This is a genomic window from Carboxydothermus islandicus (assembly GCF_001950325.1).
Classification (GTDB): domain Bacteria; phylum Bacillota; class Z-2901; order Carboxydothermales; family Carboxydothermaceae; genus Carboxydothermus; species Carboxydothermus islandicus.
Genome location: NZ_BDJL01000132.1, coordinates 1 through 56,161, shown reverse-complemented (window position 1 = coordinate 56,161; position 56,161 = coordinate 1). Strand labels below are relative to the sequence as shown.

Here is a 56,161-nt window from a genome sequence, read left to right as displayed (position 1 = left end):
AAGATAGCGGATAACTTTCTCCCGGTCCAGATGGCCAAAATCTAAATCCACATCGGGCAAAACTTTCCGCCCCGGGTTCAAAAACCGTTCAAACAAAAGGCCGTGTTTTAGAGGATCAACTTCGGTAACGCCTAAAAGATAAAGCACAAGACTTCCTGCGGCCGAGCCCCGTCCGGGACCTAAAGCTAAATCCTGGGATTTAGCGAATCGTACCAAATCATGCACAATTAAAAAATAGCCTGCAAGCCCCAAGCGTTTTATGATCTCAAGTTCATAGTTAAGCCTCTCTTTTACTTCCCGGGAGATCCGGCCATAGCGCGTATAGGCCCCTTCAAGGCAAAGCTTTCTTAAGTACTCATCCTTTTCTCCCGGACAGGTAAACTCCGGAAGTTTCAAGTCATCCCCGGGAAAAAAGTCCCCAACTTTTTCGGCAATTTCCAGGGTGGTCTTTAAACTCTGGGCAACAGGCGCAAAAATCTTCGCCATCTCGTCTGGCGAAAGATAGTAAGCATAAGGGGAAGTTTTTTGAGGAATCCGGTCTAAAGTTACATTGTTTTTCATAGCGCAAAGCAGCCGGTAGAAAAAATAATGGTTTTTTTCCAAAAAGCAAGGATTGGTGCTTCCGGCAAGTTTTAACCGGTATTTTTTGGCGATGGCTAAAAGGGCTTTGATGTTTGCGGGATTAGTTAAAAGATCGTCTACCCTTGCCAGGAGGTAAAAATCATCGCCAAACGCTTCCTTAAAATTAAGAACATTTTTTAACCCCGCCGCTAAAAACTCTGCCCCGCCAAGGATGATAAGGCCCCGGGCTTCCAGAATTTCGGCAAGGGACAATACTTCCTTACCAAAATACTTTTGGGTAGCTGCCCGCACTAAAAATTTATATCCCTCCTTATCCCGGGCGTAAAGCCAGAGGGGCCCTGCCTCACTTTTAACTTCAAGCCCTAAAAGAAGCTTTAAATTAAAATTTTTCGCGGCAAAAAACCCTTTGGCAGCGCCAAAAAGATTGGTATCGGCAATACCCACTGCTTTTAAGCCCAGGCGAGCGGTTTTCTCCATTAAATTGTCAAGCTTAATACTGCTTTCCAGAAAGCTATATCCGGTTTTAATGTTTAATGGCACATACTCTATCATAAAACTTCCCTCTTTCGAATATATGTTCGATTTTATTATACAAAAAAATAACACCGTTACCACCATTTTGCGAAAATATTTACCGTCACCGTCAGCAATAATAAAAATAAAAAGAAAGGGTGAAAAAAGATGGCCAAATTTACTCCTGAGGGAACTCTTCTCCCCGCCGACGTCGCTGATACCCTTAAATACGAAATCGCTGCGGAACTGGGAATCACGGGAAAAATTGATATGGCTAACGACTACTGGGGCAATGTTGCAAGCCGCGACTGCGGCCGGGTCGGCGGTAAAATTGGGGGTAACATGGTAAAACTGATGATTAAAAGAGCAGAAGAGGCTTTAGCCCGTGGCCAAAGCCTCTTCTAAAGCTTTTACCCAGGTTTTAAGCTCGTTTAAGTAATGGTAATTGGTCAGGTCAAAATGAAGAGGGGTAATGGAAATTTCTTTGCGCGCCAGGGCTGCGGTGTCGGTGTCCTGGCCGTTTTCGTAATTGACCGCTTCCCCGGACAGCCAGTAATAGGAAAGCCCCCGGGGATCCTTTCTTTCTTCAAAAACGTTGATATACTTTCTCACTCCAAGGCGGGTAATGGCTATCCCTTTAATTTCTTCCAGAGGTACATTGGGAATGTTAATATTTAAAATAGTGTCCCGGGGCCAGGGATGTTCTAAAATCCGGGGTAACAGGCGTGCAAAAATCTCCGCCGCCCTTAAATACTCCTCATCTTCGAAGGCAAAAGAACCCATGGAAATAGCTATGGCCGGTATGCCGTTAATCATCGCTTCAATGGCCGCCGAAACCGTCCCGGAATAAAGCACATCGGTACCGAGGTTCGGACCGGAGTTAATCCCCGATAAAACTAAATCCGGCGGTTTATCGAGAAGCGCTTCCACGGCCAGCTTAACACAATCCGCCGGGGTACCATCCACCGAGACCCCCCGCACCTTGCTGTTTTTAAAAGTAATGTCAAAAGCCCGAAGCGGCCGGTGTACGGTAATCCCGTGGCCGGTAGCACTTTTTTCCCGGTCCGGAGCCACCACCGTTAGCTCATATTTCTCTTCTTTTTCCAATACCTGCCTTAAAGCTTTAATCCCCGGGGCATAAATCCCGTCATCATTGGTTAATAAAATCCGCACAATTCCCACCTACTCTACTTCATAAATGGACATTACCATCTCGCCATTTTTTTTGTTTAAACCAAACATCACTTTTTTATCCTTTAAATGTTTATTTAAAAAATCCACCACCAAATACATTTCATCCCAGGGTGTAAAATGTTTCTGGGCTATGAGTTCCAGTTTTCCTTCCTTTTTCTCGCTCACTAAACTCACCTCTTTCTTATAATATCGTATTAATCCCTTAAGGGTGATTGATGCCCGATTAACGCCATTGCTTCCGCCCGGGTGGCAACCGAAGTGGCAAAAATCCCCCGCACCGCGGAAGTAATGGTCTTGGAACCCGGTTTTTTGACCCCCCGCATAGTCATACACATGTGCTCCGCTTCAATAACCACCAAAACTCCCCGCGGATTGAGTTTCTCCATGATAGCATCGGCAATTTGACTGGTAAGCCTTTCCTGAAGCTGCGGTCTTTTGGCAAAACCTTCCACTACCCGGGCTAATTTGGAAAGGCCGGTTACCTTTCCCTTGCGCGGAATATAGGCTACATGGGCTTTACCGTAGAAGGGTAGTAAGTGATGCTCGCACATGGAATACAGAGGAATGTCCTTAACCAGAACCATTTCTTCATGCTCTTCGGTAAAGTACCGTTCTAAGTGTTCCGAAGGGTCCTGGGACAGTCCCGCAAAAACTTCTTCATACATCCGGGCAACTCTTTTCGGAGTATCTTTAAGCCCTTCCCGGTCCGGATCTTCTCCGATAGCTTCCAAAATCATCCGCACGGCAATTTCAATTTTTTCTTTATCAACCATGAAAACGCCTCCAGGAACTTATTTTAGCTGTAAAAATTTATGAATTTGGGGAATTACCCGTACCTCCCAGAGCTTTTCTAAAGCTTTTTTTTGTTTTCCCAAGATAAAGTCAAGGGAATAAGCAATGGGCGTTACCGGTTGCAAAATTAACGGAATATAAGAATTAACAGCAGCTATGCTTTCTAACGCCTCATTAAATACCCTGTCCTCAACTTCGGGAGAAAGAACCATTTTAACATAAGTTTTTTTGGCCGCTGCAATTCTTAAAAATTCCCGGTGAATTGCATGATACTCGTTTGTAACGAAAGGCTGCAATTTGTAGTCCTGGCTTACTATATCCACATAGCGCAAAACTTCTTTTAAGTTTTCCGGCAACGTACCGTTGGTCTCTAAAAGTACTTCCCCCGGATACGACAGTTTCCGTAAAAATTCTTTTAAAAAAGCCGAATGTAGAAGCGGCTCTCCCCCGGTTAGGGCAAGCTGGGGATAGTAGGTAAAATCGTAATTTTCACGCAAAATTTCCACCAATTTTTCCGGAGTTACCGGATTTAAAAATTCTAAAAGAGAACCGTCTTCTTTCTTTACCGTAAACCTTTCCTTTTTTTCCCTGGCATCTTCGGTGTCACAATAACTGCAGTTTAAATTACATCCGGAAAAGCGAATAAAGAGGGTGGAAACACCGGCATACAAGCCTTCTCCCTGAATGGAAGGAAAGATTTCCACAATATTTGCCATAAAAGAAAAAACACCTCGATTTCAGGATTAAAAAACTCCTCTTACCTTAGCCTTTGCCAAATTTATAGCTTCCATTTCCATACCATAGCGCTGAACAATTAAGCGCCCTATATATTCCACCTTGCCTTCTAAACCCAAATCGGCAAGGCCAATTGCCGCTACTGGAGTGTTGTCACTTCTAATGTTTATCCCGGTATGAATTAAAGTAGATACCAAAGATTTGGTAGCAATAGACACCGAAAGTTTCCGGTCGTCAATATAAAGGTCATCGCCCATCCGGACAATTGGTTTATCGATTAAAGCTTCCAGAGTTTCTTTAATTATGGCCACTAAAAGCCGCTGTCTTAAAACCGTTTTTTCCAAATCCAGGTCAAAATGTTCAACGAGAAAATGAAGCATGTCTTCACTGTAAATAAAAGCGTTTTCTTTTTTGTCTTCTAAGTCCACCAGGTGGTCTGATACCTCGGCCCTGCCGCGAAAGGCAATTATCGCATCGCCAATTAAACCAAAATTTTCATAAATAAAGTGGGGCCTAAGCTGTGAACCATCGTAATCAATTTTTTGGTCGATAAAGCGAGCAAACATTTAAGTTCCTCCCCGCGCCCGTTTTAGCCTTAAACAGCTTTCACATACCCCGCACATTTCGTTTCCGCCGTAGTAACAACTCCAGATTAAGTCCATGGGAGCCCCCAGTTCAACTCCCAGGCGGTAAATCTCGGATTTTTCTAAATTCTGGGTAAAGCTGACCACTTGCACGTGATTTAAGGTACTGTATTTTAAAGCGTGATTAACCGCCTCGACAAACTCCCGGGAGTTATCGCTAAAAGTTTTTGCTTCTTCCGCATTAAATCCGGTAATTATGTATTTTGCTCCCATACTTTCGGCATAGGCGGCGGCGATATTAATAAAAAGACCATTTCTATTGGGAACCCAAACTTTTTCCATTGAGGTTTTGACGGCATCATCGTTTTCCAAATCTATATCGGTAGGTATTTCTTGATCTTCAGCCACCAGAGAGGTTCTAGTAATCTTCTTTAAAAACGATAGTTCAATTACTTCCTGGGGAATACCATAGTAATCCAAAATTTTTTTACTGTGTTCGATTTCCTTTTGGGCAGCTTTTTGCCCGTAATTAAAAGTCAGGCCCAGCACCACCTGAAATTTTCGTACTCCATAAGCAAGGGATACGGTAGAATCAAGCCCCGCCGAAAGTAACACAATTGCTTTCTCCATATTATCACTCCAAATAGGTAGCAGCATTATTGGGAGATTCCCAAACTTTAACAGCACACAATTTTATTTCGGGATAGACTACAAGTTTTGCTTTTAACTCTTTAAAAATATAACGGGCAATGTTTTCGGCAGTTGGATTATCCTGCAAAACGTCATTTAAAAGCTTATGATCCAGGCGAGAAGTTATATCTTTTAAATAATCTTTAATCATACCAAAATCAATTAAAAGCCCCAAATCATTGGTGGTCTGCCCTTCCACTTCTGCTTCAACCCGCCAGGTATGGCCATGTAAATTGGCACATTTTCCGTCATAATCTTTTAAAAAATGGGCTGCGTCAAAAGTTGTAGATACGGATATTTTAAACACTAAGTTTCTACCTCCGTAAATATTTTTTGCAAATTTCTTGGGGTCTATAGCGGAATTTGTTGGAATTTTTTGCCATAACTTTAGCAGGGATTTTTGGAAAATTATTGAATTAAATTTTTGGTATTTTAGTTTTCGGTTCAGGTGAAAAAGATGGAGCAAAACTTAACCAAAGGGCTGATTTTGCTTTTATTGTTAATCTTTAATGTAAACTTCCCGGCTCTTATTTTGTTACTATTAACCTTATCCGGTTTAATCTTCTTTTATAATTCTCCCCGAAACAGGTATTTAAGCAAGCCAACGGTGGTGATAGCGACCTACCTTTTAAGTAGCCTTTATTTTACTTTCAACTGGAACAATTTTGCCTCTTACCCTCTAATTTTTCTTTTAAACCTATCTTTAAAAAGTGTCCTCTTTTTCCCGGCTATTTTCACCGGGATGCTACTTTCTACTATTTTTTATCACACCCCATTTGATTTGACAAGTATTTTTAAACCATTCTTAACAATAGCCTTAACGGAAGTATTAATTAATGTAAATTTAAAGGAAAAAACCAGCCAAAGGGAAAACTATTCCGCAGAAGAAGTAAGGGAGCTTTTAAATCTTTCCTATACCGATAACCTCACAGGCTTATATAACCGGCATTTCTTAGAAAAAGAAGCAAAAATAATTGACCGGCAAACAAGCCAGTCAAACTTTGAATACGCAATCCTAATGGCCGACATTGATTTTTTTAAGCAGTATAACGACTCTTTAGGTCATTTAGCCGGAGATGAAGCACTAAAAAAAATTGCCGGTATAATCAAAAACTCTGTTAGAAAACAGGACAAAGTCTTTCGTTTTGGGGGCGAAGAGTTTCTAATCCTTTTACCGGAAACCTCTCCCGAAAAAGCAAGGCAAATAGCTGAAAGAATCCGGAACTCTGTGGCCCGCAACATTGAACTTTCCCTTACCATAAGTATTGGCATCGGACACTTTCCGCAAAATGGGAAATCTTTCCATGAAGTATTAAAAGCTGCCGACAATGCGCTCTACCAGGCAAAAAATAAAGGGAGAAATACCGTTTGTCTCCTAAAGGTTTAACTCCCTAACTTCCGAAACCCCTTCTTTTAACTCCACCAAAAACGCTTTATCGGCAATTCCTGCTAAGTTTTGATTGTGCGTGACCATTATTACCTGCCGGTTAAAATGGCGGGAAGTTTCTTTTAAAAACATGGCAAGAGAACTTACAAACTCGTCCGATACGTGTTTTCCCGGTTCATCCAAAAGCAGGGGACCTTTAATTTTGGGTTCAACGGCATTTAATAAAAAGATTCTTAAAGCTAAGGACAGGATGTCCACCACTCCGCCGCCCCGGGCATCTTCCGGGCGGTTTTTTACTTTTAAGCTACCGTAATCGGATACCACAAAAAACTCGGCGGTATTGGCCCCTGCCCGCTCGGAAAGTTCTATTTCCAGGCTTATTTCCGGGCCAAATACGTACTGGAGAGTACTTGTAGCAATATCTTCCAGGTATTTTTTCGCCTGTTCCCGGGCGTACTGCCCGGCCACCAGCAGGAGATAACGGGTTTTTTCAAGTTTATCCCGCTCCGCGGTAAGTTTTTTTAATTTCTCTTCTTTTTCCAAAAGCTCTTTTTCTATTTGCTCCTTTTGACCCTTCCGAATAAGATAATACTGTTCTAATTGATTTAACGCTTCCTCTAACTGTAAAAGCTTTTCTCTCATTTGGTCTTCGCCTCTAACTTTTCAATTAAGTCCCAGGGAATTTCCCGTTCCATTTCAGCAATTTGCCGGGTCAGCTCTTCTTCCAGGCGCTTGATTTCTTCCTCCAATTTGTCCGGCTCAACCCCGAGTTCCTCAATCTGGCGCAAGAGCTCTTTTTCCTGTTCCTGAACGTGCATTAAAAGGGCTTCCGCCCGGTTTTTATGGTTTAATGCGGTGTCTATTCCCTTTTTTAATTGATTGAGCTTTTCTTCAAAATTCATTGCACTACCTCCCCAAAGATTATCTTTTGTACAGTTTCTTCATCCAGAGGTGTATTACAGGTCGGACAGCGTCCGGCCTGCAGGAGCACCTCTCTATACTGATTTTGCAGCTTAACTACCTCCTGCTTAATACTTTCCAGTTCCCTTTCCTGCTCTTTTTTCCTCCGGTCTATCCCCGAAAGGTTATGCAAAAGAACCGTTAACTGTTCATACCTTTTTAATTTTTCTTCAAGATTTTTTAAAGTTTGGGCCAATTCCGGAATTTTCCGGTATTTGTAAATAATTCCGGCGTAATAAGTTTTATGCCTGCCAAGTTTCTGTAACTCCTGGTATTTACCAAGTAACTCCTGCTGTTTTTTGTAGTCGGGCAATATCTCCTGGTATTTCCTCACGGTAACTTCCACCGGGGTTAAGATTCCGATTATATACAGAAGTTTTCTTTTCTGTTCGCTAATCTTTTGCCGTTTTTCCGCCAATTGCTGTAAAGTTTTTAGCTTAAAGTAAGTATCCAGGGCTTCCTCTAAATACTCTTTCGCCCTGGGCAGCGTTAAAGTATGGTTGAGAATTTCCAGAGCTTCTCTTTTCTTTTGTAGAATTCCCGTATAACTTTCCTTTAACTTTAAAAGTTCCTGATAACGTTTATACAAAGCTTCGATTTTCCCAAATTTTTCTACCGAAACCACCCCAAGTTTTTTTACTATATCTTTATTTTCGTGAATTTTCAGCCTTACCTGTTCCAGACTTTCCCGAAGGGTGGTTAAGTTATTCAAGCGTTCAACAACACTTTTGGCAATAAATTTTCTGGTCTTTAAGTTATTTAATCTTGCGAAAAGGTGCGGCAAATCCGAAAACTCCTCAAGTTTTTCTTTTAAGGCGGCAATTTCGGTATTTTTATAACGGATCTCTTCATCAATGTTCCGGATATCCCGGGATACGTTTTTAGCTGCATAATCTAAGAGATGTACCCCTTGAAACTGCCCGATAGCTTTGGCCTTACGGGTGGCCGATTCGAATAGTAGAAAAGGCGGTTCTAACTGGGTACTTAAATTCAAAGCTACTTCCCAATCTTTATCCAGGCGGATTTTTTGTACTCCCAAAACTTCGCTAATTTCGGGAGGTACATCCTGACCAAACTTTTCGAAAACTACCGGTGCTTCCCCGGGTTTTATTAAAACATAGCGGTTTTTTCGGTCGCTCCTTTCCCGGGAAACAATTAAGCCGTTAGAAAAATAGGCGGTAACCCTTGCTTCCTTTTCTCCTACCCGGATAAACTCGCTTCCTTTGGGCTCGTTGTAAAAAAGCCAGCGCAGCGCCCGGATTACCGCCGTTTTCCCGCGGTCCGATTCTCCTACGATGACGTTTAAGCCCGGTGCAAAATTAAATTCCGAATATTTATGGGACTGAAAATTTACCAGAATTAATTTTTCAAGGTACATCATCTACCTCCTCCCGGGCCATTTCTATTTCCGCTTGAGCTATTCTTTTTAAAGCTTCTTCCCGGACTTCTTCCGGTAGCTGTTCTTTTCGGGCAATTTCCCGCAGGATATTTTCCAGCTTCAAACTGCGAAAATCCCCACCTGTCCGTACCTCGCTGATTATCCGGGCTAACCGTTCTTCCCGTAGCTTCATTTCCGTAGCTTTTTCAATATTTAAGACCTGCTCCCCGGGGAGTGCCGTTTTTAAGGGCAAAAACTTGGTGGTAATACCGTCTTTCCCGGCTTCAATTAAGACCATCTGCGGTTGGCGGTTTACTTCCGCCGGCAGTACCGTGGTTCTAACTAAAGCTCCGGGATTGATAAATTTTTTATTGTTAACGACGATTTCGTTAAAACCAAGGTGAGCATGGCCCGTTAAGGTTAAATCAGCTTCGGTTTCTTTAATATCATCAATTAAGGTATATGCCACCGTCTGGAAAAAAGGCCGATCCAGGAGCATACCGTGGACAATGTGAATGGCAAGATCCGCTTCTTTATCTTTTACTATGTAGCCCTCCCGGCCCCGTTCGGTATCGAGGTCAAAGTGATAACCCTGGCCGGTAAGCTGCAAGCGTACTCCGTCTTTTTCAAAAAACACCTTTTCTCCCGGTTCTAAAATTTTCAAAAGCCCTACCTGACCCAGCAAGCCCAGCATGGTGCGGTTTAAAGTTTGAGGGTTTTGGCCAAAAAGGTCGTGGTTGCCGGGAACAATATAAAACGGTTTTCCCAGTGCTTTTAAAAATCTTACCACATCACCGACAACGTTTACCGCAGGATTGGGAATTTCAAACAAATCTCCACCGTGCAAAACGGCGTCCACCTGAAGGTCCTGGGCCGCCTGTACCACTTCCTCCATTTTTTTTCTTAAAGTTTGAGGAAAATCATCCATCCGGTTTTGGGGCGAATTCCCGCGAAAATGGGTATCGGTTATATATAAAAAACGCATTTTCTCTACTCCTTTAAAACATACTCGCAACCAAAAGGACCGTGATCAATTTTTGTGAAAATCCCCTGTTCCACCTGGTCATTTAAAAAAGCGATAATTTCATCATAACTGATTTCCCACCCTAACTCATCGCCGATATAAGGTAACAGGGCGTTTAGAGAAGTGGTTCTAAGGGGAAGAAATTTTCTCAAAGTTGCCAGTAATTTTTCCGAAGCTACCGATGTCTTTTCGACTAACTCATCAAAAGGATTTTCCGTATATGGACTCTTGGTGTGAGCGGCTCGAATTTTTACCGGTACGGTTCGTCCGATCCAGGCGGAACTAATATAAGCTAAACCCGAAGGCAAGTAGGGTAGTTTGGCAGCCTCTTCCCCGGTAATATCCGTTTCTTCCCGAATGGTGCTGATATCGGTAGCCCGGACGGTGCGGAAGATAAACTTGGTGGATAACTGGGCGGTAATGGTTTCATCCAAAAGGGCCGGCCGCTGGGTGGCTAAGGTCAGGAATACCCCGTATTTTCTTCCTTCCTGGGCAATTTCCCGCAATATTCTCCGGGTAGGCGTTTCTTTCTCTCCCTTAGGGGCAAAATTATGCGCTTCATCGGTTACTATGAAAAACGGCGGAAAGTATTCGCCCGCTTCCCCAAAAGTCCGCATATCCACGTAGTTTCTCCGGGCATAGTATAACTTTCTTAAGAGGTAGGCGGAATATATTTTAAGTAAGCTCAAATTTCCCCGGATAACTACCGTTTTTCGCTGAAGTAAAGCCTCCCGGGCAATTGCTACCGATTTGGCAAAAAGATTTTTGGCTCTTAAACTTTCAAAGCGCCAGAGAATTCCTTTCAAGCTCTGATACTGGTTTACCCGGTAGCCGTATTTCTCGTAAATTTCCCGGACAAACAGGTGTCTTTTTAATGCTTCTCCTTCCAAATAATCGGGTACGGGCCCTTTATATAATTTTTCATTTTCCAAAGCTTCCAGTAATGCTTTGATTTTTTCCCCAAAGGTAACCTCACTATCTTTTCCCGGTTCAAATAAAGCTTCCACGGCACTTTCCATCGACTCGCTAATGCTGCTTATGGCATTTAAAAGGCTCACCAGTTCCGGGGTGGTAAGCTCCGAAAATCTTATTCCCACTTCGTCCCCGATTTTTAAAGAAAGATATCTATCCCGGTAATCCCGGGCAATTTCTTTGGGGATTCCCGGATAGGATTCGGAAAACTCCATCTCCCCGTGGGGATCAAAAACCAGGCAGGGAATTTTTTTGGCCATTAATTCTTCCAAAAGTACCCTTAGTCCAAACGACTTACCCGAGCCTGAACCCCCAAAAATTCCTATATGTGGGTAATCAGCCATAGAACGGTAGTCAAAAATAAAGGGAACACCTTTTCCCATTACCGGCTCAGTATTTTCAAGAAGACAGTACAAGTTAGAATATTCCGGCGGCAGCGGGCCTAAAGCTTCGCTTCCCGCAATCTCCCCTAAGATCAGCCCTTTATCCGGTGTTTGGCGTACTAACAGGTCCGAAACTTCGGGAAAAGTCGGAACCCGGGCCGGGGAACCCACTTTTACCGGAAGTGCCGCCGTATCCAGGAGGCGAACATAAGCAATATTAACTTCTTCATCGGCAAGATTAAAACCAAGCCTGGTTAAGCTATCAAAAACTTTTTGGTCAAGGACCGTTCCTTTCTCAAAGGACAGGGGAAGATAACGGTTTATAGTTTTAGCTTCAATTACTACCCCCCGTAATTTTCCCAAATCCGGGTCTTCGATTACTAAAATTTCATTAACATAAAACTTCTTTTTCTCCGAAGCAAGATATACAAACTGCTGGGTGCTAACACCAACAACCCGCAACGTCAATCCTCTCCTTTTAAATGATTCGCTCTTCCCTGAGAGGTCTTAAATATAATTCTAAGATTTCCCGGTCAAAGCAGGAAGCAAGGAGTATCTCTACCGCTTCTTTCGATAATTTAGTCTTGGAATCGATGACATCGAGGAAAAAAGGAATTCCGCGAGAATCTTCCGGAGTTAGAGCATATAAAAGCTCTAACGCCATCTTCGCCCGCTCTTTTTGACTCTCTAAGAAATCCACCGCGATTGCCTGGGGGTGCCTACTGAGTCTTGCAAAAACCGTAAAGAAACCCTCTTTTAACGTTTCGTCAAAGAAAAGCGCCTCTCCGGGATTTAATAAGCCAAAAAGAATTTCCCGGTCGTAAACCCCTATCCGGTCGGTTACGATTTTGGCAATTGCCTGAGACTGAGCTTCTTCAATAATTCCAATTCCCAAGACATCCTTTTCCAAAAGGGCCTTTTCCACCTGTTCCCACCTTTCGGGAGCGTGCCGGCGGTAACGGATAAATCCCCCATCAAAAAGCATTATATCCGGCTTAAACCGGTCTATTGCTTTTAACGAAGCTTCAAGCTCTAAAGCCGGCAGCACACGATCTTTGGGATCATCGTCCGGTTTATCCTCTAAAAAAGGTGCTTTGACATCGCTTACTATAATTTTATCGCCTTTCGGAGTTGCCGCATAGGCCTGGAAAAAAAAGATGCGATAGGGGTAGACTCCGTAGTAATTAACCGAACCGTCTATTCCGGTAATGAGAAGGTTTTCGTTGCTGTCATAATTCTTAAGGTTAATAAATTTAGCTCCACGGTTTTTAAGCATTTCTCTTATGGCCATCCGGTTTTTTAAATTTTCCCGGCGGTTTTTTAATAAACTGTTTAATTCACGAAGTTTATTTTGGAGTTCCGGACTTAAATCAAACATACGTTTCACCTCGATAAATAAATTCGTCTTATTTTTTTAAATCCCTGCACCATTTTACATATTTCAGTCTTACCTTTACTTAAAAAATATTTTTTTCTTCCGAATTAATTAAAAGAGGGGTATTTAGTCCAAGGAGATTCGAGTTTACTAAAGTTTAGGAGGTATTAGCGTGAAGAAAGCCAAGCCGTACCCCTTGATCCTGGTTATAACTTTTACCGCCTTAGTTTTCTTAAGCTTTATGTCCCTGGGGGAAGTACAAAAAGGCCTGTACGTCACTATAAGTCCACCGGTATTTAATGGCAAAAATTTAACAATTGCTGGTTATTCTACCGCTGACACCATTGGAGCTACAATCTACGATCAAAACAATCAAGAAAAGCTCTTTAAATCAATTTCAGTAAAAAGCGGAAAATTTTCTTTGTCGTTAAAAAATACAGATTTAAAAAATTTCACGACCAGTGCTTTTTATAAAGTGTATCTCTTTGATTTAAAAAACACAATTGCAGGCGGTGTTTACGAGTACGTATATTTTGATGATATACCTCCAGACATTTCCGTAACTTCCATTACTTACGAAGTATATGACAAAAACAATACCGTAATAACGAAAAGTTACTTTGACCCCGTTGCTGGGGAAAAGTTTATTGCCAGGTATAACTTAAGTGAAAACAGTTATGTAACCGTGCAAGTGGCAGCCTACGATAATGTTAAAGGGAAAGGTACAGTGGTAGCCACTTTATTAAACGGTGTTCCGCAAAAAGCAGGTGCTAATTTTGTCACCTGGTCCGGGCTTACCAGCAGCGGTAAATTCGTAAACAATGGTAGTTATGTATTTGTATTTACTATAAAAGATCTGGCTGGCAATACCAAAAACAATTATGTCTCACCGTTAATAGCTATAGTAAAAAAATCCAGCAATACTAACGGTGTTACTTTTAAAGGATACGACCTGGTAATGCCCGGGACAAGCGATAACTATCACGCTTTTGCTCCCAAAAAATTCCTTAAAGCTACCTTTAACTTTTTTGAGCCCCCGAGTAGTGCGGTTTTCCTTTTAGTTTACGAAAAAGGTGTTAACTCGGAGGTCTATATCCTTTCTCCAGCCTTTAAGCTTGGAAGCAACACCTTAAACTTTTCCGTTTACGGTAACCCTGTTTTTAATTCCGTAAGTTACGGCGTATATTATTTCCGTTTACTGGGTAGTGATGTTACCGGTAATCCGTTCGATATCTACAGCAATTATTTTGTGCTGGATAATCGGTCACTAAGTCTGGGTACAGTAACTGTAGATAACACCGTATATAATAGAACCGCAAATGGTTACAATTTTGCCAGCATAAGATTTTCCTTGAGCCGTCCGGCGATGGTCACCGTCCAAATTTTCGATAGCTACAACAGAGCTGTAAAAAATCTTATGAGCAATAACTTTATGGATGGTCCGGTGCAAATTGCCTGGGACTTACGAAGTGCCATGAGCTTTGTTGCCCCTGGAACCTACACGGTAAAAGTAACGGCAATAGACCTGGGCGGGAAAAAAATAGAAGACTCCTCAAAAACAATTATTGTATACAACCAAAATCCCTTTTAAGTAAATAAAAAAGGGCTGAACCGGTTTTTTAGCGGTCGGCCCTTAATTTTATTTTGCCTTATTTTTATAATACGGTATCACCAAGGGCATCGTAATTATCAGCATTAAAAAAGTTACCCATAGAAAACCCCCAATTAACTCTGTTGGCCGGTAGTTTCCCGTTAACAAAGCCAGCCCCAAAAAGAATAAACCCATCAACAGAGATAACGTCCAGTATACCACCCGGCTTTTTCTTAATGCTTCTTGTTCGGTCATTTAGCCCACCGCCTTTCCCGTAGGCTTAAATCTTTTCAAAAGAAGCGTATTTAAAGTCACCGACACGGAGCTTAAAGCCATTAAAAGAGCTGCCAGCTCCGGGCTTACCAAAGCCCTGGTCCAGGGGTAAAACACTCCCGCAGCAAAAGGTATCCCCAGGGTGTTATACACAAACGCCCAGAAGAAGTTTTGCTTGACTTTACCAAAGGTAGCCCGGGCAATATCAAGGGAATTAACCACGTCCAAAAGATCCCCTTTAATAATAACCACTTCTCCGGCTTCCTTGGCAATGTCCGTACCGGTACCCATGGCTATCCCAACATCGGCTTGGGTTAAAGCTGGGGCATCATTTATTCCATCGCCGGCCATAGCTACACGATAACCTTTCCCTTGATAAGCTTTAATTGCTTCTACCTTGCCTTCGGGTAAGACACCGGCCACCACTTCGGAAATTCCTACCTTCTCGGCAATAGCCCGGGCGGTAACTTCGTTATCCCCGGTCAGCATTACCGGAATATACCCCTTTTTCTTTAAAAGTTCAATCGCTTTCGCTGAATTTTCTTTAACAGTATCCGCTAAGGCTATTATTCCAACTAACCGCCGGTCAGCTGCAAAATAAACCAACGATTTCCCTTCCGCTTTTAGTTTTTCAGCAGTATCACTGGTAAAGGACGTATCAACCTTATTTTCCTGCAGAAATTTTTCACTCCCGGCAAGGATTTCTACACCAGCAAAGGATGCAATAATTCCTTTTCCCGGTATATTTTGAAAGGTCGCAGGTTCTGCAGGTTCATTGTTGTTTACTTCATGGTATTTTTTTACAATAGCCTGAGCCAGTGGATGTTCTGACAATTTTTCAGCAACGGCTGCAAATTCAAGTAATTGCCGTTCATTTATTTCAAACGGAATAACATCCGTTACTTCCGGCGCACCTTTGGTAATGGTTCCGGTTTTATCAAAAGCTATAACCCTTACTTTGGTCATTTTTTCAATTACCTCGGCATTTTTAAACAGGACACCGTATTCCGCACCTTTCCCGGTTCCGGCCATAATAGCGCTGGGCATAGCCAGGCCCACCGCACACGGGCAGGAAATTACCAGCACCGTTAAGCTTACCAGCATGGAAAAGCCAAATACCCCTACTTCTGCAATCTTTGCCGGAGACATTAAAAAGCGGGTCTCAGGAGTAAAAAACGCCTGGTAGCCGTAAAAAAACCAGAAGAAAAACGCAACTAATGCCAGAATATGCACGCCAAGAATAAAATTACCCGCTACCACGTCAGCAAGCTTTTGCAAAGGCGCCTTGGTGGTTTGAGCTTCCTCCATAAGTTTTATGATCCGGGAGAGAGAGGTTTCTTTTCCCACCCGGGTAGCTTTTACGGTTAATGCTCCCGCTTTAATGATACTACCTCCAAGAACCATGCTGCCTTCGCCTTTATCCACCGGTAAACTTTCGCCGGTTAACATTGATTCATCAACTGCTGCCATTCCACGCTCAACCACCCCATCTACCGGAATCGTCTCTCCGGGTCTTACTACCACCAGGTCCCCAATCTCTACTTCATCGGCAGGGATCTCTTTTTCTACCCCATCAATTAATACCCGAGCGGTTTTTGGTTTCAGGCTAATTAATTTTCTTAAAGCTTCCGAAGTTCTGCCCCGGGTCAGGGCTTCCAGGTATCGTCCAAGAATAATAAAAGCAGTTAAAAGAGCTGCCGATTCAAAAAAAGTAGCTTTTGGTCCGCCAAAACCGGCGTTTGGAAATAAAGTGTTAATCACTGCAATAATATAAGCTGCTCCAATACCGGTGGCGTACAAAAGGTTCATATCGGTAACGCCACGTCTTAATCCCTGGTAACTTTTAACAAAAAATTCATAACCCCCATAAATGACCACCGGTGTGGTAATGGCCATCAAAAAATAGTTGTTCCCTAACCATTCGGGTACAAAATATTTAAATATCCACAAATGGCGCATGGTACCTATCATTGCCAAGATGGCCAGGGGCCATACTACTATCATTTTTAACCGCTGGTGGCGAATTTCCTTTTCCCGGGCTTCTTTCTCCCGGGCTAAGGGATCAATTTCTTCATAATTAAAGATTTCATACCCCAGTTCCCGGATTTCCCGCTTAAGCCGGCCAACATCCAAAACCCCTTCATAGGCTTTTACTGTAAGCTGCTGGGCAGGCAGATTTACTACGGCTTCAAGGACACCGGCAAACCCGCGGGCCACTTTTTCCACCTTTTGCACGCAGGCAGCGCAACTCATACCCTCGACCCGGAACTTATATTCAGCAACTCCCATCTCATAACCCAAGTCCTCGATAACCCTGGCAAAATCGGAAATGCCGGTTTTTTGCGGGTCGTACTTTACCGCCACCTGATTATTAATAAGATTAACCACTACCTGTTCCACCCCGGGAATCCCGCTGATACCCTTTTCTACCTTCTTCACGCAGGCAGCACAGCTCATCCCGTAAACTTTTAAATTAGCCGTCTCCATAACAATCACCATCCCCAAAGTCGCATCCAAACGCCAAATTCAGGGACGGTTCTTTTTTTTGGCGTATAAACGCAAATATCAGAACCGTCCCTCTTTTTGGCGTAAAAAGGGGGAGTAACTCCCCCTTTTTACTAAACCCCTACCACTTCATAGCCGGCTTTTGCTACCGCCGCTTTCATTTGCTCGACACTGGCCAAGGTTGGGTCATATAGAACGGTAGCCAGGCCTTCCGCAAGGTTGACAGCAGCCATTTTTACTCCGTTAACCGTATAAAGGGCTTTTTCCACCGACATTTTACAGTGGTTGCAGGTCATCCCCTCGACTTTTAAAACCACAGTTTGCTCTGCTGCATGACTGTGAGCTCCGCAATGTTCACACATTTTAAATTCCCCCTCATCGTATAAATTTATCCAAAACCTCTAAAAGTTCTTTCATTACCGGTTCTTCTTCACCGGTTTTAATCGCCTTCTTGACACACCCTTTCAGGTGTCCCTCTAAAATTAACAGCGCAACTCTGTCCAATGCCCCCTTGGCCGCTTCAATTTGATTTAAAATATCAATACAGTAGCGGTCTTCCTCCACCATTTTGGCAATACCTCGAATTTGCCCTTCCAAACGCTTTAACCGCTTTGCTAACCCTTCCTTATCGCGAACGTACATCTTCTCCTCCTATACCCCCGGGGGGTATTTCTTTGTTTTTATAGTATTACATTTTGTCGTTTTTGTCAAGCCTTTTAATTTTAATTTGTGATTATCTTGTGATAATGTCACTATGTAAATTATCGTGATAAAATGTCATGTATGAAAAACGAGGTGCTTATCACAATGTCCCAAAAACAACTGAATAGGTTTGCAGTAATTACCAAATTAATTGATGGCCACATTACTGTGAAAGAAGCAGCTTTATGCCTCGAACTCAGTGAACGCCAAATTATCAGACTAAAAAAGGGGGTACTAAACGAAGGTCCTGCGTTCCTGATCCATAAAAATAAAGGCAGAAAACCTGCTCATGCCATCTCTCAGGATTTAGTTCAAAAAATCGTTAGCCTTAAAAAATCTAACATTTATCAACGAGCTAATTTCTTGCATTTTCAAGAAATCTTAAAAGAGTATGAAGCTATTTCTATTAGCTCTCAGAAGCCCTCAGAAACTAAAAAGAATAAACCTTGGATTCCACCTGACTCCCATTACTACAAGTACGGCCATAAACTTATCAAAAAAGTTACTTTTGAAGATAGTGATAGGGATATCCTCAAAATGCTTGAAGATATTTTCTTATCAAAATATGCTTAGGGCTTTGCCATATTTTTTCATTAACCGGGTTAATTGTTATCCAAGCTGATGAACGCTGGCAATGTCAAGGGCGGCTGCTTTTTGCCGCTCCGTTTACCCTTGACGTTGCCATGCGGAATCAGCTATTATTTCATATCCCGGTTAATCTTAAGTGACATTTTCTCAAGATAATTACCTACTTTTTTAGGTGACATTTTCTCGAGATATTGACAGCCTTTTAATTTTAATTTCCATAAAACTCCCGCACGCGCAACTTAACTCCCATGCGTTCGGCAACTTTTTTGGCCTCCTCCACATCAACTCCTTCCCAGCGGACCACCGTGACCACTACCTCCGGTATATATTTTTTGCTTTCTTCGATAAATTTTAAAACTTCGGCATATGCCTCTTGCCCGTAACGGGAGCGGCTCACCTTCTGGTAAGTTTCGGCATCCTGAGCATTTAAACTGATAGAGATTATATCAACCAGTCCCTTGAGCTCCGGCAAAATGTTTCTCCCATGATACCGGTTGGCCAAACCGTTAGTGTTAATACGTACTTTTTTCACCCCAATTTCTTTTAACCACCGGGCTACTTCCACCACCTCTTTAATTCTTAAAAGCGGTTCACCATAACCGCAGAATACCACTTCTTCGTATTTTAACGGATCTTTTTCTTTAAGGGCTGCGATTATCTCCCGGGTATCCGGTTCCCGGTCTAACCACAGGTCGTAACCGACCCCTTTCTCGGTTTTTCGGATGCAAAACTCGCAGGCATTGGTACACCGGTTAGTTAAGTTGATATACAAACTATTACCAAGTTCATAGGCAATTTCTGCCATTTTCCTCACTCCTTCGGTTCTGAAAAAATAAGCTTGTTCATATTTTTTACTGTAGAAACGATGGTAAAGGGGGTTCATTATGAACTTACAGGCAGTTTTCTGGGGTACGATTATAGCCCTCGGAACTTTACTTTTTACAGGTACGATCTTTGCCGTTATTTTTTACTATTTTATCACCAATTTTGCCTGGTGGACAGCTTTAAGCTTTGCGATTCTTTTTATAAGTCTTTTAGCCGGCGGCTTTGCCGCAAGTCGCAGGGCACAAAAAAAAGGCCTCTGGCACGGCCTTTTACTCGGGATAATTTTTATCATTATTTTTTTAATCGCTTCAGCAGTATTGTTTCACACTCCCTTTTCCTGGGTATCCTTTTTTGAAAAAAGTTTAATTATCCTTTTAGCCGGCGCAATTGGCGGAATTTTGGGTGTGAGCATTCTCTAAGGGTAGCGGAAGAGTAATTTCAAAGGTCGCCCCACCGGTACTGTTGTTATAAACCCGTATCTCTCCCTCATGCTCTTCAACCATTCGGTAACAAAGGGCAAGACCCAGTCCTGTTCCGTTAGCTTTTGTCGTAAAAAAGGGTTCAAAGACCTTCAATTGCAGTTCTTCAGGAATTCCCGGTCCGTTATCGGAAATGCGGAGGCCGACTCTATTTTTTTCTTTTTCATAAAACGTTTCAATATTAATAACCCCATTTTTCTCAAGGGCTTCTAAAGCATTATTTAAAATACTTGTAATGGCCAGATAAAGGCTTCCTTCATCTCCTAAAATTAATGGCAAATCGCTTGCTAAATTTTTAATAATGGAAATATTGTTTAAGTAAGCAACCGGAGCAAAATTTTCTACAGCCTTTTCTACTAACCGATTTAAGTTTAGAAATGCTTTTTTCAATCCTTTGTCGTTTGCTAAAATTAACAGCTCCGAAATAATTTTTTCAATTCTATCAATTTCTTGCAAGATGGTATTTAAAAATACTTTACTGTCCGGATCTTTTATTTTATCCTGGCCTAAAAGCTGGATAAACCCTTTAACAGTAGTTAAAGGGTTTCTAATTTCATGGGCCGTGCCGGCAGCTATTGTTTTAACCACCGAAAACTTTTCCTGATTTATGAGTTCTGAAGTTAACAAATGCTTGCCCCTGGTATCCCATAAAACTAATACTGCCCCTATAACTTCTCCTTTAGGATTAAACAGGGGATAGCTTTTTCCCCAAAAGCGTTTTTCCTGGTTCCCAATCTTTACAGGATAATTTTCTATTTCAAATACTTTTTGATATTTTAAAGAATCCAGCAAAATCGAACGCCCCATGATATTGTGTTTTTGCAAAAATGACTCGTAATCCTTTCCCAAGACCTCTTCTTTTTTTATCTCAAAAACCTCTTCCGCCCTGCTATTAAAAAAAACCACTTTTTTCTCCCTATCCACCGCAATAATGACATTCGGCGAATCATTTAAAATCAGATAGTATAAATAAGTTAATTTTTTAAAACGCAACAAGATTGGCAATAGTTTATTTTTTTTATCCAGCGTAATACTAATGCTATAAAAAAGCTTATTATGAAATACCACAACCAAGGCAATTAAAATAATTACTAAAAAACAAAAAATCATTAACTGCCCCCTTTAATGTTTTATTATTCTATAATTTTCGCCACCTTGTTTAATATTCCTTTCCCTTCACCGAAAATATTTATCAAAATATTTCTACACATTTCCCGCCATTTCTACAAAAAAACCCGGCATACGCCGGGTAACTTTTTAAAATTCTGGAGGCAGTTTTTTAAGTTCGCGTAAGGTAAAGACAGGACCATCAACACAAACAAATTTGCTTCCGATATTGCAGCGTCCGCATTTACCTATACCGCATTTCATTTTTAATTCCAGGGTGGTTACCACCTGGTCCTCGGAATAACCCATCTTTTCCAACGCCTGCAGGACAAATTTAATCATTATTGGTGGTCCGCAGGTAATAGTTACTTTATTTTGAGGATTGGGATTTAGTTCTTCCAGGTAAGCAGGAACAAATCCCACATGGCCATCCCAGCCTTCTTCGGGACGGTCAATGGTAACGTAAACTTTGGTGTCCGGCTGCCTGGGCCAGTTATCAAATAAATCGTATTTAAAGCAAAGGTCGGCCGAGGAACGGGCCCCGTAAAGGATTTCCACCTTCCCGTAATCCTGGCGGTTTTCCGGGGCTAAAACAAAGTCAATAAGCGATCTTAGCGGCGCTAAACCAATCCCCCCTCCGATAAAAAGGAGATCCTTTCCTTTCATCATTTCATAGGGAAAATGATTGCCGTAGGGACCCCGGATTCCCACCTTCATTCCTGGCTCCATCTGGTGGATAACCGAAGTAAGTCTTCCCACCTTTTTGATGGAAAACTCGAGCATTCCCTTCCTGGTGGGAGAAGAGGTTATAGAAATTGTCGCTTCTCCCACTCCAAAGATGGAAATCTGCGCTACCTGTCCGGGCTTTTGCTTAAAAACATCAAACACCCCGGGATCATCAAAAACCATCTGAAAAGTTTTTACATCGGGAGTTTCATCAATCACCTTGGTTATGGTTGCAATATGCGGTAATAAAGGATTTTCCAGTGCCATTACACCCCACCCTTTATGTCGGAAATTATTGCCCGGATGTCGATATTTTCAGGGCAACGCTGGACGCAACGACCACAGCCAACGCATCCTACTATGTTATACCGGTCCAGGTGGTATTTTAACTTATGCATAAAGCGGTTTCTAACTCTTTCCTTTTTCGTAGGACGCGGGTTATGGCCTCCAGCCATCCGGGTAAAATCGGAAAACATACAGGAATCCCAGCATCTAAACCGCTCACCGACCCCATCACCGCGGTTAAAATCATTGATATCAAAGCAGTGGCAGGTCGGACAAACGTAGGTACAAATCCCACAACCAAGGCATTTTTGCGCCCACTTTTCCCAGAGGGGAAGTTCAAAGTTTTCATCCAGAACCTCTTTTACCCCGGTTAAGTCAATAAACTTTATTTCTCCTTTAACCTTTTCGGTAAGCTTGGCTTTTTCCGCTTCTAAATTCGTGGTATCTTCAAAAATTATTCCGGGAATAGCCGCAGCTAACTTTTCCCCGCGCTCGGTAACCACTTCCACAAGGTACTTATCCCCGAGCTCGGTTAAATGAACATCCGCACCATCGGCGTCGGTAGGATTGATGCCATAAGCGGTGCAAAAACAAGTGGGTAAAGCTTTAGTGCAGGATAAACCTATCACATAGGTTTTATCCCGGCGCTCCTGGTAGTACCGGTCGGGAAAACGGGTGGTAAAGACCGGGTCTAAAGCCAAAATGCTCTTTAAATCACAGGAATGAACGCCAAACAGTACCAGTTCGTCGGTTACTTTTTCCGGAGATTCCAATTCAATCGCCACGTTATTTTTGTTTTTTATGCGAAACATCTTTTCGGTTTGCGGAAAGAAAAGATCTTTTGGAGGCATCCGGGTGATTCCGTAATCCAAGACTATATCGTCAACCTTTTCCACTTCTTTAAAAAGGGTTAGACCATCGTCCTGAACCGGAGCTATCAGGGGAAACTTTTCTTTAATAGCCCCTAACCAGGTTTTAAAACTTTCCTTTAAGATGTATCCTTTTCTCATCTTTAAGTCACCTCGTAGGTTTAACTACATAAACTCTTCCGGGTCGTCGGTTCTAAAGGTCCCCAGAACCGGCCCCTGCTCGGGATTTTTGCCCGGAGTCTCTACCGCAAACAGTTCTTTCATGTCCTTAATCATTTTCCGGTTTAAAGTATTTACCGGTATTCCCATGGGACAAACCCGGGAACATTCACCGCAGTCCACACACCGCCCGGCAACGTGCCACGCCCGGATTAAATGGAATGCGGTATTTTCCGATAAATTAGCCGCTTTACCCACCCAGTTTGGTTCCGCCATGTCAAAAACGCAATCCCGGCAGTTACAGGCAGAACAAACGTTCCGGCAGGCATAACAACGGATGCATTTTTCAAACTGTTTATCCCAGTACCTGGATTTTTCCTCTACCGAAAGGTTTTCAATAGCTTTGACATCTTCATAATCGTCCGTTCTAAAAGGAGCTACTTCCTCGCCCAATAACACATCGTAAACCACGGGCGTTGGGGTTTCACATCGGTAGCATTTATCCAAGAGATAATCTTCTTTACGAAGTTTAAACTCGCCTTTTGATGTTTTTAAGATAACTTCGTCGCCCTGTTCGGTAAAATCTACCAAATCCCCGGAAAGGTCAAAATCCTTGGCAACTTTATTTTTGTCCAAAATACCCTTACAGGGTACACCGATTACATAGAAATTCTCCCGGGGAAATACCTTGTCCTGAACCAGCCGGATTACAGAACGGGAATCACAACCTTTGACAATTACCCCAATTTTTATATTTTCATACAAATGATCCATCACAAATTTCGCTAAATTATTAACCGCAAAGGGCGACCAAATAAGCTGCTCCACTTCCTCCACCGACTTTACGAAAGCCGGCCGCACAGTTCCGGCATCGGAACCGGCGCCGTAACCAATAACAAAATCAATCCGTTTATTTTCCAAAAGTTCGGTAACGGTAGACTTAATTTTTTCCTTTAGCATCGGTCATCCCTCATCTTCTTGTTTGGTCCTAAGGCCCGCACCTCTTCGGTAACTTTCCTGGCAGTTTCCACCACTTTTTGGGCCTCCGAGCCGGAAATCCAGCGGGCATGAAAACGCCCGGGCTCAAAACCAATAAATTCAAAAAGCCGTTTCATTAAAAGGAACCTTCTGCGGGTGTAGTAATTGCCACTAACATAGTGGCAGTCACCGGGATGTCAGCCGGATACCAGAACCCCATCAATGCCCCGCTGAAAAGCTTTGATGACAAACTGAGGATTAACCCGGCCGGAGCAGGGTACCCGGATTATCCGCAAGTTGGTGGGGTACTGCATCCGGCTAACCCCCGCCAGGTCTGCTCCGGCGTAACTACACCAGTTGCAAAAGAACGCTATTATTTTCGGCTCAAAGTTTTGCTCTACAGACATATTGCTTCCACCTCCGCCAGGAGCTGTTCGTTGGTAAAGCCTTTTAAGTTCAGGGCTCCTACCCGGCAGGCAACGGTACAGGCTCCGCACCCCTGACACAAGCTGGTGTTAACCGTTGCCACGGTGCGTTCGATAACCTTACCGTGGGCCCGTTCGGTAATCTTCTTCATGTCGATAGCCTTATACGGACAAATGGGTTTACATAATTCGCAACCCGAACAAAGTTCTTCGTTAACCTGGCTGACGATTGGCTCGGCAGCTAACTGGTCCTTGGATAAAAGCCCGATAACCTTGGCCGCTGCTGCACTGGCCTGAGCTACCGTATCGGGAATATCCTTGGGCCCCTGGCAAGCGCCGGCTAAAAATACCCCTCCGGTAGTGGTCTCCACCGGCCCAAGCTTGGGGTGAGCTTCCTGGAAGAAGCCATCTTTATCTAAAGAAAAGCCGACAATTTTGGCAATTTCCTCCGACCCCTTGGCCGGTACCATAGCCGTGGCTAAGACCACCAGGTCGGCTTCAATTTCCACCGGAACCCCCGCTAAGGTGTCAGCGCCGCGAACGATCAGTTTATCTCCTAAAGGATAAATCTTCGATACTCGTCCCCTAATGTACTGAGCACCGTCTTCCAGAGTTTTGGCGTAAAATTCTTCGTACATCTTGCCGGCGGTCCGGACATCCATGTAAAAGATATACGCCTGGGCTCCGGGAATCTTTTCCAAAACCTGGTGCGCATGCTTGGCAGTGTACATACAGCAGGCCCGGGAGCAGTAGCTCTTGCCTTTTTGGTCATCCCGTGAACCAACGCATTTAATAAATACAACCGTTTTGGGCTCTTTGCCATCGGACGGACGAATAATCTTACCACCGGTAGGACCGGAAGCGCTGGCCATCCGCTCAAAATGCAATCCGGTAATCACGTCCGGATACCGACCATAACCGTACTCACCGTACACTTTCTCCCACTCAAACAGGTCATAGCCGGTAGCCATGACAATGGCTCCAACTTTTTCTTTAATATATTCATCCTGCTGGTCGTAATCTACAGCTCCGGTAGGACATACCTTCTGGCAGACTCCGCATTTACCCTTGGTAAACTGCCGGCAGGTATTACGGTCAATGACCGGCTTATTGGGAACCGCCTGGGCAAAAGGAATATAGATAGCTTTCCGCTTACCGAGCCCTAAGTCAAATTCACTGTCTACTTTAGTGGGGCATTTTTCCCAGCAAGTACCGCAGCCGGTACATTTATTATGGTCTACCGATTTGGCTTTTTGCTTAATGGTAATTTCAAAATTGCCGATATAACCGGAAACTTCCGTAACTTCCGCATAAGTGTAAAGCTTAATATTTGGGTGCTGCGCCGCAGCCGCCATCTTTGGGGTAGATATTCAGCTGGAGCAGTCTAAGGTTGGGAAAGTTTTATCAAGCTGCGCCATTTTCCCGCCAATGGTCGGCTCTTTCTCCACCAAGATAACCTGAAAACCCGCATCGGCGATATCCAAAGCCGCCTGAATCCCGGCAATACCACCACCGATGACCAGGGCTTTTTTCGTGATACCGATAGCTGATTTGTAAAGGGGCTCCAGGCGTGCAGCTTTAAACACTGCCCGTCTGACCAGCTCAATTGCCTTTTCGGTCGCTTTTTCTTTTTCTTGAGCATGGACCCAGGAAACATGCTCCCGGATGTTGGCCATTTCAAACATGTAGGGGTTAAGTCCTGCCCGTTCGGCAGCCTTTCTAAAGGTTTGTTCATGCAAACGCGGCGAGCAGGATGCTACCACCACCCGGTCCAGGTTGTGCTCTTTAGCCGCTTTGATAATCAGCTCCTGGCCGGGCTCCGAGCACATATATTTATAATCGGTAGCAAACACCACATTGGGCATTTCCTTTGCCGCCTCAGCTACTCTCGGGACATCCACAACCCCACCGATATTAGAACCGCACCAGCAGACAAAAACTCCTATTCTCTTCATCGTGCATCTCTCCACTCCAGTACTTTTTTGGTGCTAACAAAGTGGGTATTTAAGCCAAGCTCCTCCGGTTTTATACCGAGAGCTAACCCGATTAATTCAGTAAAATACAATATGGGCAGGTTGAAATCGTCCCCGTAAACTTCTTTAATCTGCTCCTGACGGGTATCAAGGTTAGACTGACAAAGGGGACAGGCGGTAACGATAACATCCGCTCCACGATCTTTAGCTACCCGCAGGATATCACGGGTAAGTTTTAAAACAATTTCGGTATTGGAAACCGCCAGGGCTCCACCGCAGCATTCGGTCTTAAACGACCAGTCAACGGCCTCTGCCCCGGTTGCCCGCACCAGATCATCTAAAACTTGCGGATTTTCCGGGTCGTCAAACTGCATAATTTGCGGAGGCTTGACCAAAAGACAGCCATAATAAGCTGCAACCTTTAGTCCGGTAAAAGATTTAACTTTCAAATTTTCTATTTGGTCCTTTACCCTGGCGATAACTTCCACCAGGGAGTAAGTATGGGTATTTCCTTCATACGGCCGCGCTAACGTACCATTGATTTTTTCGCGGATTTCCGGGTTTTCCTTCATTTCCCTTTCTGCCACCACCAACCGCTGGTAACAGGCAGCGCAAGGTGCAGCAATATCCAGACCTAAGGTTTCCGCCTGCGCAAGATTCCGCGCCCCTAAAGCTACCGCCAGTAAGTGACTGGTACTGTGCCCGGCAGTAGCTCCGCAGCAGTTCCAGTCGGGAACTTCCACCAGTTCAATATTTAAAGCCTGTGCCACCTTTTTGGTAGACATGTCGTATTCCTTAGCGGTTGAGTGGAGGGAACAACCGGGATAATATGCGTATTTCATTAGTTGCCACCCTCCAGTTTTTCTATAGTTTCAAAAATCTTTTTAATTTCTCCCGAATTTTTTACCTTGGATGGGAAAAAGGCCAGTTTACCTGATGCTAACATTTTCGGTCCCAAGCTGGCATCTTTAAAAGGCTGGCCGGTTTTCAGGTTAAAATTAAGAATTAAACCCAGCTCATAAAGCTTCCCGTAATTTTTAATCATATCCAGGAAAATCCGGTTAAAGGCAGCCACATTCCGGCTGTTTGCCGTATAACCCTTCCGGCGGGCAATTATCCTTAAGCTGTCCATTACTCGGGCAATGTCGATATTTTTCGGACAACGAGTAGTACAGGTGTTGCAGGAAGCACAAATCCAGATGGTCCGGCTCCGTAAAACCTCTTCCCCTATCCCGGTTTTTGATAAATGCATTATCTGGTTCGGGGTATAATCCATGGCATACGCTACCGGACAACCAGCGGTGCATTTACCGCACTGGTAGCAATCCCTCAAATGCTGGCCGCTTTCCTTTTCAACCTCTTCAATAAATTTTTCATCTCTGAGCTTTGTATAATTTAGAACATTCATAATGTTTTACACCTTTTAAGGTGTTAATCTTCACCTCCTATCCCTTTCCCTTCAAAGATATGGTTTTTCATTCGGTATTTATATTCTTCCTTCAGGAGAAAATTCCTCTTTTCCTTAGCGATTTTTTCGACAAATACCATTAATTTTTTTTATGGGGTATTATTTAATTGCATAAATGCCAAAGGCAAATAAATTCGCCAATACCCGAAGTATTGGCGAATATTAAACGGCAGAAAGTCTATCCATACACTTTTTGTTGAATATTACATTGCTTCTTTAAATATCCGGATAATATCATCCAAGCTCGCCTGCTTGGGGTTGGTAAATCCACAAGCATCTTTAAGGGCATTTTCGGCTAAAGTCTTAAGATCCTCTTCTTTAACTCCTAATTCTTTAAGACCCGATGGTATGCCAATTTCCCTGGAAAGAGTTTTTATGGCTTCAATTACCTTTTCTCCAGCTTCCTTGGCCGTTAAGTTTTCTACATTTATTCCCATTGCCTTGGCTATATCAATAAATCTTTCGGGTACAACCTGCAAATTATAAACCTGCACATGAGGAAGCAATACAGCATTGCACACCCCATGGGGAAGATCGTAAAACCCTCCCAGCTGGTGAGCCATTGCATGCACATATCCTAAACCTGCATTGTTAAAGGCTACTCCCGCTAAATACTCCGCATAAGCCATTTTATCCCTTGCCTCAATATCTTTTCCATTTTCAACTGCCCGTTTCAGGTATTTAAAAATAAGCTCAATTGCCATTAAGGCTGCTGCGTCGGTAACCGGAGTTGCGTCAAGAGATACATAAGCTTCAATGGCATGGGTTAAAGCATCCATCCCCGTTGCGGCAGTTAAAGCTTTTGGCATTTCTACCATTAACTCGGGATCGTTAACCGCTAGTATCGGAGTTACATGCCAGTCAACAATGGCCATCTTTACATGTCTATCCTCGTCGGTTATTATTGAAAATCTCGTCATTTCACTGGCTGTACCAGCAGTGGTGTTTACCGCCACCAGAGGTAACATTGGTTTAGACGACTTATTTACCCCTTCATAATCCTTTATGGAGCCTCCATTAGTTGCCACCAGCCCAATGCCTTTGGCACAGTCGTGAGGTGAACCTCCACCAAAGGAAATTAAAAAATCACAGTTGTTCTCTTTTAACATTTTTAGACCATCCTCAACATTTTTAACCGTAGGATTTGGTTTAGTTTCATCAAAAATAACATACTCGATTCCTTCGTTGTCCAGGATTTCGGTTAACTTATTAACAAGACCAATCTCAACCAGTACCTTATCGGTTACAATTAGAGCTTTTTTAAAACCGAGCTTTTTAATTTCCTTGCCGGCCTCTTTTAAACAACCAATACCCATTAGGCTAACCGGCGGCATGTAAAATCGGTACGTCTTCATTTTTTAACCCCCTGTTCAATTTATTTTTAAAGTTTGATAAAATTATAACAAGCACAAAACGCCAATTCTAACCCACTTTTGCAAAAAATAACCCAAAATTGCACAAGGGGTGAATATAATGTTTTTACCTATTTTAACCCCCGCTAAAGAATTTGATACCGAGAAGGCGAAAATTTTATATTATGATTTTGATAAACCAATTAAAACTACTTACTATACCAGGAATTATTTAAGAATTTGTACGATTTTAGAGGGCAAGAAGCAAGTTTCTATAAATGAATTGGAGAGCGTCGAATATACTAAAGATAACTTTGCAATCTTAGCCCCTAATTCAAAGGTAGATTTAAACATCGGAAATAAAACCAAAGCTCTTGTTATTGAGGTCGATAATAATGTTGTTAACCAGTTAATTGACCGGATCCAAATTGAATTAGGCCATGAAGAAATAAAAAAGGTCACAAATCACTTTTTTTTAAGTAGCTTCAATGACGAAATGCTGGGCACTTATAAAAGGATTGTAAAGACCTTAAACAGCCAGGATAAAGGAAAAGAGTTTTTGCTGGACCTCTATATTCAGGAAATGCTCTATGAAATATTGAAATTTAGAGGTGCGAAGGAAATTATAAACTCTGTAAAAAATGCCAGGATCAACAATATTTTAAGCTATATTAATGAAAGTTATCATAAGAACATTAAAGTAGCCGATATTGCCAAAATTTTTGGCATGGAAGAGTACGAGTTTAGTAGATATTTTAAGACTTATACTTGCAAAACCCCCAAGGAATATATAAAAGAGCTTCGACTTAAAAAGGCCAAAGAACTTTTACAATACCAGAGTGTTACCGAAACCTGCTATGACGTCGGCTATGAAAATATCTCGTATTTTATAAAAGAATTTAAAAAAGCCTTCCACATAACGCCAAAGCAATACCAAAAGAAGGTAAAAAATAACAAAAAAGACGGGCTTTAACCCGCCTATTTTAGAAAAAGCTTAATTATGGATTTTAAAATACCCGGTAAAGGAATATAAATTACCCGCACACCAATCCCTCCTTTTAAGGCTATCATAGTATACGATGGTTAAAAGGGATTGGTGAGCGGTTAATAGTTATTTTACCGAAAATTTAATACTTGGGAACTTTTATTCTGCTGACCATAAGATAAGCCAATAAAGGAGTAATAACGAGAAACGCTACAGGTGGAAAAGAGGCAAGTTTTAACGATAAAAGTACCAGTACAGCGGTAAAACCTCCGGCAAAAGTTATGGGTATACCGATAAAATAACCGGTAATGTTTAAAATATTAAAACGGGCAAGCCTCCAGGCACCGGCCATCGTATACATGACTATAATAAATAAACCAACATAGCCGTAACCGCTTAAACTATCGGCATAAACCAAAAGGGCGGGAGCCACCCCAAAGGATACCAAATCCGCCAGGGAGTCCAACTGCTTGCCAAAATCCGAAGCTACCGCAAAACGACGGGCCAGCCTGCCATCTATGCCATCTGAAAGCACGCTTATCAGGATTAAAACCGCTGCCAAAAGGTAGTTTTCATTAATTGTCGCAATAATGGAAAGCATGCCCATCGCTAAATTTAAAAGAGTACATACCGACGGTATTGCCCTTAAAATCATTATTTAATCCTCCCAATAACCGTAGTTCCACCATACACCCGCTGGCCTTTTTTCACCAAAACTTCCACCGTTTCTTTCGGTAAATAAATCTCGGTACACGAACCAAATTTAATCATGCCCAGTAGCTGTCCTTTTTTTAATATGTCCCCGGGTTTTACAAAACTTACAATCCGCCGGGCAATAAAACCGGTAATTTGTACCACCAACACTTGAAGATACGGGTTTTTTATCCCAATGTAATTTCGTTCATTGATTTCCGAGGCATGAGATTTAAAAGCAGGAAGAAATTTTCCGGGACGGTAGTGCACATACTCCACCTCTCCTGCTAATGGAGCCCGATTTACATGAACATCAAAAATTGATAAAAAAATACTGATTTTTATCGCCGGACCTTTTAAGTAATAGCTTTCATTTACTTCAGCTACATCCAGAACCACACCGTCCGCCGGTGAAATAATTGCTTTTTCATCTTCCGGAATTGTTCTTTGCGGATTTCTAAAGAAAAAAACCACAAAAAGAAACAAAAGAAAAACAAAAGCCCCAAGCCATAAATTAAAAACAGCACCCGCTACTGTCAGAACCCCTAATATAACCAAATACCATAATCCTTCGCGGTACATTATCAGTGGCTCGTTCATAAACTCCTCCAGTGGAAAATCTAAAGATTATTTTATCATTATTTCTTTTAAAGAACAACCGTCTCCCCGGGATTTAAAAGGTAGATTTCTACTCCCAGTGCCCGGCCCTTATCTTTAAATTCCCGTACATCCGCCGCAATTACCGGCCAGGTGTTATAGTGCATGGGAATGGCATACCGGGGCTTAACAAGTTCCAGAGCTTTTAACGCATCTCTGGCATCCATGGTAAAATTGCCACCAATCGGTACCAATAAAATATCTACCGGGTCTATTTCGGCAAGTAACTTCATATCGTAAAAGAGTCCGGTATCTCCGGTATGGTATAATGTTTTCCCGCCAACGGATAGTAAAAAACCGCAGGGATTTCCCAGGTATTCCATTGGCCCTTCTCCAAAGGAGCTTCCATGCCAGGCGGGGGTAAGCTTTACCGTAAACCGCCCAAAGTTATATCTGCCGCCTATATGCATGGGATGGGTCTTAACGTTCTGGCGGGAAAGAAAATTACAAAGTTCAAAAACACCAATTACGGTTGCCTCACTCTTTTGCGCAATAGCAACGGTATCCCCCAGGTGGTCACCGTGGCCGTGACTTACCAGGATGTAATCGGCAGTAATTTCGTCGGGGCGAATTTTGGCCAGCGGATTTCCCGTTAAAAATGGATCAAATAAAAACTTAAGCCCTTCTTCCTCTACTAAAAAACCGGCATGACCCAGAAAAGTTATTTTCACTTTCATCCCCTCCATTTTCACTCACAAAATTTATTTATATATTTTCTTTATGATAACCCAAAATCCTCTTAATTAAAAGAAAAAAGAGCCAAAAGGCCCTATTATTTTAAGGTTATTAAAACCTGCCCCGCCTGAACCGTATCTCCCTCGGCAACCAAAATCTGGTCCACCACACCGCTCCTTCCGGCAGTAATTTCATTTTCCATTTTCATAGCTTCAATGGTTATCACCACGTCCTGGGGTCCAACCGTGTCACCCGGTTTAACCTTAATAGCCACCACCACTCCGGGCATCGGAGCTTTAATTCCTCCGGAAACCCCGTTGGTCTTTACCGCCGGTGCAGGTGAAGAATGGCTCTTCATTTCCGAACCAACCGCTTTTCGTTCTATATCTCGGGTGTTGGGTAAAACTCCCCACCCTTCGGTGTGGATTTCTTCCACCTCTATCTCGTATTCCCGGCCGTTTACCCGGATTTTAAATTTTTTTACCATCTTAAACACCTCCTTTAAAAAGCCGACGCTGCATTTGTTCCAAAAGCCCCCCGATCTTCCAGGGAGATAACGTTAAATACGGCTCCCGCGTTTCTTTCTTTGAAGCTTGATTGGCAGCAAAGGCGGCGGCTACCGCGGCAATTATTTCCTCTAAAGGTTGTTCCTGCTCCCCTTCGGCACCAAATATCTGTTTATCCCGGTAGGTTTCCAGGTCTTCTTCGGTTAAAGGTTCCATCCGGCGTTTGATAAAGTTGGTATAAACCTCACCCCGCCGGTAAAAGGCATTATCCATCACCTTGCGTAAAAACGGTAAGTTGGTGGTAACACCGCCAATGACAAACTCCTCCAGCGCCCGCTTCATCCTGATAATCGCTTCTTCCCGATTTCTTCCCCATACTATTAACTTGGCAATCATCGAATCATAATAAGGCGGTATGGTATAACCTTCGTAAACCGCCGTATCCACCCGGACAAAAGGCCCCTGGGGCAGCATTAATTTTTTTATTTCCCCCGGGGTAGGAATAAACGATATCGGATCTTCCGCATTTACCCGGCACTCAATGGCGTGTCCGTAAATTTTCACATCTTTCTGGGTAATGCTTAACCTTTCTCCAAGGCCAATTTTTATTTGCTCTTTGACAATATCTATGCCGGTAATCATTTCCGTTACCGGATGTTCCACCTGTATCCTGGTATTCATTTCAATAAAATAAAAGTTTCCCCGATCATCCAACAAAAATTCCACCGTACCGGCTCCGGCGTAATGAACGGCCATGGCGGAGCGCACCGCCAGTTCGCCCATTTTTTTCCGCATTCTTTCCGTTAAGACGTGGCACGGTCCTTCTTCAATTACCTTTTGGTTGCGCCGCTGCAGGGAGCAGTCCCGCTCTCCCAAATAAACCGCGTTTCCGTACTGGTCGGCTAAAATTTGAAACTCCACGTGCCGGCAGTCCTGAAGATACTTCTCTAAATATAATTTGGAATTACCAAAGGTGGAGGCGGCTTCCCGGGCCGCGGATTGAATCGCTTCTTCCAATTCCTTGGGAGTGTGAACAATCCGCATTCCCCGGCCACCTCCTCCGCCGGCAGCTTTGACAATTACCGGGTAACCAATTTCATCGGCAACCTTAAGGGCTTCCCGAAAATCATCAATCTCGCCATCGGACCCGGGAATTACCGGCACACCGGCTTTTTTCATTATTTCCCTGGCTACCGCTTTATCCCCCATAAGTTCTATCGCTTTAGCCGAAGGCCCGATAAATTTTATTCCGGCATCCAAGCAGCTTTTGGCAAACTTAGAGTTTTCCGCAAGAAAGCCGTAACCGGGATGAATAGCGGTAACCTGGTTTTTTAATGCGGTATTGATTATTTCTTCAATATTTAAGTAACTTTTATTTTCTTTTAAAGGATAAGCTTCATCGGCCATTTTAACCGGAAGGCTATCTTTATCTGCCGGGGTATAAACCACCGCCGAAGTTATTCCCAGTTCTTTGCAAGCCCGGATTATTCTAAGGGCAATTTCACCCCTGTTGGCTATTAAGATTTTTTCCTGCACCCCAATCACCTCCCCGGGGGTTGTTAAAAGGGAATATTTCCGTGCTTCTTCATGGGTCTTGCTTCTCTCTTGGTACTTATAGCCAAAAGAGCTTTAATCAAACGGTCCCGGGTCTCCCGGGGATCAATTACGTCATCGATCATCCCTTTGGCAGCCGCTACATAGGGATTGCAGAACTTTTCCCGGTACATCGCCGTTTTTTCTGCCCGCATCTTAGCCGGGTCTTCCGCCTGGGCGATCTCATCCCGGAAAATAATATTGGCAGCACCGTCAGGGCCCATCACCGCAATTTCCGCGGTCGGCCAGGCAAAAGCCGCATCGGCTCCCAGAGAACGACTGCACATGGCCACATAAGCCCCACCGTAAGCTTTCCGCAGGATCACCGTAAGCTTGGGAACGGTAGCTTCGGAATAAGCATACAGTATCTTGGCTCCGTGCCTGATAATTCCACCGTACTCCTGATTGATTCCCGGCAAAAAGCCCGGTACATCGACAAAGGTTAGAAGCGGAATATTAAAGCAATCGCAAAAACGCACAAAACGGGCAATTTTATCGGAAGCATTGATGTCCAAAGTGCCCGCCAAATACTTGGGCTGGTTGGCTACAATTCCCACTACCCTTCCCGCTAAACGGGCAAAACCCACCACCGCATTTTCTGCAAAATATTTATGCACTTCAAAAAATTCACTGTCATCGACAATGCGTAAAATTACATCGCGGACATCATACTGCCTGTTAGGATCTTCCGGCACAATATCCAGGAGCTCTTCCGCCGAATATCTTGGTGGCAGCGGCTCCTTAATTGGCGGTTCCTCCATGTTGTTCTGGGGAAGGTACTCCAAAAGCTTTCGCACCATACTCAGGGTGATTTCTTCGTTTTCCCCCACAAAATGGGCAACGCCGCTGATGTGGTTATGGGTCATAGCACCGCCGAGCTCTTCGGGACTTACTTCTTCACCGGTAACCGATTTAATTACCTGAGGACCGGTAATAAACATCTGGCTGGTCTTATCAACCATGAAAATAAAATCGGTTATTGCCGGCGAATAAACCGCTCCCCCGGCACACGGTCCCATAATCACCGAAATCTGCGGGATAACTCCCGAAGCAAGGGTATTCCGGTAAAAAATATTACCGTAGGCACTTAAGGAATATACCCCTTCCTGAATCCGGGCTCCGCCTGAGTCGTTAAGCCCGATAAAGGGAACTCCCGCTTTCATGGCTAAATCCATTACCTTACAGATCTTCGCCGAATGCAGTTCCCCCAGCGATCCACCGTAAACGGTAAAATCCTGGGAAAAGAGGTAAACCGTGCGTCCATTGATGGTACCGTAGCCGGTTACCACCCCTTCTCCGTAGTTTTCCATGTCGCTCTTGGCAAACTCCCTCTGTTCCCCCCGCACAAACATGTCCAATTCAACGAAGCTTCCGGGATCCAACAACAGGTTTATCCTTTCCCGCGCTGTAAGTTTACCCGCTTCGTGCTGCCGTTTTATCCTTTTTTCGCCGCCCCCCAAAAGGGATTCCTGTCTTTTCCGGTTAAGTTCCTGTAACTTATTCTCCATCGTCCACCACCTCACAAAGTTCTATTAAAACGCCGTTAATTGATTTTGGATGAATAAAGGCAATTTTTTTCCCGTGAGCTCCAATGCGCGGTTTTTCATCAATTAAGTTAAAGCCTTTTTCCTTTAAACCGGCCAGTATTTCTTCCAAATTTTCCACTAAAAAAGCAATATGATGAATTCCTTCCCCGTGATTCATTAAAAACCGGGCAACTGCACTTTTTTCATCGGTGGGCATTAATAACTCAAGGTTAGTTTCGCCCACCGGGAAAAAAGCTACTTTAACCTTTTGTTCCGGTACTTCCTCCGTTCCCGCAACTTGAAAGCCAAAAAGCTCAAAAGTTTTTACCGACTGCTCCAAATTCGCTACCGCAATCCCAATATGGTCAATTTTCTTAAACATCTTTCCCCTCCTCTCTTACCAGTTCTTCTATTACTTTCACCACATCCGCCGTCAAACTTCCAGGACCAAAAATCGCTTTAACCCCCTTCTCTTTTAAGTAAGCATGATCTTCATGGGGAATAATACCTCCCCCGATTACCGGAATATCCCCGGCTCCCAGCTCTTTTAAACATTCCACTACCCGGGGAAAAAGCTCATTGTGCGCTCCCGAAAGGCAGGAAAGCCCGACCACATCCACATCTTCCTCCACCGCCGCTTTGGCGATTTGTTCCGGGGTTTGGCGAATCCCCGTATAAATAACCTCCATACCTGCATCCCGGAGCGCCTGAGCTATAACTTTAGCTCCCCGGTCATGGCCATCCAAACCCGGTTTGGCTATTAAAACCCGAATTTTTTTCATCATAACCCTCCCTATTCCTGACGGTATTCACCGAAGACTTCCCGTAAAACCCCGCAGATTTCACCTAAAGTCGCATAAGCCTCCACCGCTTCTAAAATGGGGTAAACTATATTATCTTTACTTTCGGCAACTTCTCTTAAGCGCTTTAAGGCTTTTGCCACCCGTTCGTTGTCCCGATTTGCTCTTAATTTTTTTAGTTTTTCCAGCTGCACCTTCTCAATTTCCGGATTAACCTTTAATAAGTCTTTTGGCGGCTCCTCTTCAATTACAAAACGATTAACGCCAATAACCGTTTTCTCACCCTTTTCAATGGCCCGCTGGTATTCGTAACTGCTTTTCTCAATTTCCCGGCGCATAAAGCCATTTTTCACCGCTTCGACCGCCCCACCCATTTCCTCAATTTTCTTTAGATATTCCCACACTTTTTCTTCAATGGCATCGGTTAAACTTTCCACGTAATAACTTCCGCCAAGGGGGTCAACGGTATCGGTAACGCCAATTTCATAAGCAATGACCTGCTGGGTTCTTAAAGCCAGGAGAGCCGCTTCATCGGTGGGCAGACAGAGGGCTTCATCGTAACTATTGGTATGCAGCGACTGGGTACCGCCAAGCACCGCCATTAAAGCCTGATAGGCAACACGGATAAGATTTACCTTGGGCTGCTGAGCAGTAAGGGTGCAGCCGGCCGTTTGGGTGTGAAAGCGCAAAAGTAAGCTCTTTGGATTTTGCGCGCCAAACCGCTCCTTCATGATTTTGGCCCAAATCCGCCGGGCCGCCCGGAACTTGGCAATTTCCTCAAAAAAGTTTAAATGGGCGTTAAAGAAGAAGGAAAGCCGCGGTGCAAATTCATCCACCGATAAGCCCGCTTGAATTGCCGCTTCAACGTAAGCAATTCCGTTGGCGATGGTAAAGGCTAATTCCTGCACTGCAGTCGAGCCCGCTTCCCGGATATGGTAGCCGGAAATACTGATGGTATTCCATTTAGGCACTTCTTTTTTGCAAAAGGCAAAAATATCGGTAATAATGCGCATCGATGGTTCCGGTGGAAAAATATACGTTCCCCGGGCCACGTACTCCTTTAAAATATCGTTTTGGATGGTGCCGTTTAAATTTTTGGGGTCCACCCCCTGCTTTTTGGCTAACGCAATATACATTGCCAGTAAGACTGCCGCCGGTGCATTAATGGTCATGCTGGTACTAACTTTATCAAGGGGTATTCCGGAAAAGAGCTCTTCCATATCCAAAAGAGAATCCACAGCAACGCCAACCTTACCTACTTCTCCCCGGGCCAGCTCATGGTCCGAATCATAGCCAATCTGGGTGGGTAAATCAAAGGCTACCGATAAACCCGTCTGCCCCTGTTGTAAAAGGTAGTGAAAACGGGCATTGGTTTCCTTAGCAGTACCAAATCCCGCATACTGGCGCATCGTCCACAACTTTCCCCGGTACATATTGGGCTGAATGCCCCGGGTATACGGGTACTGCCCCGGTTCACCAAGTTTCTCATGGTAGTTAAAGCCTGCAAGATCATCGGGACCGTAAACGGTTTTAACCTCAATCCCCGAATCCAGGACAACTTTTTTCTCTTCCTTTTCCATGCCACTCCCTCCTATTTCACCAGAGCTGATTTCATCAACACCGGCACTTCCCAGGGCACTTCCGCAATCAAAGCGCCGGCATTCCAGAGGGCATCAATTTTACTCTGGTAGGTGCCCCGGCCCCTCTCAATAATTGCCCCGGCATGCCCCATTCTTTTTCCCGGTGGAGCTGTCTTTCCCGCAATAAAAGCTACTACCGGCTTATTTATGTGGCGAATGACTTCCGCCGCTTCTTCTTCGGCAGTACCGCCAATCTCCCCCACCACCACAATTCCCTGGGTTTCATCATCCCGGGCAAGACTTAAGATTACCTCGGCCAGGGAAAGTCCCACTACCCGGTCTCCCCCCAATCCCACTACTGTCGATTGGCCCAAACCCGCCCGGGTTAATTCATAAGCAATCTGGTAACTTAAAGTACCGCTTCGGGCTACAATCCCTACCGGACCTTTCTGGTAAATGGTATTGGGCATAATTCCAACCTTGGCAATTCCCGGAGAGATAACTCCAAAAGTGTTTGGTCCAACAACGGTAACTCCGTAGGCTTGTGCCACCCGCATAATTTTCAAAGCATCGTGTAAAGGTACGTGCTCGCTAATAATAACAATGGTTTTAATCCCCGCTTCCATTGCTTCCAAAGCGGCATCCAGGACAAAAGGAGCTGGAATAAACAAAATTGAAGTGTTAGCCCCAGTAATCTTTACCGCTTCCTGTACCGTATTAAAAACCGGTACCCCTAAAACCTCTGTCCCCCCTTTACCGGGACTTACCCCGGCCACAACTTTGCTCCCGTACTCTAACATCTTTCCGGTATGAAACCGTCCCTGATTACCGGTAATGCCTTGAACAACTATCCGCGTTTCTTCGGTAATAATGATAGCCACTAATTGTCCCCCCCAACTCTGGCAAGCTCCACCGCTTTAATCACCGCTTCCCGCAGGGAAGAAAAGCTTTCCACTCCTGCCTCCTGAAGCATTTTTACCCCGATATCTTCATTGGTTCCCACCAGTCGAATCACCACCGGCACCGTAATTTCCCTTTGCTGTTTCACCGTTAAGTAAGCTTTTGCTACCTCATCACAGCGGGTTATACCGCCAAAAATATTTATTAAGATTGCCCTGGGATTGGTGGAAATTAAAAGGTCCAGCGCTTTGGCCATTTGCTCGGCGTTGGCCCCACCACCGGCATCCATAAAATTCTTTGGCCTTCCGCCAAAATAGGCAATTAAGTCCAGAGTAGCCATGGTAATTCCAGCACCGTTAGCCATCACCGCTATATTCCCATCCAGTTCTACAAAGGATACGCCAATTTCCTCAGCCCTTTTTTCCAACGGAGTTTTTTCTTCATTAAAGGGAAGGTCCCCGGGCCAGCGAAAACGCGCATCATCATCAACAGTCATCTTGCCATCGGCAGCAATAAGCTTTTCCCGGGAAATCACCAGGGGATTTATCTCCACCAGCTCCGCCTGGTAAGTTTCAAAAATGCGGTATAAGTTAATTAACAAAGCAGTGAGCTGTTTTCCTAAATCTCCCGAAAGCCCCAGCTTTTGTGCCACTATGTTTCCGTGATAATTTCTTACTCCAATTAAAGGGTCTACGGGAAGCTTTAAAATTTCCTCTTCCGGCACATCTTCAATGTCCACGCCCCCTGCTTTTGAAGCAATTATTACCGGCTTTTTAATCCGTCCATCCACAAAAATTGATAAATAAAGCTCCTGCTCAATGGGAATTTTTTCTTCAATTAAAATTGCCCGAACTCTCTCGCCCTTAATGGTCATCTTCAGGATGGCTTCCGCCAGTTTAAAACCTTCTGCCGGATTGGAAAAGATTTTTACCCCTCCGGCTTTACCCCTGCCACCGGTTAATACCTGCGCTTTGACTACTCCTTCGCCAACTTTTTCCAGATGGTTTTTGGCCTGCTCTAAATCAAAAAAAACTTCACCCTGAGGTACTAAAATTCCAAACTCCCTCATAATTTTCTTTACCTGGTATTCGAAAAGTTTCACTACCTTCCCTCCTTGTTAAAAAATTTTATATTGCAAAAGTAAAAATTGACTTTGTATACAATGTACAATTTTATTTTTTATTAAAATTACCTATATTCTTAATTTTCTTATTATTCATTTTATTCTTTTTATTATCCTTTTTTCCTGCCTGGTGAAAAAATTAACTTATTTCCTGAAACTTATCTCCAAACGAAAGATTTTTGCCCTTATTAACGAAGTAGTTGCTGTTTTTACCCTGCAAGCTAAACTATATTTTTTACCGCAACTTAAAATAATTGCTGCTTTCTCTTTCCCACCGCAAAAAACAATTTCCTCCAAAGAAAAATAACCATAGCAAAAATCCCCGGCAAAAGCACGGTGGCGAAATTTTAAGGGAACGAACACCCGCTCCCCCAGAACCAAAGGTACCGGCTCCCCGAATTCTCTGGCCATACTCCTTAAGGCTTTAAAATCCACAAAATAATACCACAATATTTCTCGTCGAAAGCTTTTAATACTTTTCCGGAGAAACACCTCATCCCCGCCTTTCATCACCACTATCGTTCCTTCGCCAACTCCGGGCTTTAAACTTGGATAAAAGCCAATCACTTCGTTATACTTTATCAACATAAAAACACCTCCGCCCAACAATTTACTTTTGCCCGGGGGAGGTTTTCGGGTAGTATAAAGGGAGGATTTAAGGGAGTTTTAATCAAATTCAAAATTAAAAAGGGTTTCCTTATTAAAGGAATACCCGTAACCTTTATGACAGAGAATAATATTTTCGTATCCCAAATCCCGAAGCTTCTTTCTTAGATTTTTTAAATGCCATTTAAGGCTTTCATCGCTAACTCCGGCAAAATCCGCTAAAACCTTTTCCATAATTACTTCCTTTAAAACAATTCTGCCCCGGTTTTCCCAGAGGAAACCCAGCAAGCGATATTCGGTGGGAGTTAAATAATTTTTTAAATTAATCTTTGCTTTGTCGGCAAAGTAGTGCTGGTACTGTTCATAAAAAGCATCCACGATAACTTTTTCTTCCTTATATTTGATAATAACTTTGGCGCCGGGCAAAGTTTTCCTGGCCTCCTTCCAGAAACAGTAAAAGCCACTTTTTTATTTCCGGGTTGTCCGCCCTTCCCTGCAAAAATATCGGCTTTTTATCTTTATAACCAAATAAAACCACGTTTTCCGGCTGCAAAGTCGAAATAAATACCGGATTCTGGGTAATAATAATGGTTTGAGCGCGCCTTGTTTTTAAAACCGGGATTAAAAAGCAAGCAATTTTAGCCGTATCCATTGCTCTTTCCGGATAATAAAGGGCTACCGGCTTTTTCTCTAACGCCAACAGGAATAAAACTAACGCTAAATTTTGCATTTCCGGTTCTTCATCCTCTAATTTTTGGGAGCTTGTCCTGGTTTTTAAAATTACCCGTTCCCCTAAAATTAAATTTTTTAAAAAAAATTTTTCCCAGGAACTAAGCTTTCCCTTTAACCAGTAAAATAAATCGGAATAGACCTGATACTCTGGCTGCTTTTCTAACCGGGGATGATTTAGTAAGCGAATGAGTTTTCGGGGAGGAACTGTTTCGCATAAGGGCCCAATTTTCTTTTTAAGGGGAAGAGAAGCGCTTTTCAAAACCCGTTCAAGAAAAGCCCGGTATTCACCGGTATCTCCGTTAAGCTGCACCTGACATTCAAAAAAGTTAAGCGTCTTTTGCAAAATTTCGTCTAATTCTTTTAAAAGAAGTTTTAGAAATTCTTTTTGTTTTTGTTTTAAATTTTTCTTTGCTAAAAATTTCTGTTTTAAAAGCTCTTTTAACTCCAAAGACAAAAGTTTAAACTCTTTTTGCAGGTTTTCCCGCAGGATAAATATTTCCCACAAATTTTCCTGCTCTTTTACCCATTCCATTAGCTGTTCATCAATCGTTTCTTCCTGTTCGGTTTCCTTTCGAAAAAAGTCCATTTCTTCTTTTAAAGAATTGATTTTTTCCCAAAGGCTAAAAGTTTCACCTTCCGTGATATATCCTTCTTTCACCAGCTCCCGGAGGGTAGACAAGAATTTTTCAAGTTGCCGGAAAAAATGCTCGAATTCTTTCTGGGTTCGCTTTTTTATTATCTCGCGCCTTTCCTGTTCCTTTAAAAGCTGTCTTAAAAGATTTAGCTTTTCCGGGTCAAGTTTACTTAAATCCCCTTGAGGAAGCTTTAAAAGATTTTGTTTTAATTCTAAAAACTCTTCTTTTTTGGTAAAAATTTGTTCATTTAGTTCTAACATTTGCCTGCAACTTTCCGCAACTTCCACTTTTTTAGAAGAAAGTTTTTGCTTTAAATACCGGTTTAAATAAGCCTCCGGATTAATCTCGTAAATCTCCCCGTAAGATAGAGCCACTACTTCCTGCTGCTCTTTAATTTTTTCATACGCCCGTTTTAAACCAAGAAAATACGGACCACAGAAAACATTCACCTCCGGCAATAATTTAACGGCTTTTTGCTCCTGGTCTACCACCAAATACTCCACTAAAATCCCCCCTTACTTTATAGTACATATGTTCGATTGAAAAGTAAATACTTTTCAGTTAAATCTTTCTAACTGCCGTTTACACTTAATTTTTTACCATTCACCGACTTTTACTGTTTATCTTTAGTGGTTTTTGGTTATACTTATATCGAAGCCTAATCTCCTCTCCCTTTTCTCTATATATATTTTAAAAGCCGCAAAACTATAAAAGTTTTGCGGCTTTTTTATTTAAAATTTTAAAGTGGAGTTAAATATACCTTGCGTTCCCGGGGGCCATCAAATTCCGCAAAGTAAATCCCCTGCCAGGTTCCAAGACCAAGCTTTCCCTGATTAATTGGCACATACAACGATACCCCCACCAAAGAAGACAGGATGTGAGCCGGAGAGTTACCTTCAAGATGCCTGAAAGGAAGGTCGGGAACAACCCTGGCAAAATACATTTCTAAGTCCCTTTTAACATCGGGATCGGCATTTTCATTAATTAAAATCCCGGCAGTAGTGTGGGGAACATAAAGCAAGACAGCTTTTGCTTCGGGAAAATTACAAATTTCCTCAGCTACTTTGGCTGTGATATCAATCAGCTCAATTTTTCTTGAGCTTCTAATTTTAATTATTTCCATGGCTATTTATTTTCCTCCAAATACTTTTCCGCCGAAACGGCAGCCTGGGCACCATCAGCAACGGCGGTAACTACCTGGCGAAGATCTTTGAGCCGAACATCCCCGGCAGCAAAAAGCCCGGGAATAGCGGTAGCCATGTTTTCATCGGTTTTTATATAGCCGTTTTCCAGCTCCAAAAAGCCTTCCAAAAAAGCGGTGTTTGGTTTTAGACCAACATAAATAAACACACCGTCCACGGGAATCTCGGACTTTTCCCCGGTCTGTACATTTTTTACTACCACTTTTTCAACTTTTCGTTCGCCAGCAATTTCTTCCACTACGGTGTTTAAAACAAATTCAATCTTGGGATTAGCTTTAGCCCTTTGCTGGACCACTTTGGCCGCTCTAAAACCTTCCCGGCGGTGGATAAGGTAAACTTTTTCCACTAATTTCGTAAGGTAAATCGCTTCTTCCAAGGCAGAGTCACCGCCGCCCACTACTGCCACGGTCTTTCCTCTAAAGAAATTGCCGTCACAGGTAGCACAGTAGGAAACGCCCCTGCCCCTGAACTCCCGTTCACCCGGGACGCCCAATTCTTTTGGTTCGGCTCCGGTAGCTATAATTACCGTTTTCGCTCCGATTTCACCGGTTGAAGTATTTAAAATAAAAATTCCGTTTTCTTTTTTAATCCCCATTACATCGGCATTTTTAAACTCGGCCCCAAACTTTTCCGCCTGCCGGTGCATATGTACCATCAGCTCAAAACCGCCAATCCCGTCCTCAAAACCCGGATAATTTTCAATCCATTCGGTAGTAGCAGCCTGTCCGCCGGGTACACCCCGTTCCAGAATAAGCGGATTTAAAGCCGCTCTGGCTCCGTATATTGCCGCTGCCAGACCCGCAGGGCCTCCGCCAATTATCACCAGTTCTCTTGTTTCCATATTCTCACGCTCCTTTAATTATTTACAAATTTTAAAATAATACTATTTATTTTTTTCGTCAATACTTTTTTTAAGTTAAAAATTTTCGATCTTATTGTATATTTTAAACAAAATGTCCACTACCTGGCGGGAATTGTGTAAGACTTCATTTAATGAAGCAAACGTCTCCTCCTTATTCCCCTCTTTATAAGAAGTTACAGCCCTGATCCCTGCTTCATGGAGTTTTTTATGAGGCTCTTCCAAGGCATAATACAATTCTTCCACTTCTCTTCCATATTTTTTTATTTCCTCTAACCCGCTGGTATAATACCAGCGGCCTAAAGCACATTCTTGATGGGTACTTACTTTCTCAGCAAAAGCTTTATTTTCTAATATATTTACCAGTTTCATCATCCAGTTAACATGGTCAGTGATGCGACAGGTTATAAAGTTTAAAATTCCTAAATCAGCATTGTCAATTGTTTGACAGATATTTAAACTTTCAATTTGGGAGTTACGCGAAAACTCGGTAATATCTTCGATAACCTTACGAACTTTTTCGACAAAGTTACTTAAGGTCTTACCCGATTCAGCCATCGTTAAAGTGGTGCTGGCTTGTTCCTGAGTTGCAGCAGAAATTCTGGTTATCATATCTGCCACATTTTTCACCATTCCATAAATATCTGTGAAAATTCCATTTACCTCCATAACCTTTTCTGAAGTTACTCTCACCTTCTCACCACTAATATTCGCTTTTCCTACTATTTCTTGAATTCCGTTAGTAATACCTGTCAAAGCTTCTCTAATTTCATTGGCTGAATTCTTAGTCTGCTCAGCAAGTTTTCTTACTTCATCGGCAACAACGGCAAAACCACGGCCGTTTTCCCCAGCTCGGGCTGCTTCAATCGCAGCATTTAATGCTAAAAGGTTAGTTTTATCAGTAATATCTTGGATGATATCAACTATATTTAGCACTTCCTTAGCTTTTTCGTTTAAAAGTACAATATTTTGTAAAAGAGCTTCTATATTTTCACGAGTTTGCTCCATTTCCTTTACCATTTCGTTAACATTATCTAAACCTTTATTGACTTTTTCCTCAATCTCACTATAAGTTTCTGCCGTTTGATTCGCCGATAAAGCTACCTCATTAACAGCTTCACTAACCTGTTCTAAAGCGGTAGTTAAGCTATTTGCTTCCTCATCGGCGATTTTAATTTGCTCTAATACTTCAAAAGCTATAACATTTTGACTTGCAGTTAAATAAGAAGCTTCAGCCGCTTTGGGAGCTATCTTTTTAAGCAGTTCATCCTTTTGCTTTTCCTTATTTTTATTTTGGTCTTTTTTCTGAAAAAACATGCTATTTCTCCTCCTCTAATATTTTTTGAAGCGTATTAAGAAAATAATCTAAATCGTCTTTGGTCAAATCCTTATGAGTCACAAAACGAAAGAGGCGGTTTATCGGGGGATTAATTTTTATGCCATACTGGAGTAGTTTATAAGCTAAGTTCTCTATATTTAAGTTGTCTTTTGCTTTGGCCCACACCATGTTAATCTGCACCTTTTTTAAATCCACTTCAAAGCCAAGGTCAATTAACTTCTGGGCAAGATATAATGCATTTTCATGGTCTTCATAAAGCCTCTCCACCATTTCTTTTAAAGCTACAATTCCCGCTGCCGCTAAAATTCCCGCCTGCCGCATACCACCTCCTAAGAGTTTCCGGTATTTACGGGCTTTTTCTATAAATTCTCTACTTCCGGCGAGAATCGACCCTACCGGGGCCGCCAGTCCTTTGGAAAGGCAGAACATGACCGAATCGACATAACGGGCAATTTCCCGGGCATCAACCCCCAGGTAAATAGCAGCATTAAAAATTCTCGCCCCGTCCAGGTGAATTTTAAGACCGTGGCTTTCAGCAATCTTCCGGATTTTTTCCAGATAGGTAAGGGGCACTACTTCTCCGCTACTGTAAGCATTCTCCAGACAAATAAGGGAAGTCCTTGGCATGTGAATATCGTTGGGTCGTATCGCAGCTTTTACTTCCTCTAAATCCATCATACCAGCGTTTGTTTTAAGCCCCCGGAGCTGCACGCCGGATAATACTGCCGGTGCCCCAACTTCATATTTAAAAATGTGGCAGTCTTCTCCTAAAATCACCTCATCGCCCCGCTGGGTATGGGTCATAAGAGCCAGTTGATTGCCCATGGTCCCGCTGGGAACAAAAAGAGCTGCTTCTTTGCCAATCTTATATGCCGCAAACTCTTCTAATTCCCGCACCGTAGGATCATCGCCGTAAACGTCATCCCCTACCTCGGCAGAAAACATGGCCTCACGCATCTTTGGAGTAGGAGTTGTTACCGTATCACTGCGTAAATCAATAAACTTAGCCATAGTCCCTCCTCTTTTATCTCAAAAACTTTTGCACCGCTTTCCCGTTTAAATAATCGCATTTTGCCCCCTGCCGGGTATCCCTTTTTTCCAGCTCTCCCTCAATTAAATGTTTAATTTTCCACCAGCTAACCCCCCAGTTGGAAAAGAGTACCCCTTCATCGGGACCTTTTCCAATTAACCGCTGCACCACCACTTCCGGACTTAAATACTCCAAAAAAGTTACCACCCAATGGACATATTCCTCCAAGGGTATAATCTCAATTTTCCCCGCACGATACATATCCCCTAAAACTGTTTTTTCAGGAATAAACAGGGTATGGAGCTTTACAAAATCTATCTTTAATGCTGACATGATCTTGGCATTTTCAATGACATCATCTAACGTTTCCCCGGGCAGGTTCAAAATTAAGTGGGTCGTAACATTTAAGCCATATTTTTTTATGCGTAAGACTGCATCGATAAATTCGGCCAAGGTGTGGCCCCGGTTTATCGCAATTAAATTTTTATAGTTAACCGTCTGCAAACCAAGCTCCACATCAACTTCCAAGTTTTTCTCAGCTTTAACCTCCGCCAGCACCTCAAGGTATTTATCGTTTACCGCATCGGGCCGGGTAGAAACGGAAAGGCCAACAATATCGGTGTTATCCACCGCTGATAAAATATAATCCCGGAAAACCGCTAGCGGATGATAGGTATTGGTATAGGCTTGAAAATAAACGATAAATTTTTGAGCTTTAAACTTATCTTGAAAATATTTTTTTAACTCCTCTACTTTCTGGGATATAGCCCGCGTATCGGGCAGACAAACAAACCCCCCGGGCGAGTCTTCGCAAAAAATACAACCTCCGGTTCCCACCGTACCATCGCGGTTTGGACAGGTATGGGGAAGATTCACGGGGATTTTATAAACTTTACCGCCAAATTTCTCCTTTAAATACTTAGTATAAGAATAATACCTTTCCATTTTCGTCACCTTTTTTCTTTTATCTTAACAGAATTTACAGAAAAAATAAAACCCCCGGTCTATGGGGGTTAAAAGGCTTTTAATTCAAGAAGTTTTAAGCGATTGTCGTACTCAGCAAGCTTCTTATTGATCTTGACCAGGCTTTCTTCCAACTGCCTGGTTACCAGGAGCACCCGCTCCTGGTTAGCTTTTACTTCAATTAACTGCTGCTGAATGCTTTCCATGTACTGTAAACCAGAAGTAAGCTGGCGGCTGATTTCATCAATGCGGTTAAACGCCAGTTCGTCCCGGAATTTCAGCTCGGTAATAGCGGTAAGACCCTGCCGCACTTCTAAGGATAAATCGGCAATTTGCCGGCTGTTATCGGCCACACCCTCGGCAACTAACTGGACTAACCTTTTAAACTCCTCTATCATAACCCCGGTATACTCGTCCAAGTTAGACCCCTCCGGTTCCAGGATAATTAGTATATTCAACATAAGATAATTTTTTCCTGCCGGTTATTAAATTTTATCCATCTTTTTTAAAAAGAAGTATCCCTAAAAATAAAAACAAAACACAAAATCCGGCCATCACAGCAATATCAGTAGTTAAGCTATATTCATGATAGGGCAGAAACACGTGCTTTAAAAGATCAATCCCGTAAGCCAGAGGGTTTATCGCAGCCAAAGCAGCAAGCCACCCGGGAATTCCCTTTAAAGGGTAGATAGCCCCGCTTAAGAAAAATAAGGGCATGACAATAAAGTTCGTGACAAATTGAAACCCCTGCATCGACTGCATCCGGGCGGCAATCACAATTCCAAAAGCCGCCATGGTAAGGGCAATAAAATACATGGTAACAAAAGCTTTTACCACCATGGAAAAAGTAAGATTGATTCCAACAGCCGGAGCAAAAATTAATATAATCATCCCCTGAATAACCGCAGTAGTAGCACCACCCAGAGCTTTCCCCAAAACAATACTTTCGCGGGAAGCCGGGGATACCAACACTTCTTTTAAAAACCCGAACTCCCTGTCCCAGACTATGGAAATTGACGAAAATATTGCAGAAAACAAAACTGTCATCCCCACAATTCCAGGAAAAATAAAAGTACGATAGCTAACATCACCGGGTCCGTTAAAAGCCGCTCCCATTCCACCGCCCATGACAAAAAGCCAGATAGCCGGCTGTACTAATGAAGTAATTATCCTGATTTTTTCCCGCCAGTAGCGAATTAACTCCCGGTAAAAAATCGCCCAGAGAGCCGCCATCAACGCCACCTCCTGCGCCGGCTAAATCCCGGTGTTCTATGGTTTTCTCCTAATTCATCCCGTATTTCCCGCCCGGTAAGCTTTAAAAACACATCATCAAGGGTCGGTTTTTTGATAGCCACCGAAGTCACCGGAAAAGGAAGATCCTGTAAAAGGGCCGGGATAAAGGTTTCCGCTTCTTTGACTTCCACCACCACCTGGTTTTTTACAAGCTTCGCCTCAAAATTAAACTTTTCTTTAATAAAAGGAACAATTCCCGCTGCTTCCGGAGAGTTTATGTAAACGATATTATTTCCAACCATTTGCTTTAAATTGTCCGGGGTATCTAATGCAATAATCTTTCCCTGGTCAATTACCGCAATCCGGTCGCAGTTTTCCGCCTCATCCATGTAGTGGGTAGTGAGAAAAATGGTAATTCCTTTTTCTTTGCGGATTTTGTGGATATACTCCCAGATATGCACCCGGGTCTGGGGGTCAAGTCCTACCGTCGGTTCATCTAAAAAAAGAATTTTCGGATGGTGTAAAAGACCCCGGGCAATTTCCAGTCTTCGTTTCATCCCGCCGGAAAAGGTTTGTACCAGATTGTCCTTTCGTTCGTAAAGCTCCACCATCTTTAAAACCATTTCAATCCGTTCCCGGCGTTCCCGGGCGGGAATGCTATAGATTAAAGCGTGAAACCAGAGGTTTTCGTAGGCCGTTAAATTCCGGTCCAGCGTGGGATCCTGAAAAACTAACCCAATATTTTGCCTGACCTTATCCTTTTCCCGCCACAGGTTATAACCCGCAACATGGCCTTGGCCTCCATCGGGCTTTAAAATCGTACAAAGCATGGAAATGGTAGTAGTTTTCCCGGCCCCATTGGGTCCTAAAAAACCAAAGACCTCACCTTCATAAACGGTAAGGTCTACCCCTTTTACTGCCTCTACTTCTTTAAACCGCTTGGTAAGTCCGGTTACCTCAATAACCGCCATTTTTATTCCTCCAGGATGTTAAATTTCTCGCAGAAATTTTTTGAAAATATCTAACGCGTCAACTTTTAAACTTTCATCCAAGATCTTTAAATTTTCAATTTCTTTGGGATAAATTTCTATTAAATTTTGAAACCTTTTTTCAATAACCTCTTTTTTCCTTCCAAGCCCTTTTGCATACCTAATAAGCGTTTCCCTGTGATTTTTATATACCACAGCAACATCAACAACATCTCTAACTTTAAGAGTTAGTGAACGATAAAAAAGTTTTTTTAAAACAATTTCCCAGGGAGTTTCGATTTGAATTTCATTACCAAATAATTTCATTTTTTTAAACGGATCTGGGGTAAAATAGGGAGCGATAATAAAATCAATCTCTCCATCGTTCAATTGTAACTTTAGAAAATTTGAACTTTCTACATAATCTTCAATCCTTTGGGCAACAAAATTATTTAGTCTTGGAGTAAGCCAGGTTAGATACTGAGCATCGGTAAAAAAGATATCGAGATCTTTACTTTCCCGGTGATAAAAATAATAAGATAGGGCACTTCCTCCCCCAAAAGTCCAATCAGTAGTAGGAATTAAGGAATCATTTAAAAAGTCTACCGCTAATTTAAAAAGTTTAGCCCACGGAAATTCCATAGCCAAAAGTCCCCTCAAACTCAGGATTGGGATAATACTTTTTAACAAACGTCCGGTAATATTTAAGAAGCTCCTTTTCCGAAAGGTTATGTTTAATTAAAAAGCGATAAATACTTTCAAAAGGCACATCGGTGAAAAAATTAAAAATCTGGACAGCATATTCATCATTAAACTCCATATTTTTTAGCATTCGAACTAATTCTTCTTCCGAAAGATAATTTTTCGTCTGAGCATTAATAGTAGTCTCAATCATCAAAATCACCTTCTAACTTTTCCTTAATTTTACCATACACCTCCAGGGATTTGAAGAATGGAATAATTGACACTCTTAATAGTCCATGCTAAAATAAATTTACGAAATGCGGGCGCGTAGCTCAGCGGGAGAGCGCTTGACTCACATTCAAGAGGTCGCAGGTTCGAACCCTGCCGTGCCCACCATTTTTTTAAAGCTTTCAATTTTTTATGTAAAATAATTACACCCCCTTGTATTGGTTTCATATCCGCCAATCTCAAGGGGGTTTTTAATTTTTACTTAGATTGTTAATTTCCCTTACTAAATAAACTCCCATATCCCTTTACCGAATCTAAATTTACTCCTCCCCTTCTTAACACTGCTGCAAAGGTAGCCTGGTTGCTACTTATTACCGGTATCCCTAACTCCTTTTCTAAGATTTCGATTATTTCGATTGTCCTGAAGTTCGTGCAGCTGATAAAAATACCGTCACAATCAGCTAAGTTTAAACTCTTGGCTATCCGGTACGGCACATAATATTCCTGTCTGCCTATTTCGGTATTATCAACTAACCCCAACCCAACAATTTCTTGAACTTTAATGCCGTTTGCTTCTAAAAACTCCGCTTCCCGCTTATTTATAGCGTTAATATAGGGAGTTATTACAGCAACCTTTTTAATATTTAAAAGCTGCAGTGCTTCTAAAACTGCCGTTGAAGTTGTAATGCTGGGAATACCGGTAATTGAGGTTATTTTGTCGGAAATTGCCATATCATAGCCTTTTCCTTTTACCAAACTTCCAGAAGTGCAGCCGAAAGTAATTATATCAACCTTAGCTGTTGCTAACTCTCTTGCTGCTCGCTCTACATGTTCTTCCATTTTAATAAGTGCTTCTTCAGTTACATTTTCTAAAAGCATCCTGGAAACATGAATTGAAACTCCTTCCGGCACCATCCGCCAGAATTCACTTTCCATCGTGGTGTTTGATGCGGGCACCATTAAACCAATTCTTAAACGCCAGCCGTACATTAAATTAATACCCCCCTGTTAAATTTTATATATTAGAGTTCTGTTCAATCCATTTTTTGTTTTTTGAAATGCTCTCTCTTTTTTTGCCCTTTGTTCTTAAACAACAAGTTTTTTATCTTTTAAAATTGCAAATAATCAGAAGAATAATGCCCGAAAATTCATAATGAATTTTTACAATTTAAAACAATTTATTTAACCAGTTTATAATATCCCCGACCACTTCCTCCCGATTAATTTCGTTTAACATTTCGTGCCGGCCTCCGGGATAGAGCCTGTATGCTAAATTTTTTAAACCTAATTTTTCGTAAGTTTTTATTAACTTTAAAACACCTCTACCCATGTTACCTACCGGGTCCATATCGCCGCTAAAAATAAAAATAGGAAGCTCTTTAGGGATTTTAGCCAAGTTTTCCCGGCGGAAAGTTTCCTTTAACCCTCTTAAAAAATCGTAGTAGAAACTTGCGGTAAATACTCCCCCGCAGTAAGGGTCATTAATGTATTTATCTACTTCTTCGGCATCGCGGGAAAGCCAGTCAAACTCGGTGCGGTTTGGTTTAAACTTTTTATTGTAGTTGCCAAAGCTAAGCTTTGTTAAGCGAACGCTTCTATGTTTAGGGCCGTATTTTTCGACTTCTTTTTTGGCCAAAAAGATGCCAAGATTAACAATAGGCCCGGGAGCGCAGGAAGTACCCGATAAAATCACACCATCTAAGGTCTCACCATAAAGAGTAATATACCGCTGAGCCAGGAAAGAGCCCATACTGTGACCAAATAAGATAATTGGAAGTTCCGGGTTTTCATTTTTAACAAAACCAATGAGTTCCTTCATGTCCTGAACCATCCGGTTAAATCCATCGGGACCCAAATAGCCTATTTCCTCAATGCTTTTCGCCGTTTTCCCGTGCCCCCGGTGGTCGTGTGCAAAGACAAGATAACCTTCTTTTGTTAAAGCCAAAGCAAATCGCTCATACCGGGCTGCGGTTTCCGCCATACCATGGGCAATATAAACAATTGCCCGAAGTTTCTGCTGTTTATCCGGAACCCAGCGGTAGCAATAAATTTCCTTTCCGTCACTGGCTTTAAAGAGAAAGTTAAAAGAGCCCATTTTAAACCCTCCAAACCCTCAGCCTTACCAGCAAAGCAAGCAATCCTGAAGTAACGTCCACCGTTTTTTCCGCAGCTACATTTATCCCCCCTGCTTTTCTTGGCCAGTGGCCACCTCTCCTAAATTTTTAAACCTAAATCTCTAATCATTTGTAAATCTGTTTCCACTTCCCGGCCTTTAGTGGTTAAATAATGCCCGATTAACATGCCGTTTAACCCCGCCATTAACCCCAGAGCCTGCATATCCCGCAAATTTACCTCCCGACCACCGGCATATCGGATATTTTTATCCGGCAAAATGAAGCGGAAAATGGCAAAAGTCTTGATAACTTCCAGGGGCGATAAAAGCGGCCGGTTTTCCAATTTTGTTCCCTTAATGGGATTGAGCACGTTTATCGGTATGGCATCTACATCCAATTCTTTTAGCGTAAATGCAAACTCAATCCGTTGTTCCATCGTTTCTCCCATACCGATAATGCCGCCACAACATACTTCCATTCCGGCTTTTTTGACATTTTTAATGGTTTTTATCCGTTCATCATAAGTATGAGTTGTAACGATATTGCTAAAAAAACTACGCGCTGTTTCCAGATTGTGATTATACCGGGTAACTCCGACTTCGCGCAGCAGCATAGCTGCTTTTTCTGTTAATGTCCCCAGACAAGCGCATAATTCTATTTTTACGTCCTGGCGCAAACGTTTATAAATAGCTAAAATTTTTTTGAAATCCTCATCCTCCTCGGTCATTCCCAGACCGGCCGTTACCAAATCAAAACGATGGGCCCCGGCCGCTTCCATCGCCCTGGCTTTGGCTAAGATTTTTTCTTCCTCGAGCATTTCAGTTGGTGTAATTTCTGTATGATGATGGACCGATTGAGCGCAAAAGGCACAGTCCTCAGAACAATGACCGGTTTTTACACTGATGATTGCACATAACTCCACCTTATCCCCCACGTACTTTTCCCTGATCTTGGCCGCCATTGCTGCCAGTATCAGAATATCTGCTCCCTCAGCCTGCGCAAGCTCCAGCGCTTCAGATTGGTTAATTTGTCCACCGTCCAGTACTTTTTGGGTTAAGGCTACTATCCGGTTCAACATGGCTCTACCCCCTCTCCCGGTTTATAGTTTATAATATATGTTGAATTTTATCTTTGTCAACATTTCTTATTTTATAGTTAACAAAAACTCCGTTCGCCAGAATGGTAAAAATTTTTTGTCTTAAAATAGAAAAGATAGGATGGATAACGGGTCAAATTTTAAAATAAAGCAAAATTCTTAATTTATTTTAACTTAAAAGCAATATTCTTTAAATCCTCAGCCACCGCTGAAATTTCTTCAATCGCTGCCGTTAATTGCTGAGCCATCGCACTTTGCTCCTCACTTATCGCTGCTAAGTTTTGAATGCTCTGTACTAATTCATTGAGGCTATGTAAGCTTTGATTTATCTTTTTTCTAATATCCTGGGCCGAATACTTGGTTTGCTGGGCAAGTTTTCTTATTTCTTCCGCTACCACCGCAAAGCCCCGACCTTTGTCTCCTACTCGGGCAGCTTCAATCGCAGCATTTAAGCCTAAAATATGAGTTCTATCGGATATACTATTGATTAAATTAACAATTTCTTGAATACCTGCTATTTCATTTTGCAGTTCTGTTGATTCACCGGCAATTCGCTGGTTTGTATTTGCCAATTCCGCAGCTGAAGTACTAAATTCCGTAGCCGACTCCCTAATTTCGCCGGTAACTCGAGCTAAATTGTCTGACATATTAATTACCATATCCTGGGTTTCCGTACTGAAAGCTACCGCCATTGCTCCCACAACGCCTTCCTCATCAGTTATAGGAATTGCCGTTGCAATATACGGAAACCCAAATTTGCTTTGTTCTTTTTCAACCCTGGCAACAATTTTCTTGTTTTGCTTCATTGCTTTCTCCATTAATGTTCCTTCAACTATTTTATCTCCCGGCTTAAACCCAAAATCAATTCGCCCCGGACGATAATATAAATACTTTTCCAGATCAGAAACTATAAACGTTGTGTCTTCGGTAAATAATTTTTGATAATCAGAAACAGTTTCCAGGATTTTACTTATTTTCATTTCTCCATCCCCTCCCTTGAAATAATATAAAAACCTCCTGCCCAAAGGCGGAGGCTTAACTCTAAATCCACACCTTCGGCAGCTGGCTGGCATAGCCTTACGGCTTTAGCCCCTGTAGCTTTGCGTCGCCGGCTTTCGCCGGGTTTGCCCTTCACAAAGCGTTGTTTTAATATTTGAAAAATTGTAAATTTTGCAACCCTTTTATGTTTATGGTAAAACATCACTAAAAAACCTGTCAAGAAATAAAAAAGACCCGTTTGTGTCAAGATTATGTAGAAACTTACCGCGAAAAAATTTTAACCTATTAGAGACCTCACCATTTAAAGTACGAAACATAAAGTTTTTTGTAAATTACAGGGATAAAGCGACTGGGAACCCGGTGGACACTATCAGAAGACAGCCGGATGGCTACTGCCCATGCAAAGTTTATAATGATAAAAGACACCCCGTTCTAAAAAGCGGGGTGTCTTCAAAGTCAAACCTTAAATTTTTGTACCTGCTCATTCAGTTCTGCCGCCATCTTGTTAAGCATTTCGGCTGAAGCAGATATTTCTTCATTAATAGCACTTTGTTCTTCAGCCGCGGCAGCTATACCCTGAACTGCAGTATTAACCTGCGTTATTGTCTCTTGAATTTCCTGTACTTTATCCACAAGGTTTTCTACCCTATCTATGATAGTAGTAAGCGAATCTACAGCAGTATTAATAACATTTACGCTTTCTCCTACGACAATAGCATTTTTATCAGCAGTATTAACAACTTCTGTCATTTCTTTTTCCAGCTCAAAAACGGTGTCCATTATTTTTTTAGCTGCACCAGCTGAATTTTCAGCTAATTTCCGTACTTCTTCTGCTACTACAGCAAACCCTCTTCCAGCTTCACCGGCCCGTGCTGCTTCTATTGCTGCATTAAGCGCAAGTAGGTTTGTCTGTTCGGCAATATCGGTTATTGCCTGTGAGACCTGAGCAATATTATTCATACGTTCAGACAAATGCTGGACAGCAGTTGCTATGTCATCAAAAGATTTTTGCAATTGTTTGGTCTGAATTTTAGCATTTGATAGCAACATAGAACTTTTTTGGGCATCATCGCTAACATTTTTAACTTCCCCAAATACTTTTTCAGAATTAGTGGCAACACGCTCAACATTAGCAGCAATTTCGCTGGCAGTAGAAGCAGTCTCTATTGCTGCAGCCGCAGACTGATTAGTACTTTGAGAAAGCTGCTCTACAATGTTTACCAGTTTATTTGCGTTATCCATTATAACCGTAACAGTTTGCCTTAAACTGGAAATCATGTTGTTTAGTGCTTTTTACATTTTTTGCAGTTCAGTCGTTCCTCCAGCGACAACTGATACTGTCATGTCACCTTCGGCTATTCTGCTGGCAAACTCTGCAGTCCTGTCTAGCAGTTTTACCCACCGTGTTGTCAATAGTATTGTTGTCATAATAAACAGCAGAAGGAACAAATTCGCCCTTCGGGCGACTTAAAAGAGTAAGCAGCAATGTTTACTCTTTTTTTCCTTTATACACCATACCACCTGGACAGTAAGGGCATTCAAGAACTGGCATTTCCGATGA

The 56,161-nt window shown here is 42.6% G+C and carries 63 protein-coding genes, 1 tRNA gene and 1 riboswitch (1 of these 65 cut by a window edge); of the genes, 7 read left to right on the top strand and 57 right to left on the bottom strand.

All coding sequences use genetic code 11. The features are described 5' to 3' along the window. Positions 1–1,134, bottom strand: the beginning of a protein-coding gene (locus tag ciss_RS10800) for a DNA polymerase III subunit alpha (protein WP_075866297.1). Its footprint begins 1,761 nt before the window's first position; only the first 1,134 of its 2,895 coding nucleotides appear in the window; the start codon lies at positions 1,132–1,134; its stop codon lies off the left edge, out of view. A gap of 129 nt (positions 1,135–1,263) precedes the next feature. On the opposite strand from ciss_RS10800, the gene ciss_RS10795 reads away from it, so the two are divergent. Further along, complete coding sequence (locus tag ciss_RS10795; RefSeq protein ID WP_075866296.1) at positions 1,264–1,500, top strand: alpha/beta-type small acid-soluble spore protein; 237 nt, start codon at positions 1,264–1,266, stop codon at positions 1,498–1,500. On the opposite strand, the gene surE is transcribed toward ciss_RS10795, so the two are convergent. The 7 genes from surE to queD are packed head-to-tail and all read right to left on the bottom strand — an operon-like array spanning position 1,474 to position 5,397. Then, complete coding sequence (gene surE / locus ciss_RS10790; RefSeq protein ID WP_075866295.1) at positions 1,474–2,268, bottom strand: 5'/3'-nucleotidase SurE; 795 nt, start codon at positions 2,266–2,268, stop codon at positions 1,474–1,476. The two genes, ciss_RS10795 and surE, sit on opposite strands and share 27 nt — an antisense overlap. A 9-nt stretch (positions 2,269–2,277) precedes the next feature. Then, entirely contained in the window at positions 2,278–2,454 is a 177-nt protein-coding gene (locus ciss_RS10785) for a YpmA family protein (RefSeq protein ID WP_075866294.1), read from the bottom strand. A 29-nt stretch (positions 2,455–2,483) separates the two neighbouring features. Next, positions 2,484–3,062 (bottom strand): GTP cyclohydrolase I FolE, encoded by a 579-nt coding sequence (gene folE / locus ciss_RS10780; RefSeq protein WP_011343878.1) that lies wholly within the window; start codon positions 3,060–3,062, stop codon positions 2,484–2,486. A gap of 18 nt (positions 3,063–3,080) precedes the next feature. After that, positions 3,081–3,797 carry a 7-carboxy-7-deazaguanine synthase QueE gene (locus ciss_RS10775; RefSeq protein ID WP_075866293.1) on the bottom strand — a complete coding sequence of 239 codons (717 nt, stop codon included), beginning with the start codon at positions 3,795–3,797 and terminating at the stop codon, positions 3,081–3,083. Positions 3,798–3,824: 27 nt separating this feature from the next. Continuing rightward, the gene (locus ciss_RS10770; RefSeq protein WP_075866292.1) at positions 3,825–4,382 is read right to left on the bottom strand and encodes a DUF366 family protein; all 558 of its coding nucleotides are present in this window, start codon (positions 4,380–4,382) and stop codon (positions 3,825–3,827) included. Then, the gene (gene queC, locus ciss_RS10765) at positions 4,383–5,030 is read right to left on the bottom strand and encodes a 7-cyano-7-deazaguanine synthase QueC (protein WP_075866291.1); all 648 of its coding nucleotides are present in this window, start codon (positions 5,028–5,030) and stop codon (positions 4,383–4,385) included. It lies immediately after the preceding gene. Positions 5,031–5,034: 4 nt separating this feature from the next. Continuing rightward, positions 5,035–5,397, bottom strand: coding sequence for a 6-carboxytetrahydropterin synthase QueD (queD, locus tag ciss_RS10760; protein WP_075866290.1), 363 nt, complete (start codon positions 5,395–5,397; stop codon positions 5,035–5,037). 150 nt (positions 5,398–5,547) lie between these two features. Here queD and ciss_RS10755 point away from each other — a divergent pair, with 150 nt between their 5' ends. Then, positions 5,548–6,477: a GGDEF domain-containing protein gene (locus ciss_RS10755; protein ID WP_075866289.1), complete on the top strand. Its 930-nt coding sequence runs from the start codon at positions 5,548–5,550 to the stop codon at positions 6,475–6,477. Here ciss_RS10755 and ciss_RS10750 read toward each other — a convergent pair. Genes ciss_RS10750 through ciss_RS10725 form a run of 6 tightly spaced genes read right to left on the bottom strand, consistent with a single transcriptional unit; the run spans position 6,466 to position 12,572 of the window. Continuing rightward, the gene (locus tag ciss_RS10750; protein WP_075866288.1) at positions 6,466–7,119 is read right to left on the bottom strand and encodes a P-loop NTPase family protein; all 654 of its coding nucleotides are present in this window, start codon (positions 7,117–7,119) and stop codon (positions 6,466–6,468) included. The genes ciss_RS10755 and ciss_RS10750 overlap by 12 nt on opposite strands. Continuing rightward, the gene (locus tag ciss_RS10745; RefSeq protein ID WP_075866287.1) at positions 7,116–7,379 is read right to left on the bottom strand and encodes a hypothetical protein; all 264 of its coding nucleotides are present in this window, start codon (positions 7,377–7,379) and stop codon (positions 7,116–7,118) included. The genes ciss_RS10750 and ciss_RS10745 overlap by 4 nt, the downstream gene beginning before the upstream one ends. After that, positions 7,376–8,818, bottom strand: coding sequence for an AAA family ATPase (locus ciss_RS10740; protein WP_143298556.1), 1,443 nt, complete (start codon positions 8,816–8,818; stop codon positions 7,376–7,378). Before ciss_RS10740 ends, ciss_RS10745 begins: the two co-directional genes overlap by 4 nt. Further along, positions 8,805–9,800 carry a metallophosphoesterase family protein gene (locus ciss_RS10735; RefSeq protein WP_075866285.1) on the bottom strand — a complete coding sequence of 332 codons (996 nt, stop codon included), beginning with the start codon at positions 9,798–9,800 and terminating at the stop codon, positions 8,805–8,807. Before ciss_RS10735 ends, ciss_RS10740 begins: the two co-directional genes overlap by 14 nt. A 5-nt stretch (positions 9,801–9,805) precedes the next feature. After that, positions 9,806–11,656, bottom strand: coding sequence for an ATP-binding protein (locus ciss_RS10730; RefSeq protein ID WP_075866284.1), 1,851 nt, complete (start codon positions 11,654–11,656; stop codon positions 9,806–9,808). Between the two features lie 16 nt (positions 11,657–11,672). Continuing rightward, complete coding sequence (locus tag ciss_RS10725) at positions 11,673–12,572, bottom strand: DNA double-strand break repair nuclease NurA (protein ID WP_075866283.1); 900 nt, start codon at positions 12,570–12,572, stop codon at positions 11,673–11,675. 169 nt (positions 12,573–12,741) lie between these two features. Between ciss_RS10725 and ciss_RS10720 the strand changes: the two genes are divergently transcribed. Continuing rightward, positions 12,742–14,160, top strand: a complete 1,419-nt coding sequence (locus ciss_RS10720) for a hypothetical protein (RefSeq protein WP_075866282.1) — start codon at positions 12,742–12,744, stop codon at positions 14,158–14,160. A 48-nt stretch (positions 14,161–14,208) separates the two neighbouring features. On the opposite strand, the gene ciss_RS10715 is transcribed toward ciss_RS10720, so the two are convergent. The 4 genes from ciss_RS10715 to ciss_RS10700 form a co-directional block, all read right to left on the bottom strand. Beyond that, positions 14,209–14,415, bottom strand: coding sequence for a hypothetical protein (locus ciss_RS10715; protein ID WP_075866281.1), 207 nt, complete (start codon positions 14,413–14,415; stop codon positions 14,209–14,211). Further along, the gene (locus ciss_RS10710; protein WP_235837298.1) at positions 14,416–16,920 is read right to left on the bottom strand and encodes a heavy metal translocating P-type ATPase; all 2,505 of its coding nucleotides are present in this window, start codon (positions 16,918–16,920) and stop codon (positions 14,416–14,418) included. Between the two features lie 131 nt (positions 16,921–17,051). Next, positions 17,052–17,300, bottom strand: coding sequence for a heavy-metal-associated domain-containing protein (locus tag ciss_RS10705; protein ID WP_075866280.1), 249 nt, complete (start codon positions 17,298–17,300; stop codon positions 17,052–17,054). A gap of 13 nt (positions 17,301–17,313) precedes the next feature. Beyond that, the gene (locus tag ciss_RS10700; RefSeq protein ID WP_075866279.1) at positions 17,314–17,580 is read right to left on the bottom strand and encodes a metal-sensitive transcriptional regulator; all 267 of its coding nucleotides are present in this window, start codon (positions 17,578–17,580) and stop codon (positions 17,314–17,316) included. A 165-nt stretch (positions 17,581–17,745) separates the two neighbouring features. On the opposite strand from ciss_RS10700, the gene ciss_RS10695 reads away from it, so the two are divergent. After that, a complete protein-coding gene (locus ciss_RS10695) occupies positions 17,746–18,213 on the top strand; it encodes a helix-turn-helix domain-containing protein (protein WP_075866278.1) in 468 nt (155 codons plus the stop codon). Between the two features lie 223 nt (positions 18,214–18,436). Here ciss_RS10695 and ciss_RS10690 read toward each other — a convergent pair whose 3' ends face one another. Beyond that, positions 18,437–19,033 (bottom strand): TatD family nuclease-associated radical SAM protein, encoded by a 597-nt coding sequence (locus ciss_RS10690; protein WP_075866277.1) that lies wholly within the window; start codon positions 19,031–19,033, stop codon positions 18,437–18,439. Positions 19,034–19,112: 79 nt separating this feature from the next. Here ciss_RS10690 and ciss_RS10685 point away from each other — a divergent pair, with 79 nt between their 5' ends. Next, positions 19,113–19,472, top strand: coding sequence for a TIGR04086 family membrane protein (locus tag ciss_RS10685; protein WP_075866276.1), 360 nt, complete (start codon positions 19,113–19,115; stop codon positions 19,470–19,472). On the opposite strand, the gene ciss_RS10680 is transcribed toward ciss_RS10685, so the two are convergent. From ciss_RS10680 to yiaY, 9 genes are all read right to left on the bottom strand, one after another. Continuing rightward, positions 19,428–20,642, bottom strand: coding sequence for a two-component system sensor histidine kinase NtrB (locus ciss_RS10680; protein WP_075866275.1), 1,215 nt, complete (start codon positions 20,640–20,642; stop codon positions 19,428–19,430). The genes ciss_RS10685 and ciss_RS10680 overlap by 45 nt on opposite strands. Positions 20,643–20,789: 147 nt before the next feature. Beyond that, positions 20,790–21,632, bottom strand: coding sequence for an FAD/NAD(P)-binding protein (locus ciss_RS10675; protein ID WP_075866274.1), 843 nt, complete (start codon positions 21,630–21,632; stop codon positions 20,790–20,792). Further along, a complete protein-coding gene (locus tag ciss_RS10670; protein WP_075866273.1) occupies positions 21,632–22,660 on the bottom strand; it encodes a 4Fe-4S dicluster domain-containing protein in 1,029 nt (342 codons plus the stop codon). The genes ciss_RS10675 and ciss_RS10670 overlap by 1 nt, the downstream gene beginning before the upstream one ends. A 24-nt stretch (positions 22,661–22,684) precedes the next feature. Continuing rightward, positions 22,685–23,638, bottom strand: coding sequence for a 4Fe-4S dicluster domain-containing protein (locus ciss_RS10665; RefSeq protein WP_075866272.1), 954 nt, complete (start codon positions 23,636–23,638; stop codon positions 22,685–22,687). Then, on the bottom strand, positions 23,632–24,063 hold the full coding sequence (locus ciss_RS10660) for a hydrogenase iron-sulfur subunit (RefSeq protein WP_166504021.1): 432 nt from the start codon (positions 24,061–24,063) through the stop codon (positions 23,632–23,634). The genes ciss_RS10665 and ciss_RS10660 overlap by 7 nt, the downstream gene beginning before the upstream one ends. Further along, positions 24,054–26,036, bottom strand: coding sequence for a CoB--CoM heterodisulfide reductase iron-sulfur subunit A family protein (locus tag ciss_RS10655; RefSeq protein ID WP_077177562.1), 1,983 nt, complete (start codon positions 26,034–26,036; stop codon positions 24,054–24,056). Before ciss_RS10655 ends, ciss_RS10660 begins: the two co-directional genes overlap by 10 nt. Further along, positions 26,033–26,896 (bottom strand): CoB--CoM heterodisulfide reductase iron-sulfur subunit B family protein, encoded by an 864-nt coding sequence (locus ciss_RS10650; RefSeq protein ID WP_075866271.1) that lies wholly within the window; start codon positions 26,894–26,896, stop codon positions 26,033–26,035. Before ciss_RS10650 ends, ciss_RS10655 begins: the two co-directional genes overlap by 4 nt. Then, positions 26,896–27,462: a 4Fe-4S dicluster domain-containing protein gene (locus ciss_RS10645; RefSeq protein ID WP_075866270.1), complete on the bottom strand. Its 567-nt coding sequence runs from the start codon at positions 27,460–27,462 to the stop codon at positions 26,896–26,898. The genes ciss_RS10650 and ciss_RS10645 overlap by 1 nt, the downstream gene beginning before the upstream one ends. 263 nt (positions 27,463–27,725) lie before the next feature. Next, positions 27,726–28,877, bottom strand: coding sequence for an L-threonine dehydrogenase (gene yiaY, locus ciss_RS10640; protein ID WP_075866269.1), 1,152 nt, complete (start codon positions 28,875–28,877; stop codon positions 27,726–27,728). 118 nt (positions 28,878–28,995) lie between these two features. On the opposite strand from yiaY, the gene ciss_RS10635 reads away from it, so the two are divergent. Beyond that, positions 28,996–29,847 carry a helix-turn-helix domain-containing protein gene (locus ciss_RS10635; protein WP_075866268.1) on the top strand — a complete coding sequence of 284 codons (852 nt, stop codon included), beginning with the start codon at positions 28,996–28,998 and terminating at the stop codon, positions 29,845–29,847. A gap of 154 nt (positions 29,848–30,001) precedes the next feature. On the opposite strand, the gene pssA is transcribed toward ciss_RS10635, so the two are convergent. From pssA to ciss_RS10515, 24 genes are all read right to left on the bottom strand, one after another. Then, a complete protein-coding gene (pssA, locus tag ciss_RS10630; RefSeq protein ID WP_075866267.1) occupies positions 30,002–30,514 on the bottom strand; it encodes a CDP-diacylglycerol--serine O-phosphatidyltransferase in 513 nt (170 codons plus the stop codon). Beyond that, the gene (locus ciss_RS10625) at positions 30,514–31,152 is read right to left on the bottom strand and encodes a phosphatidylserine decarboxylase family protein (protein WP_075866266.1); all 639 of its coding nucleotides are present in this window, start codon (positions 31,150–31,152) and stop codon (positions 30,514–30,516) included. Before ciss_RS10625 ends, pssA begins: the two co-directional genes overlap by 1 nt. Positions 31,153–31,199: 47 nt before the next feature. Then, a complete protein-coding gene (locus ciss_RS10620) occupies positions 31,200–31,886 on the bottom strand; it encodes a metal-dependent hydrolase (protein WP_235837297.1) in 687 nt (228 codons plus the stop codon). A gap of 95 nt (positions 31,887–31,981) precedes the next feature. Beyond that, complete coding sequence (locus ciss_RS10615; protein ID WP_075866264.1) at positions 31,982–32,371, bottom strand: biotin/lipoyl-containing protein; 390 nt, start codon at positions 32,369–32,371, stop codon at positions 31,982–31,984. A 1-nt stretch (position 32,372) separates the two neighbouring features. Continuing rightward, complete coding sequence (accC, locus tag ciss_RS10610; protein WP_075866263.1) at positions 32,373–33,926, bottom strand: acetyl-CoA carboxylase biotin carboxylase subunit; 1,554 nt, start codon at positions 33,924–33,926, stop codon at positions 32,373–32,375. 23 nt (positions 33,927–33,949) lie between these two features. Continuing rightward, the gene (locus ciss_RS10605) at positions 33,950–35,491 is read right to left on the bottom strand and encodes an acyl-CoA carboxylase subunit beta (protein WP_075866262.1); all 1,542 of its coding nucleotides are present in this window, start codon (positions 35,489–35,491) and stop codon (positions 33,950–33,952) included. Further along, positions 35,481–35,891: a methylmalonyl-CoA epimerase gene (gene mce / locus ciss_RS10600; RefSeq protein ID WP_075866261.1), complete on the bottom strand. Its 411-nt coding sequence runs from the start codon at positions 35,889–35,891 to the stop codon at positions 35,481–35,483. The genes ciss_RS10605 and mce overlap by 11 nt, the downstream gene beginning before the upstream one ends. Continuing rightward, complete coding sequence (locus ciss_RS10595) at positions 35,884–36,291, bottom strand: cobalamin B12-binding domain-containing protein (protein WP_235837296.1); 408 nt, start codon at positions 36,289–36,291, stop codon at positions 35,884–35,886. The genes mce and ciss_RS10595 overlap by 8 nt, the downstream gene beginning before the upstream one ends. Positions 36,292–36,302: 11 nt before the next feature. Continuing rightward, entirely contained in the window at positions 36,303–37,889 is a 1,587-nt protein-coding gene (locus tag ciss_RS10590; protein WP_077177561.1) for an acyl-CoA mutase large subunit family protein, read from the bottom strand. An 11-nt stretch (positions 37,890–37,900) separates the two neighbouring features. Next, on the bottom strand, positions 37,901–38,770 hold the full coding sequence (gene sucD / locus ciss_RS10585; protein ID WP_075866258.1) for a succinate--CoA ligase subunit alpha: 870 nt from the start codon (positions 38,768–38,770) through the stop codon (positions 37,901–37,903). After that, positions 38,770–39,891 (bottom strand): ADP-forming succinate--CoA ligase subunit beta, encoded by a 1,122-nt coding sequence (sucC, locus tag ciss_RS10580; protein WP_075866257.1) that lies wholly within the window; start codon positions 39,889–39,891, stop codon positions 38,770–38,772. The genes sucD and sucC overlap by 1 nt, the downstream gene beginning before the upstream one ends. Positions 39,892–40,056: 165 nt before the next feature. Then, entirely contained in the window at positions 40,057–40,500 is a 444-nt protein-coding gene (locus ciss_RS10575; protein WP_075866256.1) for a hypothetical protein, read from the bottom strand. A gap of 78 nt (positions 40,501–40,578) precedes the next feature. Then, positions 40,579–40,944 carry a helix-turn-helix domain-containing protein gene (locus ciss_RS10570; RefSeq protein WP_075866255.1) on the bottom strand — a complete coding sequence of 122 codons (366 nt, stop codon included), beginning with the start codon at positions 40,942–40,944 and terminating at the stop codon, positions 40,579–40,581. After that, positions 40,913–42,388, bottom strand: a complete 1,476-nt coding sequence (locus ciss_RS10565) for a hypothetical protein (RefSeq protein WP_075866254.1) — start codon at positions 42,386–42,388, stop codon at positions 40,913–40,915. The genes ciss_RS10570 and ciss_RS10565 overlap by 32 nt, the downstream gene beginning before the upstream one ends. A 236-nt stretch (positions 42,389–42,624) precedes the next feature. Beyond that, on the bottom strand, positions 42,625–43,008 hold the full coding sequence (locus ciss_RS10560) for a secondary thiamine-phosphate synthase enzyme YjbQ (protein WP_075866253.1): 384 nt from the start codon (positions 43,006–43,008) through the stop codon (positions 42,625–42,627). Between the two features lie 2 nt (positions 43,009–43,010). After that, the gene (gene trxB, locus ciss_RS10555; RefSeq protein WP_075866252.1) at positions 43,011–43,928 is read right to left on the bottom strand and encodes a thioredoxin-disulfide reductase; all 918 of its coding nucleotides are present in this window, start codon (positions 43,926–43,928) and stop codon (positions 43,011–43,013) included. A gap of 75 nt (positions 43,929–44,003) precedes the next feature. Then, positions 44,004–45,263, bottom strand: a complete 1,260-nt coding sequence (locus ciss_RS10550; protein WP_075866251.1) for a methyl-accepting chemotaxis protein — start codon at positions 45,261–45,263, stop codon at positions 44,004–44,006. A gap of 1 nt (position 45,264) precedes the next feature. Next, a complete protein-coding gene (gene ltaE, locus ciss_RS10545; RefSeq protein WP_075866250.1) occupies positions 45,265–46,296 on the bottom strand; it encodes a low-specificity L-threonine aldolase in 1,032 nt (343 codons plus the stop codon). A 13-nt stretch (positions 46,297–46,309) separates the two neighbouring features. Next, a complete protein-coding gene (mnmL, locus tag ciss_RS10540; RefSeq protein ID WP_075866249.1) occupies positions 46,310–47,260 on the bottom strand; it encodes a tRNA modification radical SAM protein MnmL/YtqA in 951 nt (316 codons plus the stop codon). A 68-nt stretch (positions 47,261–47,328) separates the two neighbouring features. Next, positions 47,329–47,697 (bottom strand): hypothetical protein, encoded by a 369-nt coding sequence (locus tag ciss_RS10535; RefSeq protein WP_075866248.1) that lies wholly within the window; start codon positions 47,695–47,697, stop codon positions 47,329–47,331. Positions 47,698–47,770: 73 nt separating this feature from the next. After that, positions 47,771–48,511 (bottom strand): ABC transporter permease, encoded by a 741-nt coding sequence (locus ciss_RS10530; protein WP_075866247.1) that lies wholly within the window; start codon positions 48,509–48,511, stop codon positions 47,771–47,773. Next, on the bottom strand, positions 48,511–49,482 hold the full coding sequence (locus ciss_RS10525) for an ATP-binding cassette domain-containing protein (RefSeq protein WP_075866246.1): 972 nt from the start codon (positions 49,480–49,482) through the stop codon (positions 48,511–48,513). The genes ciss_RS10530 and ciss_RS10525 overlap by 1 nt, the downstream gene beginning before the upstream one ends. An 18-nt stretch (positions 49,483–49,500) precedes the next feature. Continuing rightward, entirely contained in the window at positions 49,501–50,121 is a 621-nt protein-coding gene (locus ciss_RS10520) for a nucleotidyl transferase AbiEii/AbiGii toxin family protein (RefSeq protein WP_075866245.1), read from the bottom strand. Next, positions 50,102–50,374, bottom strand: coding sequence for a hypothetical protein (locus ciss_RS10515; RefSeq protein WP_075866503.1), 273 nt, complete (start codon positions 50,372–50,374; stop codon positions 50,102–50,104). The genes ciss_RS10520 and ciss_RS10515 overlap by 20 nt, the downstream gene beginning before the upstream one ends. A gap of 110 nt (positions 50,375–50,484) precedes the next feature. On the opposite strand from ciss_RS10515, the gene ciss_RS10510 reads away from it, so the two are divergent. Beyond that, positions 50,485–50,559, top strand: a tRNA-Val gene (locus ciss_RS10510). A 102-nt stretch (positions 50,560–50,661) separates the two neighbouring features. Here the strand turns inward: ciss_RS10510 and ciss_RS10505 are convergent. From ciss_RS10505 to ciss_RS10485, 5 genes are all read right to left on the bottom strand, one after another. Next, positions 50,662–51,381 carry a maleate cis-trans isomerase family protein gene (locus ciss_RS10505; RefSeq protein ID WP_075866244.1) on the bottom strand — a complete coding sequence of 240 codons (720 nt, stop codon included), beginning with the start codon at positions 51,379–51,381 and terminating at the stop codon, positions 50,662–50,664. A 178-nt stretch (positions 51,382–51,559) separates the two neighbouring features. Then, on the bottom strand, positions 51,560–52,486 hold the full coding sequence (locus ciss_RS10500; protein WP_075866243.1) for an alpha/beta hydrolase: 927 nt from the start codon (positions 52,484–52,486) through the stop codon (positions 51,560–51,562). Positions 52,487–52,605: 119 nt separating this feature from the next. Further along, positions 52,606–53,583, bottom strand: a complete 978-nt coding sequence (bioB, locus tag ciss_RS10495) for a biotin synthase BioB (protein ID WP_075866242.1) — start codon at positions 53,581–53,583, stop codon at positions 52,606–52,608. Between the two features lie 182 nt (positions 53,584–53,765). Beyond that, complete coding sequence (locus tag ciss_RS10490; protein WP_075866241.1) at positions 53,766–54,581, bottom strand: methyl-accepting chemotaxis protein; 816 nt, start codon at positions 54,579–54,581, stop codon at positions 53,766–53,768. Positions 54,582–54,655: 74 nt separating this feature from the next. Beyond that, positions 54,656–54,740: riboswitch (cyclic di-GMP riboswitch) on the bottom strand. A gap of 316 nt (positions 54,741–55,056) precedes the next feature. Then, positions 55,057–55,650 carry a methyl-accepting chemotaxis protein gene (locus ciss_RS10485; RefSeq protein WP_439951284.1) on the bottom strand — a complete coding sequence of 198 codons (594 nt, stop codon included), beginning with the start codon at positions 55,648–55,650 and terminating at the stop codon, positions 55,057–55,059. Positions 55,651–56,161 lie beyond the last annotated feature (511 nt).

What these genes read in the sequence shown, in the direction of transcription:
- ciss_RS10615 (WP_075866264.1), bottom strand. Translation starts at nt 32,371, where the DNA reads ATGGTAAAAAAATTTAAAATCCGGGTAAACGGCCGGGAATACGAGATA.
- ciss_RS10595 (WP_235837296.1), bottom strand. Translation starts at nt 36,291, where the DNA reads ATGAAAAAAATTCGGGTTTTAATAGCCAAACCGGGTTTGGATGGCCAT.
- ciss_RS10795 (WP_075866296.1), top strand. Translation starts at nt 1,264, where the DNA reads ATGGCCAAATTTACTCCTGAGGGAACTCTTCTCCCCGCCGACGTCGCT.
- ciss_RS10645 (WP_075866270.1), bottom strand. Translation starts at nt 27,462, where the DNA reads ATGAATGTTCTAAATTATACAAAGCTCAGAGATGAAAAATTTATTGAA.
- ciss_RS10515 (WP_075866503.1), bottom strand. Translation starts at nt 50,374, where the DNA reads ATGATTGAGACTACTATTAATGCTCAGACGAAAAATTATCTTTCGGAA.
- ciss_RS10690 (WP_075866277.1), bottom strand. Translation starts at nt 19,033, where the DNA reads ATGGCAGAAATTGCCTATGAACTTGGTAATAGTTTGTATATCAACTTA.
- ciss_RS10590 (WP_077177561.1), bottom strand. Translation starts at nt 37,889, where the DNA reads ATGGAAAAGGAAGAGAAAAAAGTTGTCCTGGATTCGGGGATTGAGGTT.
- pssA (WP_075866267.1), bottom strand. Translation starts at nt 30,514, where the DNA reads ATGATTTTAAGGGCAATACCGTCGGTATGTACTCTTTTAAATTTAGCG.
- ciss_RS10500 (WP_075866243.1), bottom strand. Translation starts at nt 52,486, where the DNA reads ATGGGCTCTTTTAACTTTCTCTTTAAAGCCAGTGACGGAAAGGAAATT.
- ciss_RS10745 (WP_075866287.1), bottom strand. Translation starts at nt 7,379, where the DNA reads ATGAATTTTGAAGAAAAGCTCAATCAATTAAAAAAGGGAATAGACACC.
- queC (WP_075866291.1), bottom strand. Translation starts at nt 5,030, where the DNA reads ATGGAGAAAGCAATTGTGTTACTTTCGGCGGGGCTTGATTCTACCGTA.
- ciss_RS10715 (WP_075866281.1), bottom strand. Translation starts at nt 14,415, where the DNA reads ATGACCGAACAAGAAGCATTAAGAAAAAGCCGGGTGGTATACTGGACG.
- ciss_RS10740 (WP_143298556.1), bottom strand. Translation starts at nt 8,818, where the DNA reads ATGATGTACCTTGAAAAATTAATTCTGGTAAATTTTCAGTCCCATAAA.
- ltaE (WP_075866250.1), bottom strand. Translation starts at nt 46,296, where the DNA reads ATGGCTAAGTTTATTGATTTACGCAGTGATACGGTAACAACTCCTACT.
- ciss_RS10560 (WP_075866253.1), bottom strand. Translation starts at nt 43,008, where the DNA reads ATGGAAATAATTAAAATTAGAAGCTCAAGAAAAATTGAGCTGATTGAT.
- mnmL (WP_075866249.1), bottom strand. Translation starts at nt 47,260, where the DNA reads ATGGAAAGGTATTATTCTTATACTAAGTATTTAAAGGAGAAATTTGGC.
- ciss_RS10490 (WP_075866241.1), bottom strand. Translation starts at nt 54,581, where the DNA reads ATGAAAATAAGTAAAATCCTGGAAACTGTTTCTGATTATCAAAAATTA.
- ciss_RS10685 (WP_075866276.1), top strand. Translation starts at nt 19,113, where the DNA reads ATGAACTTACAGGCAGTTTTCTGGGGTACGATTATAGCCCTCGGAACT.
- ciss_RS10485 (WP_439951284.1), bottom strand. Translation starts at nt 55,650, where the DNA reads ATGTTGCTATCAAATGCTAAAATTCAGACCAAACAATTGCAAAAATCT.
- ciss_RS10670 (WP_075866273.1), bottom strand. Translation starts at nt 22,660, where the DNA reads ATGAGAAAAGGATACATCTTAAAGGAAAGTTTTAAAACCTGGTTAGGG.
- ciss_RS10710 (WP_235837298.1), bottom strand. Translation starts at nt 16,920, where the DNA reads ATGGAGACGGCTAATTTAAAAGTTTACGGGATGAGCTGTGCTGCCTGC.
- yiaY (WP_075866269.1), bottom strand. Translation starts at nt 28,877, where the DNA reads ATGAAGACGTACCGATTTTACATGCCGCCGGTTAGCCTAATGGGTATT.
- ciss_RS10695 (WP_075866278.1), top strand. Translation starts at nt 17,746, where the DNA reads ATGTCCCAAAAACAACTGAATAGGTTTGCAGTAATTACCAAATTAATT.
- ciss_RS10605 (WP_075866262.1), bottom strand. Translation starts at nt 35,491, where the DNA reads ATGGAGAATAAGTTACAGGAACTTAACCGGAAAAGACAGGAATCCCTT.
- ciss_RS10775 (WP_075866293.1), bottom strand. Translation starts at nt 3,797, where the DNA reads ATGGCAAATATTGTGGAAATCTTTCCTTCCATTCAGGGAGAAGGCTTG.
- ciss_RS10725 (WP_075866283.1), bottom strand. Translation starts at nt 12,572, where the DNA reads ATGTTTGATTTAAGTCCGGAACTCCAAAATAAACTTCGTGAATTAAAC.
- ciss_RS10665 (WP_075866272.1), bottom strand. Translation starts at nt 23,638, where the DNA reads ATGCTAAAGGAAAAAATTAAGTCTACCGTTACCGAACTTTTGGAAAAT.
- ciss_RS10680 (WP_075866275.1), bottom strand. Translation starts at nt 20,642, where the DNA reads ATGATTTTTTGTTTTTTAGTAATTATTTTAATTGCCTTGGTTGTGGTA.
- ciss_RS10505 (WP_075866244.1), bottom strand. Translation starts at nt 51,381, where the DNA reads ATGTACGGCTGGCGTTTAAGAATTGGTTTAATGGTGCCCGCATCAAAC.
- ciss_RS10525 (WP_075866246.1), bottom strand. Translation starts at nt 49,482, where the DNA reads ATGGCGGTTATTGAGGTAACCGGACTTACCAAGCGGTTTAAAGAAGTA.
- ciss_RS10750 (WP_075866288.1), bottom strand. Translation starts at nt 7,119, where the DNA reads ATGAGAGAAAAGCTTTTACAGTTAGAGGAAGCGTTAAATCAATTAGAA.
- ciss_RS10700 (WP_075866279.1), bottom strand. Translation starts at nt 17,580, where the DNA reads ATGTACGTTCGCGATAAGGAAGGGTTAGCAAAGCGGTTAAAGCGTTTG.
- ciss_RS10530 (WP_075866247.1), bottom strand. Translation starts at nt 48,511, where the DNA reads ATGGCGGCTCTCTGGGCGATTTTTTACCGGGAGTTAATTCGCTACTGG.
- ciss_RS10755 (WP_075866289.1), top strand. Translation starts at nt 5,548, where the DNA reads ATGGAGCAAAACTTAACCAAAGGGCTGATTTTGCTTTTATTGTTAATC.
- ciss_RS10625 (WP_075866266.1), bottom strand. Translation starts at nt 31,152, where the DNA reads ATGAACGAGCCACTGATAATGTACCGCGAAGGATTATGGTATTTGGTT.
- ciss_RS10675 (WP_075866274.1), bottom strand. Translation starts at nt 21,632, where the DNA reads ATGGCACTGGAAAATCCTTTATTACCGCATATTGCAACCATAACCAAG.
- ciss_RS10550 (WP_075866251.1), bottom strand. Translation starts at nt 45,263, where the DNA reads ATGTTTTTTCAGAAAAAAGACCAAAATAAAAATAAGGAAAAGCAAAAG.
- ciss_RS10575 (WP_075866256.1), bottom strand. Translation starts at nt 40,500, where the DNA reads ATGTTGATAAAGTATAACGAAGTGATTGGCTTTTATCCAAGTTTAAAG.
- ciss_RS10770 (WP_075866292.1), bottom strand. Translation starts at nt 4,382, where the DNA reads ATGTTTGCTCGCTTTATCGACCAAAAAATTGATTACGATGGTTCACAG.
- folE (WP_011343878.1), bottom strand. Translation starts at nt 3,062, where the DNA reads ATGGTTGATAAAGAAAAAATTGAAATTGCCGTGCGGATGATTTTGGAA.
- bioB (WP_075866242.1), bottom strand. Translation starts at nt 53,583, where the DNA reads ATGTTGAACCGGATAGTAGCCTTAACCCAAAAAGTACTGGACGGTGGA.
- ciss_RS10705 (WP_075866280.1), bottom strand. Translation starts at nt 17,300, where the DNA reads ATGTGTGAACATTGCGGAGCTCACAGTCATGCAGCAGAGCAAACTGTG.
- ciss_RS10620 (WP_235837297.1), bottom strand. Translation starts at nt 31,886, where the DNA reads ATGAAAGTGAAAATAACTTTTCTGGGTCATGCCGGTTTTTTAGTAGAG.
- ciss_RS10520 (WP_075866245.1), bottom strand. Translation starts at nt 50,121, where the DNA reads ATGGAATTTCCGTGGGCTAAACTTTTTAAATTAGCGGTAGACTTTTTA.
- ciss_RS10635 (WP_075866268.1), top strand. Translation starts at nt 28,996, where the DNA reads ATGTTTTTACCTATTTTAACCCCCGCTAAAGAATTTGATACCGAGAAG.
- ciss_RS10650 (WP_075866271.1), bottom strand. Translation starts at nt 26,896, where the DNA reads ATGAAATACGCATATTATCCCGGTTGTTCCCTCCACTCAACCGCTAAG.
- ciss_RS10735 (WP_075866285.1), bottom strand. Translation starts at nt 9,800, where the DNA reads ATGCGTTTTTTATATATAACCGATACCCATTTTCGCGGGAATTCGCCC.
- mce (WP_075866261.1), bottom strand. Translation starts at nt 35,891, where the DNA reads ATGTTTAAGAAAATTGACCATATTGGGATTGCGGTAGCGAATTTGGAG.
- trxB (WP_075866252.1), bottom strand. Translation starts at nt 43,928, where the DNA reads ATGGAAACAAGAGAACTGGTGATAATTGGCGGAGGCCCTGCGGGTCTG.